The following is a 43,229-nucleotide window of genomic DNA, read 5'->3' on the forward strand; positions in this document are numbered from 1 at the left end:
TGAAACACCAGCACCGCCAGCGAGAAATACAAATGAAGCACAAGAATTTGTTGCAGAGTTTTTAAGAAAACGAAATTTTAGTATTGATAAATGGGATGTATATCCGAATGATCCGAATGTTGTTGGGGTAAAAAAAGGGATAAAAAGTGACTCATATAAAAGTCTTATTATTAATGGACATATGGATGTAGCCGAAGTGTCAGCAGATGAGGCATGGGAAACAAATCCATTTGATCCATTTATAAAAGATGGCTGGTTAGTTGGACGTGGCGCAGCAGATATGAAAGGTGGGCTGGCTGGAGCGCTATTTGCCATTCAACTTTTACAAGAAGCTGGTATTGAATTACTTGGAGATTTAACTTTTCAATCGGTAATTGGAGAAGAAGTTGGAGAAGCAGGTACACTTCAATGCTGCAAAAGGGGTTACGATGCTGATTTTGCAGTCGTAGTGGATACGAGTGATTTACATATGCAAGGGCAAGGCGGTGTCATTACTGGATGGATTACAGTGAAAAGTCCGCAAACGTTTCATGATGCAACGCGTAGACAAATGATCCATGCTGGAGGACGTTTATTTGGAGCGAGTGCGATTGAAAAAATGATGAAAATTGTGCAAAGCTTACAAGAATTAGAGCGCCACTGGGCAGTCATGAAAACATATGAAGGCTATCCATCTGGAACAACAACAATTAATCCAGCTGTTATTGAGGGAGGAAGGCATGCGGCGTTTATTGCGGATGAGTGCCGATTGTGGATAACAGTGCACTTCTATCCGAATGAAACACATGAACAAATAATAAACGAAATTGAAGAGTATATTGGAAAGGTGGCAGCTGCCGATCCATGGTTAAGTGAAAATCCGCCACAATTTAAGTGGGGCGGAGAATCAATGATTGTAGATCGTGGGGAAATTTTCCCTTCATTAGAAGTAGATAGTGAACATAAAGCTGTAAAAAAACTTAGCTCAGTACACGAGTCTATTCTATCAAAAAATGAAATTTTAGATATGTCTGCAACGGTAACTGATGGTGGTTGGTTTAGTGAGTTTCACATTCCAGCGATTATATATGGACCAGGTACATTAGAAGAAGCACATTCTGTAAATGAGAAAGTTGAAATTGAACAGTTAATTGAATTTACAAAAGTGATAATAACATTTATATATGAATGGTGCCACACGAAAAAATAGATTTGTATAGTAAAATCGTACGAGTATGTATACTTGTACGATTTTTTAGTGAACTATTTCAGAGTTGAATATAAACAACTGAAATAGTTCTTTATTTTGCTATGTCTTTCGTTTCATTTCAAGTAATTTCTCTTTTGCTAATTCAACGGCAATCGCATCATCTAAATAGCCAATTGGAAAGAGATAGTCGGGAATAATATCTGTCGATAAAATGAAATAAAGTAATGCGCTCCCAAGAACTGCACGTTCTTCTTTTGAAATGGTTTCATTACAAAATTGTTGATACATATCTGTTAATTGTTCAATAAAAGGACCAGCACTATCAATTTGCTCTAATTTGCTTGCAAAACTGTCATGAATACGTTTTTCGCCTTCTGTTGTCTGGGCATAGCGTTCGTAATTTTCGAGTTCTTGTTTTACGCGAGTTGTAGTGTAATCGAAATCGAATAAGTTAGAGGATTGTAAAGTTTGTTGAATGGTATCAAGAGATGTGTACATATCCGTTTTTTCTTTATTAATGTGAGGAGAATCAGGGTACATTTCATCAAATAACAATTGGGGTGGAACTTGAAGACATTCTGCAAATTTTTGTAGATGTTTTTGTTTTGGTGGTTGTTTGCCATTAATAATTCTTGAGACTGTTGCAGGATCAATATTTGTAAGTATTCCTAGTTGGCGCATAGATAAGGCGCGTTCTTTTAAAAGTTTTTTTATTAATTTACCAAGCCGATCATTCGGGTTTTCATTAGCCATAGTGCAGGCACTCCTTTTTTAGTGTTGAAAAAATGTTGAGCATTTATTACAAGTATATGAAACAGACAGGCACAGTTGCTCAACATTTTCATAATATGCATTGAAAAGTGAGAAAAAGGGGTGACTATTTATGAGTACGGCAGGCTTATTTTCAATTCTTTTAATCGGGATCGCTTCTAATTTAGATAATGCAGGTGTTGGAATTGCGTATGGCATTCGTAAAATTCGTATTTCGTGGTTTAACAATTTTATCATCGCATTCTTCGGGTTTTTATTTACTTTACTAGCTGGATTTTTTGGGAACTGGATTGCGTTATTTATTTCAGAGTTTACAGCAAACCTGATTGGAGCAATCGTTTTAGGGATAATCGGGGTGTTTATTTTATGTCAGCCTTTCTTGAGTCAAAAAAATACTGTAGATTCTAAAGGTGATAATGTACTTATGGGAATTTTACGTGATCCAGAAAAAGCAGATTTTGATGGCTCTAAAACAATTAGTTTTTCTGAAGCACTTGTTTTAGGAGTTGCATTATCTATTAATAATATTGCAGGTGGGTTTGATGCTGGGGTAACAAATTTAAATCTTTGGCTTACAGCGACTATTTCTGGGGTGTTTAGTTTTATTTGCATAAGTGGTTTTGCATATGTAGGGAAACGATATTTAGCAGCATACTTAGGGAAATGGGCGACGGTTATTGCAGGAGTGTTATTAATACTTATTGGGATTGATCAGTTGTTGTGAAAATAGAAAAGCAATGTTCGAGCATTTCCTCGGAAATACTTGAATAAATTGCATATATCGACATCGGATATTTACTTCTTAATAAATAAAAAGCACCTACATACTACATAGGTGCTTTTTAGCGTATGTCTTCAATTAATTGCTCTGATTCTTCATGCATACTGTATTCACTTAACACTTGGATGCAAAGCCATTTTAATTCCTCGATAGTATGCTCAAGTTCTTCAGGAAGCACATGATGAATGTCTTCAAGTCCCATCCCGAAATGAATAAGTTCAAGTACTTGATCATCGATGTTCCGATCCATTAATAATTCAAGTACTTCTAAATTGAATATGTATCGGTGAGCTTCGTCGAGTGAAACAACTTTTAACTTCAAGCTTTCTACAATACTCAATATAAAAAGAAGGATTGTTTTTTCAAGAACAGGTTGTTTTCCCATTTGAAATATTAGTTTCATCTTTCACACCTCCACATATAGCGCTAGGTTGTACTATATTATTCAGGAGGGGGGAACAAATATGCATGATATAGAGAAACTTTCAGCACTGTTTTTGTAAGAGGATTGATAACTGACAAAAGTGAGGTTTTGGTGAAATAAAAAATCCTGCTAGTATAGCAGGATAACTCGCGATTAAAAAATACTCCAGCCTTCTTGAGCAGAAAGAAGTTCAAGAATTTTAAAACCAGCAATACTATTTCCGTTTGCATCTAAAGCTGGTCCGAAAATGCCGATTCCCATATCGCCTTTTACGCAGCCGAAAATACCACCCGCTACACCACTTTTTGCAGGGATACCAACGCGTATTGCAAATTCACCAGATTCGTTATACATACCACATGTGACCATAAATGTTTTGCAAATTTTTGTAATATGTTTAGGGATGATTTGTTTCTTTTTATATGGATCATATCCATCCATTGCAAAAATTAAGCCGATACGTGCTAAATCAATGCAGTTTACTTCAACTGCGCATTGACGAGTATATAAATCCATAAGTTCTTCAATATCACAATCGATAATACCGTTTTGTTTCATATAATAGCAAAGCGAACGATTTAGATAAGCTGTCTCTAATTCTGAATCGGCAACTTTAGAGGAATAATTAATAGTAGGGTTATCTGTTATTTCACGTACAAAATGAAGAATACGTTCCATTTTTTCCTCGTTATCTTTTCCTGCTAACATGCTTGTAATAGCTAATGCTCCTGCATTTATCATTGGATTAAGGGGTTTGGATGGACTTGTCGTTTCTAACTTAATAATAGAATTAAATGGGTCACCCGTTGGTTCCATTCCAACTTTAGAAAATACATATTCTTCACCACGGTCTAAAAGGGCAAGGGCAAGTGTAATTACTTTGGAAATACTTTGAAGAGTAAATAGTGTTTGTGAGTTGCCTGCATGGATATATTCTGTTTCTTTATGGAAAATGGCAATCCCTAAATCGTCTGGATTTGCATTTCCTAGTTCGGGGATATAAGTAGCAAGTTTTCCTTTTTTCGTATATGGTTTTACTTGTTCTAACAACTGTTGTAAGTTGTTTGTTTCAATGCACTGCATAGTACCAACGCTCCTATTTCGAATTAACTAAGTTTACTTTTCCCGATATGCTCGGAAATAAATAATAACATGAAAAAGTGGAATGATAAAACGAAAGTTATATGTTCTATAGTAGGTCGTTCTTTCAAGTCCTTTGTATTAAAAAAGGAGAATTTCCCTTTTATATAACAGTTTGGAAATAGGAGATTTATCCATAAAAAATTCGAAAATAAAAACTACACATCTATACAACTATATGTTATTATGGTTATGTAAATAGAAAGCGTTTTCTAAGGCGTACTTATAATGATAACGATTTCATAAATTTGATAGGGGGAATTAAAATGTTGCAGTTTTTACAACGTATTGGTAAAGCGTTAATGCTTCCAATCGCCGTACTACCAGCAGCAGGATTATTGCTTCGTTTAGGGCAACCAGATGTATTTGATATTCCTGTTATGGCACAGGCCGGTGCAGCAGTTTTTGATAATTTAGCACTCATTTTTGCAATTGGTATTGCAATCGGTCTTTCAGTTGATGGTAGTGGTGCAGCAGGTCTTGCAGGTGCAATTGGTTATCTAGTTATGAAAAACAGTATTGATGCACTTAGTAAGGGATATTCTACTGTAGAATTACAAGATAAATTAGGCAAAGTCCAAGATTTAATAGGTAATAGCGCTAATGTTGATCCATCTAAGCTTGCAGATACAATGACACAAGTATCTAAGGCAGCCGAATTATCGACTAAAGTGGATATGAAAGTTTTAGGTGGTATTATTGTTGGTGTTATAGCGGGACTTCTTTATAATAAATTCCATAAGATTAAACTTCCAGAATGGTTAGGGTTCTTTGCTGGAAAACGTTTCGTCCCAATAGTTACATCGGTTGTGATGTTAATATTAGGAATTCTATTCGCACAAATTTGGCCAGCAATTCAAAATGCTATCGATGCATTAGCTCATGGAATTGTTAATTTAGGGGCAGTTGGTTCAGGTCTATTTGGTTTATTAAACCGTCTATTAATTCCAATCGGTTTACATCATGTAATGAACACATACTTCTGGTTCGTACTTGGTGACTTTACAAATGCAGCAGGTAATGTTGTAAACGGTGATATTGCTCGCTTCCTTGCCGGAGATAAAACAGCGGGTATGTTTATGACTGGTTTCTTCCCAGTTATGATGTTCGGTTTACCAGCAGCATGTTTCGCAATGATTGCGGCTGCTAAACCAGAAAAACGTAAAATGGTTACAGGTATGTTAGGTGGTCTAGCATTAACTTCATTCTTAACTGGTATTACAGAACCAATTGAATTCTCATTCATGTTCTTATCACCAGTATTATATGGTATTCATGCTGTATTAACAGGTCTGTCTCTATTCATTACAACAACACTTGGCATTCACGATGGTTTCACATTTAGTGCCGGTGCAATCGATTACTTCTTAAACTTTGGTATTGCAACAAAACCAGTATTACTTGCGGGAGTCGGTTTAATTTACGCAGTAATTTATTTCGTTGTATTCTACTTCTTAATTAAGAAGTTCGATTTAAAAACTCCTGGTCGTGAAGACGAAGAGGAAGTAGCTGAAGGTGAAGAAGCTCCAGTTGCAGGTTCAATTGGTGAAACTTACGTAGCAGCTTTAGGTGGAAAAGAAAACTTAACAGTTATTGATAACTGTGCAACACGTCTACGCTTACAAGTAAAAGATGCTGGTCAAGTAAATGAAGCAGCATTAAAACGTGCTGGTGCAAAAGGTGTTATGAAATTAAGTAATACAAGTGTACAAGTTATCGTAGGTACAAATGTTGAATCTGTTGCCGATGATATGAAAAAACACGTATAAATAATGAGATAAGAGGATGTCCAAAAAGATTGATAACATCAATTTTTTACAGGATATCCTCTTTTTTTGTTAACAATTTAACGGGAATCTTACTTTTGTAAATTTTCTTTTTCTTTTTTGTACATATGGGTTGGTAATATGTGTAGTGCGTGATAAAGTAGGGATGATATAGAATGGATTATCCATAATCTACTAAAATAAATCTTTAGTAGAGGAATTAAATTATTGGTGAGTAAGGGGAAAAAAGCAATTATGGATCAGGAAAAAAATAATGCGAATGGGAAAGCAAATCGGCCGATTGTATACATAAAAAGGACAATCATTTTCGTCTTACTATTATCACTTGTATATTTCATGTATACAAAAATTGTTGCGCATAATAAGAAAGAAGAAACTTTAAAAGCGGCAGCAGAAATGAAGAAACAAGAAGAGCTAAAAAAGAAAGAAGAAAAAAAGAAACAAGAAGTACAAAAGCAAAAACAAAAAGAGCAGGAAGAACAAGTGAAGCAAGCGCAAGCTGCGGAACAGCCTGTTGAAGGACCACCTCAAGAAATTAATGAAAACGCTCAATTGGACCAGTATTTACAAAACGCAGGATTTAGCGGGACAGCTGTTATTGTGAAGAACGGAAAAGTTCTTCTGAATAAAGGGTACGGTATGGCAAATAAAGAGCAGCAAGTACCGAATAATTCAGAGACGACTTTTTATATTGGTTCTATTTCAAAGGCGTTTGTAGCAACTGCTATTATGCAATTGAAAGATCAAAATAAATTACAAGTTGAAGATACTGTTGCGAAGTATATTCCAGATTTTCCACAAGGTAATAGTATTCAGCTAAAACATCTATTAACACATACATCAGGGATTCCAGAATATGAGCAAGGAAAAGAAGATATTTCCCATGAAGAACTGATAAAGCGGATAGGAAATCAAAAGCGTATTGGTGGTCCAGGAGAGAAGTGGAAGTATTCCGATTCGAACTACTCTATACTTGCATACATTGCCGAGAAGGTAAGTGGACAGTCGCTTGAAGAATATATTAAACAACATATTTTTGCTACTGCCGGTATGAAACATTCTGGTTTTGGCACAGCGTTAGAACAAACAAGATTCCCATCAACGGGTTATAAAATAGTAAATAATAATATGACAACACCTAATATTCCGAGCATGTCACAACTATATGGTTGTGGTGATATATATACGAGTGCACATGATTTATATTTATTTAACGAAGCGTTATACTCTGGAAAGTTAATTTCAAAAGCGAGTTATGATCAAATGTTTACAGCCGTGAAAAAAGATTACGGATTTGGCTGGTACGTAGACCCAGGAAGCTATTCGAATCACGGTGTAATGCCAGGTTGGAATTGTTTAAATGGATTTAGTAAAAATGGTAGTGTGTATGTTGTTTTATTATCTAACATTCAAAACAACATTAAATCATTTGGTAAAGTGAATAATGACATTTATACGATGTTGCGAAATATTGAAGTGTAAGAAACTATCCTTTTGGATAGTTTTTTTTTGCCCTGAAACAAATATTTCTTTTAGAAAATGTATGCCTTACCTATCACAAAAATATCTATTTTGTATACATTAAGATGTATGGATGTAAAATTTTATAATCTAAAAATAATAGGAGGAGAAGTGTATGTGTCTGTTCAGAAAATATTGGCATAAATTATCAAGATTGTTTAATAGACAATTAAGCTATTTTTTAGATGATAAATTATTGCCTGCTGTGGAACGACTTTTATTTTCGCAAAACTTTGCAAGGTTTATTCAAAGAAACTCTAAGCAAGCTACGGAAGAATTTATAAAATCAAGCCAATTTCAATCTATTATTTGCAACATTTTAAAAGAATGCAATACATCACCTTTTAAAGAAATTGCAAAGCAGTATTTAGGTAAAAATGTTGAAATTACGGTGACAGTTGGACAATTAACAGGCGTTATTGTAGCAGTCGGTGATGATTTCTTAACATTGCAAGAAGGTATAGGAACTGAAGTTTTATTACCATTTACAAGTATTATATCAATTAAAGAAGTGTAAGAAAGGAGAGCTATATATGTTATTTACTGATGAATTACGTAACCATGTTGGTGAATTAGTGCAAGTTGTGACAGCTGTGGAAATTGTTACAGGCATTCTTTTATCTGTGACAGATGGGGCGGTAAGTGTTCGTACTTCTCCTTCTTATGGACCACCGGAAGATGTAATTGTGCGTACTCCTATTATTGCTTATGTTCGCTTGGAAGGGTAAGCGTGATACAAGTATGAGAGTATCAGTTGTTATTCCAGCGCACAATGAAGCGAGTACTTTATCACAAGTTTTAGTAGAAGTGGAGAAGCTCAAGCCTTACGAAATTATTGTAGTAGATAATGGCTCGACAGATGGAACGAAAGACATAGCGTTACAACATCATTGTCACGTGATTTATTATAAACATTCTCTTGGCAATGATGTTGGACGGGCTATTGGAGCTAGAGAAGCAAAAGGTGAAATTGTTTTGTTTTTAGATGGTGATATTGTTATTGATAGTAAAGAGTTACAACGTTTCGTGAAAGGAATTCGACAAGGGCATCAAATTGTTGTGAATAATTTAACATGGTCGGTTTATTTAAAGATGAGACCACATTATACGACAGTTGGAAAGTTCATGTTGAATCGTTATTTGAATAAAAAGGAGCTTGTTGTTGGATCTTTAATTGCAATTCCACATGCGATGAGCAGGGAAGTTATCGAGAAACTTGGGTGGTGGAATTTAGCAGATCCAGCACTATTTCAAGCGATAGCGATGTCTAGAGGAGTAGATATTGTTGATACGGCTTCGGTCGATGTAATTCACACAAATAAGGTTCGTCCTGTGCATACAGGAACATCACCTGGTTCTCCTTATCCGAAAGCGACTAGCCGTATTATGGGTGATCATTTACGTGCTTTGCAATATGTAATCGAAACATATGGTAAACGCGGCGGTTTTTCGGAGGGAAACAGGGATAGGGAGTTTATAGGGAACTATAAACCAGTTGTATTAAAGAAGGAAAAAGCGAAATATAGTGCGATTATACCAGTGTCAGAAGAAAAAATGACGATAAGATTTGTTATACAAGAAGTAAAAAAAGCAGGGGTAGATGAAATTATTGTTGTCGCGAATGGAGCAGATTTTGAGACTGTTAAACAGGCAAAGCTAGAGAATGTTATTGTTGTTGAATTCGGGGAGGCGCTTGGACATAATGTAGCACGAGCGATAGGTGCCATGCATGCTACGGCAGATATTTGTTTATTCGTTGATGGTGATTTTGTTATTCCAGCAAAAAAGCTCACTCCATTTTTGCAAGCTGTTGAAGATGGAAGTGACGTGGTTTTAAATGATTTACAATGCTTATTAGATATGTTTCATCCTGCAGATCCAATTAGTATGGGGAAATATTTTGTGAATTTAGTAGCGAAAAGACCGGATTTATGGAATAACTCATTAACGGCAGTACCACATGCTATGCATAAAAGGGTAATAGAGAAAATAGGATATGACTCGCTTGTTATTCCGCCATTAGCTCAAATGAAAGCTATTTTGGAGGTTTTTTCTATTACAGCAGTAGAATTTGTAGATGTTATAAAAACCAATCGGGTACGCCCGGAGCAACATGGATTTGTAAATGGACGTATTCCGGCATTTGACCGTATTTTCGGTGATCAACTTGAGGCGATTGCTTATCTATTACAATATACAGACGAACGTGGGAGTTTTACAGATGGAGATCGCGATAGAGACACTATTCTACAATTGAGAAAGGAAGAAAAGAATACAGATGAATGCTAGTAGTAAAGTAGCTATTATTGGATTAGGGTATGTTGGTCTTCCTTTGGCAGTCCATTTTGCAGAAAGAGGACATACCGTACTTGGATTAGATAAAGATACTAGAAAAATAGAATCGATTATAAAAGGAGAAAGTTATATTCCAGATGTTTCTTCTAAAGTGTTGCAAAGTTTATTGACTAAAAATAAATTAATAGTAAATACACCAGATAAAGGTATTACTGATTTCCAAAGTAGTGATTATGTTATTGTTACTGTTCCAACTCCAATTAATGAACGAAGAGAACCAGATTTAAGTGCCCTCATTTCAGCTTCGCATTATATACAACAAAATCTCCAAAAAGGACAAACCTTCATTTTTGAAAGTTCCACATATCCAGGCACACTTGAGGAAGTTATTATTCCTATTATTTCTCAAGCTGGCCAAAAGGTAGGAGAAGATTTCTATATCGGATATTCCCCTGAGAGAATTGATCCAGCAAATAGTCAATATTCAGTTCAATCTATTCCAAAAGTTATTAGTGGACAAACAGAAAAGTGTAAACAAAAAGTACAGGATTTATATAGTACCATTTTTGACGTAGTTGTACCTGTTAGTTCGCCGAAAGTAGCAGAGATGTGTAAGCTATTTGAAAATATTCAGCGCTTAGTTAACATCTCTTTAGTAAATGAGTTAAACACATTATGTGAAAGTTTAGGGATTGATTTTTATGAGGCCATTGAAGCGGCATCTACAAAACCTTTTGGATTTACTCCGTATTGGCCAGGACCAGGGATAGGGGGGCACTGTATTCCCGTAGACCCCTTATATTTTCAATGGAGAATAAAAAAGAATGGGGCAATTAGTCAATTAATTGAGGCGGCACATGTAATTAATGAAGAAATGCCAGAGAAAATAGTCCGGAAAGTAAAGGGTATGGTGCAATCACCCGGACTAGTTTTAATTGTAGGAATCGCATATAAGAAAGATGTAAATGATTTGAGAGAATCACCGGCTTTGCCAATTATTCAATTACTAATAAAAGAAGGATACGAGATAAAATACCATGATTCATATATTTCTTCCGCGGAAATTGGAGATAAGGTGTATCAATCTGTTGCTTTGGATGAACAAACAGTTAAAGAGGCAGGTTGTATTTTAATTTTAACTGACCACTCTAATATCGATTGGAAGCTTTTTAAAGGAATGAACCGAGTAATAGATACAAGGGGAATTATAAAGAAGGTGAGTGTATGAGTAAGAAATGTTTAATTACAGGTGGGGCCGGATTTATTGGATCTCATTTAGCTGAAGAGTTGGTGAGAAGGGGTTATAAAGTCACAATTGTGGATAACTTCTATAAAGGGAAAAATAAGTATCATAATGAGCTAATGAGAGAGATTCGAGTTATTCCAATAAGTGTTTTAGATAAAAATTCTATTTATGAATTAGTAAATCAACATGATGTAGTGTTTCATTTAGCAGCAATTTTAGGTGTTAAAACGACAATGGAAAAAAGTATAGAGCTCATTGAAACGAATTTTGACGGAACGAGAAATATTTTACAAGCAGCATTAAAAGGAAAGAAGAAAGTAGTTTTTGCATCTACTTCAGAAGTGTATGGTAAAGGCAAACCGCCTTTCTCTGAAGAAGGAGATCGATTGTATGGGGCAACTTCTAAAATTCGTTGGAGTTATGCAGTTTGTAAAACGTTAGAAGAAACATTATGTTTAGGATACGCATTAGAAGGCTTACCTGTAACGATTGTTCGTTATTTTAATATTTATGGTCCAAGAGCGAAAGATGGTCCATATGCAGGGGTAATCCCGCGATTTATCCGTGCAGCTTTGCAAGGAGAAGACATTCTCGTATATGGAGATGGAAAGCAGACACGTTGCTTTACGTATGTGAGTGATGCGGTAGAAGCAACAATTCGGGCAATGGATGAGAAGGTAAATGGTGAGATTATTAATATAGGTTCTGAGAACGAACAGAGTATAAAAGAAGTAGCAGAAACAATTAAAAAACTAACGAAATCTTCTTCGAAAATTGTACAAGTTCCTTTTGAGGAAGTATATCCACATGGCTTTGAAGAAATTCCGAATAGAAGGCCGAACGTAAAGAAGTTAAGAGAACTTGTTCAATTTCAAGCGACAGTAACGTGGGAACAAGGATTGAAAGAAACTATTAAATGGTTTCGTGAAGAAAACAATGGCTAAGTCGCTATCAGTTATTATTCCTGCAAGTAATGAAGTAGATACGATTTCAGACGTTATTCAATCGGTCAAACCGTTAAATCCAGTAGAGATTATTGTCATAGCAAATGGTTGTAATGATGGTACAGAAGAGGTTGCTAATCGGTTAGGTTGTAAAGTAATCAGGTATACAGAACTATTAGGAAACGATGTTGGGCGTGCAGTTGGCGCAAAACATGCGATAGGTGATGTATTACTATTTATAGATGGGGACTTTGCTATTCCAACTTCCAAATTACAATTGTTTCTTAATCCAATTTTACATGATCAGACTGACATCGTTTTAAATAATTTGGACGCATTGTTTTTAAAGAAACAAAAACCCCATTCCGTTACAGTGTGGCGTCAAATATTAAATGCAATGTTAGAGCGTGAAGAATTAAAGATAGATTCTTTATTATCTGTACCTCATGCGTTGACGAAAGAAGTCGTCCAAAGTATTGGATATGAATGTTTAGTTAATCCTATTGTAGCTCATTTACGTATAGCACAAAGTAAATGGAGAATTAACCGTCATTGTGCTATTGATGTTATTACGCCGAATAAATTTCGACCGATTGAACATGCTGCATATGGAACGAACCTTTCTCAATCTGAAAGACGAATGATAGGTGATCATATAGAAGCAGTTGCAGAACGAATAGTAAGCAGTGATATACGCGGGGGATATTATGATGGAAATAGGAAAAGGGATAGCGTCTATCATACTTTAAATTTCGAAGATTTTTATCAAGGATGGGGCGTTACATCCAATTTGTATAGAGAAAAGCAACTATCGGTTGTTATTCCTGTACAAAATGAAGAGAAAACAATTGGAAAGGTTATAGAAGAGCTTCGTAAAATTGAACCTTTTGAAATCATCGTTGTCGTAAATGGTTCGTCAGATAAAACAGCAACGATTGCAAAAGACAAAGGCGCAACAACCATTGTATATAAAGAAGCCCTTGGAAACGATGTAGGGCGTTCACTTGGAACTTATTTTGCAAAAGGAGAAATTGTGTTATTTATAGATGGTGATTTTGTTATTCCAGCTAGTGAACTATATCCTTTTGCAAAAGCTATTGCAGATGGAAAGGACGTCGCATTAAATGATTTAAATCATTATTTAGATTTAAGAGTACCACTTCATCTTGTAACTGCATTTAAGTATGCGCTAAATTTAGCTTGTGATAGAAAGGATTTAGGGGTAGGCTCACTTATTGCGGTACCTAATGCATTTAGCCACAAGTGTTTGAAAGCAATTGGATACAAATCTTTATTGTCACCTTGTGTAGCACAGGTGAAGGCTCTTCTTTCTGGATTTGAAATTGCATGTGTATGTCGTGTTGAGGTTGATAAGATGAACCGTATTCGTCCCAGTGAACATTTTGCAAAAATAGGTCATCCTCCAGCTGTACTTCGAATTATAGGTGATCATATAGAAGGACTAGAGCAAATAATTGCATCAACAGACAATCGTGGCGGATTCTATGATGGCAATAGAAAAAGAGATGTTTTATAGAAGTAACAAAAAAAGTGTACAACATGTGTACACTTTTTTGTTCTGTTATAAAAACTATAACAGATTAGGAGATAAGAGTATTACAGCTCTACAATGGGTATTGTTCTTATATTACAAAATAGGACTCGTATATAAGGATACCAAAAAAATACAATTAAGGAAAGGGTTAATTTTAAAGACTTTTAAATGAAGTTAACACTATATATATAGTGGTTTGCTCAACATTTCACAAACATGTCACAACTATTTCGTTCACTTTCGTAAAAAAGTAGTATTCTAAGTGTGTAAGCTGTTATATAAAAAATCTTAGTCCTGTACTAATCAAAAATGGAGGAGATTAGGATGACTCAAGTATTAGAAAATGTTAAAAACGCATGGGAAAACTTTAAAGGTGAAAAATGGAAAGCAGAGATTGATGTTCGCGATTTCATTTTAAATAATGTAAACGTTTTCGAAGGAGACGAATCTTTCTTAGCAGAAGCAACTGAAGCAACGAAACAACTTTGGGATCAAGTAATGGATTTAACAACAAAAGAACGTGAAAACGGTGGCGTTCTTGATATGGATACAAAAATTGTTTCTTCTATTACATCACATGACCCAGGATACTTAAATAAAGATATTGAAAAAGTAGTTGGTTTCCAAACTGATAAACCATTTAAACGTTCTTTACAGCCATATGGTGGTATTCGTATGGCAGAACAAGCTTGTGAATCTTATGGATACGAAATGGACAAAGAACTTAGTCGTATTTTTAGAGATTGGAGAAAGACTCATAACCAAGGTGTATTTGATGCTTATACACCAGAAATGAGAAATGCACGTAAATCAGGTGTTATTACTGGTCTTCCAGATGCATACGGTCGTGGACGCATTATCGGTGACTATCGACGCGTAGCATTATATGGTATTGATCATTTAATTGAAGCGAAAAAAGCTGATTTGAATTTAACTGGTGGTGTAATGAGCGAAGATACAATGCGTTTACGCGAAGAGTTATCTGAGCAAATGCGTGCACTTCAAGAACTAAAACAAATGGCTGCTTCTCATGGTTTCGATATTTCTAAACCAGCAACAAATACACAAGAAGCATTCCAGTGGTTATACTTCGCATATCTTGCAGCGATTAAAGAGCAAAACGGAGCTGCAATGAGTCTTGGACGTACTTCTACATTCTTAGATATTTACATTGAAAGAGATTTAGCAAATGGTACTTTAACAGAAGAAGAAGTACAAGAAATTGTAGATCACTTCATTATGAAATTACGTCTTGTGAAATTCGCAAGAACACCTGATTATAATGAATTATTCTCTGGTGACCCAACTTGGGTAACTGAATCTATCGGTGGTATGGCATTAGATGGTCGTCCATTAGTAACAAAGAACTCATTCCGTTTCTTGCATACATTAGATAATTTAGGACCAGCTCCAGAACCGAATTTAACAGTTCTTTGGTCTAAACAATTACCAGAGAACTTTAAAAACTACTGTGCGAAAATGTCCATCAAAACATCAGCAATTCAATATGAAAATGATGACATTATGCGTGCTGATTACGGCGATGATTACGGAATTGCTTGTTGTGTATCTGCAATGAGAATCGGTAAGCAAATGCAGTTCTTCGGAGCTCGTGCAAACTTAGCGAAAGCATTATTATATGCAATTAACGGTGGTAAAGATGAAAAATCAAAAGCACAAGTTGGTCCTGAGTACGCACCAATTACTTCTGAAGTACTAAATTACGAAGAAGTTATGCATAAGTTTGATATGACAATGGAATGGTTAGCGGGTCTATATTTAAACACATTAAATGTTATCCATTACATGCATGATAAATATAGTTATGAACGTATTGAAATGGCACTTCATGATACAAATGTTCTTCGTACAATGGCAACAGGTATCGCGGGTCTATCTGTAGTAGCAGACTCATTAAGTGCAATTAAATACGCACAAGTAAAACCAATCCGTGATGAAAATGGTATTGCAGTCGACTTCGAAATTGAAGGGGACTTCCCTAAATACGGTAACAATGATGATCGTGTAGATGAGATCGCTGTAAATCTCGTGAAAACATTTATGAATAAACTGCGTAAACATAAAACATATCGTAATTCCGTTCATACAATGTCAATTTTAACTATTACATCTAACGTTGTATACGGTAAGAAAACTGGTAACACTCCAGATGGACGCCGTACTGGAGAACCATTTGCACCAGGTGCAAATCCAATGCATGGACGTGATACAAAAGGTGCATTAGCTTCATTATTATCTGTAGCTAAATTACCATATGAAGATGCACAAGATGGTATTTCTAATACATTCTCTATTATTCCAAAAGCACTTGGTAAAGAAGATGATGTACAAGTACGTAACTTAGTATCTATGCTTGATGGCTATGCAGTAAAAGAAGGCCATCACTTAAATATTAACGTATTTAATCGTGAAACATTAATGGATGCAATGGAACATCCTGAGAAATATCCACAATTAACAATTCGCGTATCTGGTTACGCTGTAAACTTTATTAAATTAACTCGTGAACAACAAATTGATGTAATTAACCGTACAATGCATGAAAGCATGTAAATGAAAAAAGTGTCCCTTCGCTTTTAATACATAGCGAAGGGAGGCTGTTTCAATAAAGGAGGAAGTAACATGGTAAAAGGAAGAATACATTCTGTAGAGTCTTGTGGTACTGTTGATGGCCCAGGGATTCGTTATGTCATATTTACACAAGGATGTTTATTACGTTGTCAATATTGTCATAATGCTGATACGTGGGAAATCGGTAAAGGTAAAGAAATAACAGTTGAAGAAGTGATGCAGGATGTGACATGTTACCTTCCATTTATTGAAGCCTCCGGAGGTGGTATAACAGTTAGCGGTGGAGAGCCATTATTACAGCTAGACTTTTTAATTGAGTTGTTTAAAAAGTGTAAAGAGGCTGGTATCCATACAACAATCGACTCTTCTGGTGGGTGTTATTCTGAGGAACCAGAATTCCAAAATAAGCTAGATATTTTAATGGATTATACAGATTTAGTTTTATTGGATTTGAAACATATCGATTCCAAAAAGCATCGTAAATTAACAGGGAAACCAAATGAACATATTTTACAATTTGCTCGTTATTTATCGGATAAGAATAAAGCGATTTGGGTACGACACGTATTAGTTCCTGGTGTTACGGATAATGAAGAGGATCTACAAAAACTATCTAGCTTTATTCAAAGTCTTTCTAATGTTCAAAAAGTTGAAGTGTTACCATATCATAAGCTTGGTGTATATAAATGGGAGGCGCTTGGACACAAGTACCCACTCGCAAATGTAGAACCACCTACTGAGAAAAATGTAGAACATGCTAAACATATTTTACAAGCGGTCTAATCCAAATATTGGATTAGGCTTTTTGCTTTCTTTACAATAAAATCTAGAGTATATATTGATAAAAGAGTATACTGAAAGTAGAATATCCATAATTTTGTACGGACTAAGTGGATAAATTTACATAATTGTAAAGGGAAATCAAAATAGTAAAAAGAATTAAGAAGTAAAAGAGTGAGTATCATGGAATAGAGAAGATTTGTAAGTTATTGCGAAAGCTCTTATAGGAAAGTATAATGTAAAGATATGAGCACAGATAGGATTAAGGGGTCAATCTTATATGCTTTGCATATCCACGACAGGTACATAGCTGAAAAGGGAACTATTAGAATCTGTTTATGTAATTTTTAAGGAAAATGTTTTTCCTATTGTCGTATATGCAATATGGAGAAACAAAAAGCTAGGAGTGGATTTGTTTGATAAAAAACCCCAAGGTTTTAATATTAACTGCACATTACGGTAATGGTCATGTGCAAGTAGCAAAAACATTAGAACAAACATTTCGCCAAAAAGGAATTGAAGATGTTATTGTATGCGACTTGTTTGGAGAATCACATCCATTTATAACTGACATTACAAAATATCTATATTTAAAAAGTTATACAATAGGAAAAGAATTATATCGTTTGTTTTATTACGGGGTAGAAAAAATTTATGATAAGAAAATAGCATCTTGGTATGCGAACTTTGGAAGAAAACGTTTGAAAACACTGTTACAGGTGGAGAAACCTGATATTGTAATTAATACATTTCCAATTATTGCTGTACCAGAATTGAAAAAACAAACGGGGATTTCAATTCCTGTCTATAACGTATTAACGGATTTTTGCGTGCACAAAATATGGATTCATCGAGAAGTAGATCGTTATTTTGTTGCAACGGATCACGTGAAAGAATTGATGGTTGATATCGGTGTACCTGCGGAACAAATTGTTGAAACAGGAATTCCAATTCGGAGTAGTTTTGAGTTAAAGGTAAATTCAGACATCATATATAATAAATATCAGTTATGTAAGAATAAAAAGATTTTACTAATTGTAGCAGGTGCTCATGGGGTATTAGGAAATGTAAAAGAACTATGCCAATCATTTATGTCATTGCCTAATTTACAAGTAGTTGTCGTTTGTGGAAAAAATGAAGCTTTAAAACATGATTTATTAAGTTTACAGAAGCAAAATTCCGATGCATTAAAAGTGTTTGGGTATGTTGAAAATATTGATGAATTATTCCGAGTTACTTCTTGTATGATTACGAAGCCAGGCGGAATAACATTAAGTGAAGCAGCAGCGTTGCAAGTACCTGTCATTTTATATAAGCCTGTTCCAGGACAAGAAAATGAAAATGCGATGTACTTTGAAAAAAAAGGAGCAGCAGTTGTCATTCGCGATGATAGTGAGGTTTTCGCAAAAACAGAGGCATTATTACAAGATGATGTGAAGCTTCTTCAAATGAAAGAAGCAATGAAAAGTATCTATCTTCCAGAGCCAGCTGGTCATATTGTAGATGCAATTTTGGCAGAAAATCATGCAGAACCGCGTCATATACCTATTAAATCACCTGCTCTTGCACAATCTTTTACTTAATATGAAACCCTCTTTGTATATGTAAAGAGGGTTCTTTATTATTTTCAAAGAAAATTTAGCCAGTTATCCACAAAATAATTGCGCTTTCATTAAACAGTAAAGTCGGAATATTAACAACTATATCCACATTGTCCACAATTTTTAGAAAAATATCCACAATTAAAACAGCTGATATATGCTTTAATATAGAAAAATATTAAGTGTTTTTGAAAATTACTAACAATTGCATCAGTTTTGTGGATAAAGTTGTCCACAGCAAAAAAACCCCTTATGCATAAGCATAAGGGGTCTTTTTGCTTACTTCTATCAGTCGAGAAAATTATGTAATGAAAATGAATAATTAGGGGGGGAACTTCTAATTATCCATTTTCACTTTAAATGCTTTTCGAGCGATATCCTGCTGCACGATCTGCTTTTTGAAATTCGCGTTGATAGAGAACTTCTTGTGTACTAGATAATGTGTTTTTTGCTTTATCACGTTTCTTTTTATCCATTACAAATCACCTCGTGTCTTAAAGTTACTATTTATCGTTTCCAAAGACATGAGGGGATATACGCATATGGAAAATGTTAATGATTGATTATCATTTCAGAAAATTTAGATTATGCTTCTTTTAATTGATGAGCATCTTGGAAGGTTGTATCTCGCATTGTAGCAAGTGTGTATTGATCTTTTGGAATTTCATATAAGTTATATACTTCTTCGTTTGCGTTAATTTCATCATATACGGCTTTTCTTGTTTCGTTTGCTAGATTCACATATTGCAGTTTTTCTGCAGCTTTAATAGAACGAATATTTATTTTACGAATACGCATGAAAATTGTTTCAATATCTAATTCGTAGAAAAGTTCACTAAAAAATGAATCTTTTGCCAATTTATTATAGCCTTTTCCATGATATGGTTTGCCAAGCCATGTCCCGAGAAATCCAGCTTTTTCTTGCACATCAAATAAAGTAATTGTTCCGATAGGGTTACCCCATTCATCTAAAATTGTGCGTGAAATTAATTCACCACGCTCTTCAGCTTCAATCGTTTGTTTCGTTAAGAATAAATATTCTTCATAAGAATAAGCCTTTTGACGCACAAAAGGGAAGACAGCTGGATCCACCATTAACTCGTATAGAACGTGGCTGTCGTGTAAGTCGCGTTTTTTCAACATACTAACTCCTCCTCACACGAGGGTAGCATGACGAAAAAACACCCCACCCTCGAAATTTTTATATCAATCTTTAAAAAATTTCGGGGTGGGAATCGAACCCACTAGAACCAGTTTCTAACGCTGGTGGCGCACCATTTGCCTTCCCCATTCATCAATTTGAAAATGATAATCACGACACAAATTGATTATGGTTTCATTCAGTTTATAATCGTATAATACTTTATCTAGTCAAAAAAATAAACTAGTTTTTTTTATTTTTTTTGTAAATTATTTTTCCATCAATCATAGTTAGTACAGGCTTGGCTAAATAATGGAAAGGATGATGAGTCCATAACACGAGATCGGCGTCTTTTCCAACCTCGATGCTTCCAATTCTATCCTCTAACCGCAAATTTCGCGCTGGGAATATGGTGATTCCTTCTAGTGCTGTTTTCTCGTCTAACCCTTCTCTTACTGCGACAGCAGCACAAATATTTAAATACTGAATGGGTGTATAAGGATGGTCTGTTGTTATAGAAACTTCCACACCATTTTTGGATAATATATGGTAAGTATCCCATGTCTTGTTTTTTAGTTCGATTTTAGAACGGCGTGTCAGAGTGGGACCAACTGAAACCTTCAAATTGTGTTTCGAAAGCTCTTCAACAAGAAAGTGTCCTTCTGTACAATGTTCAATACGTAGATCGAGGTTGAATTCCGTTGCAAAGCGTAGCGCAGAACTAATATCATCTGCTCGATGGGCGTGGATACGTACGGGTATTTCACGACGTAATGCTTTTAAAATAGGAAGCATTCGAAAATCAGCTTCGTGTCCGTAGTGTTGTGCTTCATAGAATGATTCCCGAAGTAACCCCATAATCCCCATACGTGTTATGGATTCTTTTGTTCCATTACTATGGACTTTTTTAGGGTTTTCTCCAAAGGCAATCTTTAAACCAGCAGGTTCTTGAATAATCATATGATCAATACAAGTTCCAGCTGTTTTTATTACACAAGTAGTACCCCCGATAATATTTTGACTGCCAGGCATAACGTGAACGGTTGTAATTCCATTTTGTACAGCGTCTTGAAAGGCGATATCGAGAGGATGGATTCCATCTAAAGAACGAATATGTGGTGTTGAAACTTCAGATGTTTCATTGGCATCATTTCCAGCCCAACCAGTACCTTCATCATAGAGACCAAGGTGAGTATGGACATCAATAAAGCCAGGTAAGAGATGGAGTGCTCGTGCATCTATAACGGTCATATCTTGAGTAGGTTGAATAAAAGGTTTGACCTCTGTAATTCGCTCTCCTGTAACGAGTACATCGCCTTGAAACTTTGGAGATGTAATAGGGTATACAATGGCTTGTTTGAGCAATATTTTCATAGGTACCTCATTTCTGTTACTTTATAATGCTAATGGAAGTTAAGGGAAAGTAACTGAAAGGTTATTTGTATGCTAATGCTTCGGATCCTAGAAAATGAAAGTTTTAAAAGGGCCCATGTAAAATTGTGTTTTAGAAGTACTACATTGTATGCGAAAGTATATTTTGTAATGCATGGTCTATTGCCGGAAATGTGTATTGGTATCCATGTTTAATTGCTTTACTAGGTAATACATGTTGCCCTTCTAGTACAAGTATGCTCATCTCACCTAATAAGGCGTGAAGCATAAATGAAGGGACAGGCAGCCAATGTGGTTTTCTCGTTGCAGCAGCGATGGTCTTTCCAAATTCCTTCATTCTTATAGGTGTTGGTGCTGTCATATTAAGAGGACCATCAATTTCTTTTTTGTGTATGATGAAATCCATCATACGAACGACATCGTCTATATGAATCCATGATAACCATTGTTTCCCAGAACCAATGGTGCCGCCGATATAGAATTGATAGGGAAGTAACATTTTTGGCAAGGCTCCGCCATCTGCACCTAATACAACGCCAAATCTTGTGTAAATTGTTCTTATTCCGAGAGAACATGCTTTAGCTGCTTCTTGTTCCCATAAAAATACTGTTTCTGCTAAAAAGTCATTTCCAGGAGTTTCTTGTTGCTCAGTAAAAGACTCTACTTCAGATGTTCCGTAGTATCCAATAGCACTTGCATTAATAAATGTATGTGGTTTTTTATGGAGTGCCTGCAATTGTTTAATGAGTCCTTTTGTTGTTTGAATTCTACTGTTTAAAATGGCTTTCTTTTGTTTCTTTGTCCATCTACTATTAATAGAATCTCCGGCTAGATTAATAACTACATCAATAGAAGAGAGGGGGAAGGTTTGTAAATCTGGTGTCCATTGAACATACTGAAGTTTAGGGTCGGAAGTTTCAGTAGTTTTTTTTCGTGTGAGGATGTAAACAGTATATCCTTTTTGAACAAAAAAAGTAGAAAGATGTTTACCGATAAAGCCTGTACCACCAGAAATTGCGATTTTCACAAGTATTTCCTCCTCATTATATATATTCTTGAAAAGAAAAAATGTTCCTCGACTATGTTAAAATAATAGAGAGGTGAGAGTATGGCTGTCATTACAAAAATAGAAGTACAAAAACGATCGAAAGAACGATTTAATATTTATATTGATAAAGGCCAAGGTGAAGAGTACGGGTTTAGTGTGGATCAAGTAATCTTAATGAAACATGGATTACAAAAAGGCTTAGAAATTGATGAAATAGAGTTAGGAAATATTTTGTACAATGAAGAGGTACAAAAAGCATATTTACAAGCAATCTCCTATTTATCCTATCAAATGAGAACAAAACAAGAAATAGAAGATTTTTTACGAAAAAAAGAAGTGGGACAAGCCATCATCTCTGAAGTCGTTTCGAAATTATTACATGACCGATATATTAATGATAAAGAGTACGCTGTTTTATATACGCGAACGCAAAGTAATGTGAATCGAAAAGGTCCAACTGTTATTAAAAGAGAGTTGTTAAATAAAGGTGTTCAAGATTTACTTATTATGCACAGTTTACAAGAATATCCGAAGGAAAAGCAAATTGAGAATGCCTTGTTTCTCATAGAAAAGAAGAAAAAATCTTATCAAAAGCATTCTTTTTTACAAATGAAGCTAAAGTTAGATGAGATGCTTGTTCGAAAAGGATATTCTAGAGAAGTAATTCAAATTTGTTTGGAAGAATTGAAAGACGAAAGAGATGACGAAAAGCAACAAGAAGCGTTACACTATCATGGGAATAAATATTATGAGAAATATAAGAAGTATGATGGATGGACATTTGAAAACAAGATGAAACAAGCGTTATATAGAAAAGGATTCTCTATTGATGAAATTGAGATATTTTTGCAAATGAAACGCGAAGAGGAATGAGGGGAATAAGATGAATATGCCAAAACGCTACAGTGAAATGACACCGCATGAGCTAAGGGAAGAAATTGGCGCTTTGAAGGAGCAAGCAGTAAAAGCTGAGCAGCTTGGGATTGTCAATGAATTTGATGTATTAATGAGAAAAATGGCAATGGCTCGTGCTTATATGACGGATATAAACAAGTTCCGTATTGGTGAAATATATGAATTAGTAGAAGAACCTGGTGTATTATTTAAAATTACGTATTTCAATGGGGTATTTGCTTGGGGATATAAGCAAAATGATAATGAAGAGATTGGCATACCAATTTCCTTATTGCAAGAAAAATAAAAACCAGAGAGCACATATCTCTCTGGTTTTCATCTTTGGTAGGCGTTAAAGGAGATAGGAGATTCTAAAATTGGCGTTTTTTACATTCATTTGCCAATATAATGAGAGACTGGGTTTGTTGCGTCTGTCCGTTAACTTGCGCTTTCGCATGTTTTGGACGAGTCCACGTATGGTTAAATAATTCAGAACGACTATCTAAGCGATCACGGTAGCTCATCTTTATCACCTCGTGTAGGAAGTTAATTTAATTTGTACTACTCTTCCTGCTGATTTGCAGCACGCATACGTTCTTGTGGGTGCGTGTTAATTGTGCCGTTAGGTCGCTTCGAAGCGAAGCGTGATTTCGCTTTCGGCTGACCGTCGATTTTGCTGTTGTTTTTTGACTCAGACCAAAATTCGGCTTGTTTACCCATTGCGAACGCCCTCCTCCTCATCAGTTGATACCTCTTTAAGAAGTATCACTTATAGAATGTGCAAAACAGAAGAAACTATCCTTTAGAAATGAAGGGATAAATAGGTAAAAGGAGATTAGAACATGAATGATATTTATGAAGCATTAACGAAAGAATTATTAGACAAGAACGACAAGCTTTCTTACGGGCAAGCTCGTGCATGGGTTGAATTACTTTGGGAAGATTTTCAAACAACTTATGCAAAATCAGGGCGTTATCAAGGTGAGGAAATGACTGAGCAAGTGGTACGATCATGGATTAATAATCATGGTGTACGCCTTCATGAAATGCGTACAAACAATCCGAAGTATAGTCATTTAATTAATCAAGAAGATCATTTGAAACATTAAAAAAAGCGACTTGAGTCGCTTTTTTTAATGTGGAAGTAATTCCAGTTTTTTTCGAAGTTTTTCTTCACTAAAAATCCATCCTGTATAGGAACTAATAATATTTAAATTATGGTCGAGCTGAACAATCGCGACAAATGGATAATAATCTTTACTTCGATACCGTAAATCAATGAATCGTACTTCGTAATAATGATCATGATCAAAAATATCCCAGCGATATACAGGAGAGAAAGATAGGAAGGCTGAGATGTTTTCATCTTGTTTAGCTGCTCGCATAATATCATTGTCTGGGAACGGTACCCGATCGAACTTGTCATATATCATGATGTTACCACGGTGCCATCTCGCAACGTAGTAATAATCAGCTGTAACGACTGCTAAATGATAATGATAAAATCGGTAAGAAGGAGAAATGATAATCTTTTCGACATTTTTGAAACGTTTGTGTACAACGCTTCTTATATTTCTGTGCATCATAATTCGTCCGATATAGTAAACAATCATTAATATATATGCTGCTAAGGCAGTGTATCCTTTATGAGAACCGACGAGCATGCAAGCAATTGCAAGTATATGGATAAAGAAAATTACGGTATCGAATGTATTAATCACGCCGAGTGCGACCCATTTTTTTGTGAAAGGCCGTAATGCTTGTGTACCATAGGCGTTGAAAATATCTACAAAGACGTGAAGGAAGACTGCAATAAATGACCAAAGTAGTAGATGAAGATATGGAGCGTCTGAAAAGAAGGCGAAAGAGATGCCACTTATAAGGAATGACCAAAGAATTACCGCGGGAATGGAATGAGTAACTCCGCGATGATTTCTTATATATTTAGCGTTATTACGCAATTTTAAAACTGTGTCAATGTCAGGAATGTTGGAACCAGCAATTGTAGCAAGCATAACAGCTTGTGGGCCAATATCACTTTGTGCTATGGCTGGGTCTAATGTTGCTAAGCTACCTAAAGTGATACCCATAACAAGGTGAGTGGCTGTGTCCATAGAAATCCACCTCCGTTTTTTATTAATGTAACTCTTTTTATTCGATACCTCAAGTCCTTTGCCTTCAATTTCCTATGTCATCTTACTTAAATTTTTTCCTAAAATCTTTATAATAGTACTTATATGCAAAAAAATGAGGGGGATCAAGTTTGACACTTGAAATACTAAAAAATTTTAATATAGAGCAGTTTCAAAATGATTTAATTGGTTGGTTTGAAGAAGAACAGCGCGACTTACCGTGGAGAAAGAATAAAGATCCATACCGCGTTTGGGTTTCTGAAATTATGTTACAGCAAACAAGAGTAGAAGCTGTAAAACCATATTACGCAAATTTTATGGGGAAGTTTCCTACACTTGAAGCGTTAGCGAACGCAGATGATGAAGAAGTATTAAAAGCATGGGAAGGTTTAGGGTATTATTCTAGAGCACGTAATTTACACGCGGCTGTAAAAGAGGTAAAAGAAGTATATGGCGGAATAGTACCGAGTGATGTAAAGAAAATTGAAAAGTTAAAAGGAGTAGGACCATATACAAAAGGTGCTATTTTAAGTATCGCATATGGTATACCAGAGCCAGCAGTTGACGGAAATGTTATGCGTGTATTATCTCGCATTTTATCAGTATGGGATGACATTGCAAAACCAAAGACTAGAAAAGTGTTTGAAGAGATTGTGCGTGAAATTATTTCGAAAGAAAATCCATCTTATTTTAATCAAGGTTTGATGGAGTTAGGTGCATTGATTTGCATTCCAAAAAATCCATCTTGCTTACTTTGTCCTGTACGTGAGCATTGCAGAGGATATGCTGAAGGTGTTCAAAAAGAACTACCAGTAAAAAGTAAAGCGAAAGCTCCTACAATGGTACCGCTTGTTGCAGGAGTACTTCAAACTGAAGATGGTCGTTACGTTATTAATAAACGTCCAAGTAGCGGATTATTAGCTAATATGTGGGAGTTTCCGAATATTGAACTTGGCGAAGGGATTCGAAGTCAGAAAGAACAGCTTATAGATTATATGAAAGAAAAGTTTGAGCTTTCGATTTCTATTGATGAGTACGCAATGAATGTACAACATACATTTACTCATCGTACTTGGGATATATTTGTATTTTACGGAAAAGTAACCGGTGATATTGTTGAAACAGATACATTGAAACTTGTATCGAAAGAAGCATTTGAGCAGTTACCTTTCTCTAAATCGCATCGTACGATTTATGAGAGTTGTGTTGAGAAAATTACAATGCAATAAACAAAAAAGTGTTCCCTAAATTGGGAACACTTTTTTAATCGTAAGAAATTTTTGTCCCATGAGTCCAACTGGCATCACCTTCTTGTAAGCCGCCCCTTGATTCGATCTCTATTACAATTTCTTTATAAATACTTTGCCCTTCCGCATTTAAATAGGGCAAAATCTGTTGTAATGAATGATGAAAATAAGCTAATTCATCTTCTTTCCATTCGTTTTTTGAAAGCATCGTTAGTTCAGTCATATCGCGTCCTATATACATATTTCCACCTCCATTTTCTATAGTTTGAATGAGTAACAAGAGATATATGCGGAATTTTTTTAAAAGAAAATTACGGATAGCTTCTAGTTGAATTGGTTACATTATTGATTGTGGAGGTGAGAAAGATGAGTAAAAAACAACAAGGTTATAACAAGGCAACTTCTGGTGCTAGCATTCAAAGTACAAATGCTAGTTATGGTACAGAGTTTGCAACTGAAACAAATGTACAAGCAGTAAAACAAGCAAACGCACAATCAGAAGCAAAGAAAGCACAAGCTTCTGGTGCACAAAGTGCAAACGCTAGTTATGGTACAGAATTTGCAACTGAAACAGACGTGCATGCTGTGAAAAAACAAAATGCTAAGTCAGCTGCAAAACAATCACAATCTTCTAGTTCAAACGAGTAATGAAAGAAAAACACTTCTCCAATTCGAGAGAAGTGTTTTCTTTGTGTGCGGGTCATTGTAATGAAAAGAAAGTGAACGACATAACTTCTAATAAGTCAACAAATGTTGTCAAAGGAGAAGGAAGTTAAAGATTAGAAATATGTAATTAGGAATAATAACTGATGAAGAAATCCAAAAGGGGGTAAGTAATGAACGATTTTGATAAGTTGGTGGGAGAACAATTGGAAACGATGGATGAGCTGTTAAAATTGCAATCACACTTAGAGAAGTATCAACAAATTGAAATGAATGAAAAAGATACGTGCGATAAAAAAGAACTGCATTTTATCCGTCAGGAAATATATAGAACAGAAGTAGCGTTGAAGATGTTACATGAGAAATTTGAAGAACAAACGAATAGTGTAATCCAATCTTTTACAACTGAAAAAATGATTTCAAATTTAGGATAAGATATATTATTGCCTTCAGGTGAAAAGTCCTTCAAATAGAGAGGGGCTTTTTCTATTACATGTCCTCGTTTATAAATAATACAGTACAATCCTTGTGTTCTGAGAAGATTGGGTATTATTGTATTCAACGATAAACCTCCTGCATATTCAGTGTGGAAAATAGAGTCTTATCCCTTTAGTTTTAAAATTTTGACAAAAAAGTTATAATAGAAGAAAAGTGAATGCCGTTCAAAGGGCATTTGCAGTTGAAAGAAGGGAGCATATATGGGATTTCCCAAAGAAGGAGAAAAAGTACAAATACATAGTTATAAACATAATGGCTCCATTCATAGAATGTGGGAAGAAACAACAATTTTAAAAGGGACACAGAGTCTTGTGATCGGAGCGAATGATCGTACAGTAGTTACAGAATCGGATGGCCGAACATGGATTACGCGTGAACCAGCAATTTGTTATTTTCATGCCAACTATTGGTTTAATGTGATTGGGATGCTTAGGGAAGAGGGCGTATATTATTATTGTAATTTAAGCTCCCCTTTTGCGTATGATTCTGAAGCATTAAAGTATATTGATTATGATTTAGATATTAAAGTGTATCCAGATATGACATATACGCTTCTAGATGAAGATGAGTATGAAAAACATAGTCAAATTATGCAGTATCCACCTGTTATCGATACAATTTTAAAACGAAATGTAGCACATTTAACACAGTGGATTCATCAAAGAAAAGGTCCGTTCGCACCAGACTTCGTAGATATGTGGTATGAACGATATTTAATGTACAGAAATTAAAACAAACCTGCAGGGGGCTTCCCGGCAGGTTTGTCCTATTAGAGGGGGGATTATGTGCAGGGCATAAAAAGATATTTACAATTTGTTAAACCATATCGATGGCTTATCGCTATTACAATTATTATTGGACTAGTTAAGTTTGGTATCCCACTTATTATGCCGTGGTTATTAAAGTATATTATCGATGATGTAATTCAAGGCGGAGGTTCACTTCAAGATAAAACATCTCAATTAATAACAGCGATTGGAATTGCTTTTTTTATTTTTGCGGTATTAAGACCACCGATTGAATATTATCGTCAATATTTCGCGCAGCGTATCGCAAATACAATACTGTATGATTTGCGGAAGTATATTTTTGGTCACTTACAAAAATTAAGTTTACGTTATTACTCCAATACAAAAACAGGAGAGATTATTTCGCGTGTCATCCATGATGTAGAACAAACGAAGGATTTTGTAATTACTGGTTTGATGAACGTCTGGTTAGATACTGCAACAATTGCTATTGCCATCATTGTTATGTTTTCTATGAATATAAAATTAACATTTGTTGCGTTATTGATTTTACCTATTTATGTAATTGCAGTGAAATATTTTTTCGGACGTCTTCGGAAATTGACGAAAGAGCGTTCACAAGCGTTAGCGACGATGCAAGGATATTTGCATGAACGTATTCAAGGAATGCAAGTGACACGTAGCTTTGCGTTAGAAGAGTATGAGGGGAAGCAGTTTGAAAAAAGAAATAATGAATTTTTAACGAAAGCATTAACCCATACAAGTTGGACGGCGAGAACATTCTCGGCAGTAAATACGTTAACAGATTTAGGTCCATTACTTGTGATTGGTTTTGCAGCATATGAAGTAATTCAAGGGCAGTTAACGCTAGGGACGATGGTAGCTTTTGTTGGATATATGGATAGTTTATATAGTCCGCTTCGCCGCCTTGTTAATTCATCTACAACATTAACACAATCTTTTGCATCGATGGACCGTGTGTTTGAACTGTTAGATGAAAAATACGATATTGTTAATGTGCCAAATGCGGTACAAACGAAAAAATTAAATGGAGAAATTGTATTTGATAATGTTTCTTTTCGTTATAATGCAGATGAAAAAGAGATATTACACAACTTGTCATTAACTATACAGCCTGGAGAGAAAGTAGCGCTTGTAGGAGCGAGTGGGGGAGGAAAGTCATCTCTTGCTAGTTTGATCCCGCGTTTCTATGATGTTTCTGAGGGAGCGGTTTATGTAGATGGGATAGATGTAAGAAAGTATAATATGAGAAATTTACGTAGTAATATTGGAATTGTACTGCAAGATAATTTATTGTTTAGCGATACAATTGGAGCAAATATATTATATGGAAATCCGAAAGCTACAGAGCAAGAAGTGATTGCAGCTGCCAAAGCTGCGCAAATTCATGATTTTATTATAGACTTACCAGATGGTTATAATACTGTCGTTGGAGAACGTGGTGTAAAGCTATCGGGCGGGCAAAGACAACGTGTGGCAATTGCACGAGTGTTTCTAAAGAATCCGTCGGTACTTATATTGGATGAAGCAACTTCGGCATTGGATTTAGAAAATGAAAGGTATATTCAAGAGGCGCTTCAGACGTTAGCTGCTGACAGGACGACGATTATAATCGCACATCGATTAGCGACGATTACGCATGTTGATACGATTATTTACATTGAAGACGGTGAGATTAAAGAGACTGGTTCTCATGAAGAGTTAATGCGAAAAAAAGGATTTTATTACAATTTATATCAACTTCAACATATAACAGAAACAGCTCCTTTAGCATAAAAGGAGCTGTTTTTTTATTCGTCTTCTTTTTTATCATCGATTTGGAGTTCTTTTTCTGGTTTATGGTATGTGTAGAAGCTATCTACAAGTAAATCTAAATGCTCTACTTCTTCACTATAGTTAATAATGGAAGAAATAAGAGGGAAGAGATGTAGCCATGTTTTATATGCTTCTTCATCGTCCTTGTTTTGATAATCCATAAAGATATCAATTAATTCTTGTTTACCTGTTTCAACTTCATCAAGCATCTCAACAGACTGTTGTTTTTTTGCTTTACCAATGAATTTTAATAAAACTTGTTCGTGATAATGCGTTAATGAATCAAGTTCGTTTTGGATAGATTCCTGAAACTCTTCTGGCATGTAACGCAGTTCGTTTTCAGTACGGTGTAATGATTTTAACGTACTTAAAGCACGGCTTGTTGTCGCTAACATTTGTCTGAATAAAACGAGCTTACGAATTTTTGCGAACTTTACTTTTTTCGTGTAGCTTCTTTCTTCTTTATACAGCAAATAGTAATGGTTTAATTTGATCATTTTTTCTTTCATACGATCAATATCAGTTTTTAGCGTTGTAAAATCAGAAGCTTGCCTGCTATTCATTCGAATCCATTTTACAATTTCTTCTGTATTATCAACGATACGATGATAAAGTTTTGTTTCATATTTCGGCGGCATAAATACTAAATTTACAAGTGAAGCCGCAATAATACCAATCATAATCGTCGCAAAGCGAAGTAAGGCAAAACTAAAGAAATCTTCGCCTTGATACTCCATAATGGCGATAACTGTTACTAAAGCAATTGATATTGTGTTTTCTAATCGTAATTGCAGTGTAAGAGCAATTACTAATATACATGTTAATCCAATAATAAAAGGATTATGTCCAAAAGCAGTAGCAAATGCGATAGCAAATATCGCACCGATTACATTTGCTTGAATTTGTTCAAGTGCGGTTAAATAAGAACGGTATACAGACGGTTGAACAGCAAAGATAGCTGAAATTCCCGCAAATACCGGACTCGGTAATTGAAGTAAAATACAAGCAAATAAAGCTAACGTGATGGCAATACCCGTTTTTAAAATGCGAGCACCAAGTTTCATACCCTTAATAAGATCCTTTCTCTTGTCATAATGAATGTACAACATGATACTATACATTCATTACAATATGTTAGCAAGTGATATTTTAGTGACGTTAAAAGAAATTAGTATTCATTTTATCGCGCTAATTTCTTTTAAACATCAGTTTTTAGTAAAAAGACCTGCTGAATTTCAGCAGGTCTCAAATTGTTACTATAGATTACTATGAGAAGTGTACTTCGTCAATTTTTTCTTAATAATGAAAATTACTCATGTTACTCTGTTGAGATAGATGGATCTGCCTGTTCTTTTTTCGGGATAATTTCAAAAAACTGGTTTTGTATATCATCTAATAACGGGGTTAACAAAGCAACTTCCTCATATTGCTCATGCTCGTTTAGTACACGAATATAGTCTAACAATAATTCAGTTACATCTTTCAAACCGTTTTTACTAATTGGTTGTAATGTAACATTTGCCCCTTTTGCGATTCTTCTTTTTAAGGCTTGTTCTGTTAAGCCTAAGTTTGAATCATGACGTAAATAAACAACACCGCCAGTCATGCCGGCGCAAATCCATGGACCAGGGTCACCTAAAACAAGCGCTCGCCCATTTGTCATATATTCAAAAGCAAACCCTTTAATATTGGAGTATGCCCCTATATTTCCGTGCTCTTTTTCACGGAGTGGTTTTGTTATTCTACCTCCAATTATCATGTCTGCCCCAGAAAGGCGAATGCCAGCGCGAGCATCAGCGTTCCCTTGCACGTATAGTGCCCCTTTTTGTGCACCATATCCAAATCCTTTTCCGACAGAACCGTTATAATATACTCCATCTTCTCCTTTTGATTTCGTTATATAAATACCACCACCAAAGGAAGTTTTACCAATGCCATCTTGTGCGCCGCCATTTACGTGTATAAATAAATTTTCACTATTGTAAGCACCTAACCCATTTCCGGGAATAGAACCATTCGTATACTTTAATGTAAGTGGTTCAAGTTGAGTAGCTTCATATAGTTTACTGCGAACGCGATAACATGATTCTAGACCACCCATAACGCGTTGCTCTACACCAACGCCTACTAATTCTTTTGAGTCAGCGGAATGAACGGTTTTAAATTGTTTTTCCGGCACGTCTTCTGTTGTTGTAACAGATGGATGTTCTATTATTTGTAGTAAATTACATAAGTTTAATAAATTTTCGCCTCGAACTTGCTCTAATAAATCAGAACGCCCAACAATTGTTTGTAAATTTGTATACCCAAGCTGTCCTGTTAATCGTTGTAGTTCTACACCGAAAGAGGTGAATAAATTTAACAGGCCGGCAACTGCGCTTTCTAATTCGCGCGGGACGAAGCGGCGTAATCCGTGTTCTTTTGCTTGTGCTTCAGACTCGATTTGTGTCGCAATTCCAACATGGCAAGTATCTAGATGGCACCCACGGCAAGTAGTACAGCCGATTGCAATCATTGATAGTGTGCCAAATCCAATACGGTTTGCTCCGAGGAGCATGATTTTCAAGGCATCATTTACACTTCGAATACCACCATCTGCCCAAATCTCTACTTTATGTCTCATGCTTGCTTCTAATAAAGCGTTGTGAGCGGCTTTAACACCAATTTCTACAGGGAGACCTACATGCTGCAATGCGTGAATACGTGCAGCACCTGTTCCGCCATCGAATCCGCTAATGTTAATAAAATCAGCGCCAGCTTTGGCGATACCGACAGCAATTGTTCCGATATTAGGAACGACAGGGACTTTCACGGCTACTTTGGCAAGTTGATTAGCTGTTTTAATTTCTGTAATCATTTGAGCTAAATCTTCAATTGAATAAATATCATGGTTATTAGAAGGTGAAATTAAATCTGAGCCGATTGTCGCATTACGTGCTTCAGCTATTTTGGCTGTCACTTTTGAACCAGGTAAATGTCCACCTTCCCCAGGCTTTGCGCCTTGACCGATCTTGATTTCAATTAAGTTTGATGAGTTTAGTAGTTCGGCATTTACTCCAAATCGTCCAGATGCCACTTGTTGTCCACGTGTATGTGGGTATTTCCCAATCATATCTTTAATTTCGCCGCCTTCACCGTTCAAGCTAATCATATTTAGCTGATCGGCCGCTTCTGCATATGCGCGAAAGGCGATTTCGTTTTGAGAACCAAATGACATAGAACTAATAATAAATGGTAAATTATGATTTTGAATGCCGATAGATACTTCTTCAGTTGGAACGACATGTTTTGTTTGTTTCGTTTGAACAAGGTGTCTGATTGCGATTGGATTATTCTCTTCTAGTTCACTTAACTTGTCACGGTAATCATCATAAGAATTTCCTTTTGCGACATCGCCAATTGCTTTCCAAATTCGCGGGAATATATGAAATGATTTTCGCATTCTAATTTTAGGATTGTTATAATCCTCTGCTCGTATTTTTGCATCTTCAGTAAGTGATTCAAGTGAAAAGGCTAAATCATTTGAACCGAAGAAATTTGTAATCTGTAATATATTTGCGATTTCTTCATGTAACCCAATAGATGAATAGAGACGTCCGTAACCACGTAACTCATGAATTCCAATTGTTGAAATGACTTTTTCTAATCCTTTATTAAGTGCATTATACAGATTCGTAATTGGTGTTTTTGTTCCATCATTTACAGTGGCGAATAATAAATATGGATTAATACCATCTGCTCCTAATCCATATAGCGTGACAATGTCATGTAAGGAGCGAAGAGCACCAGAACGTATAACGAGAGAACAATTGCGGCGTAATTTATTTTCACTTAATGCTTGATGTACTTTAGCAGTAACTAAATGTGGATCAATCCACAATCGTTCATTTAGATGGGCTTTTGCGTCATCTAATACTAGTAGGGAAGCGCCATTGTTAACAGCAGCTATCGCTTCAAAACTAATGCGGCTTAATGCACATTGCAGAGTTTCTGACGAGCTGAATGTAGCAGAGATTGTGGCGATAGAGTTATGAGTCTTAAATAGCTCTATGAGTTGTTCGTACGTAATTGTGTGTAATTCCTCTGCAATAGGTTGTGCCACGCTGCCTTCTAAAATAATTGGTGAAAGCATTTCAACTACAAATGGCCGTTTTGCGCCGCTTAATAAACTTGGACGCTCTCCAAGTACAGTACGTGTAGAGAAGTGTTCAATTTCACGGTCACGGTCAATTGCAGGGTTTGTAACAACAGCTACACTTTCTTTAATAAAGTCAGCGATATTTCGTCTATCAGTATCGAGTGCGGCAAGTGGTGAGTCATGCCCAAGTGAGCGTATTGGCTCAACGCCTTTTGTTGCCATCTGTTCAAGGAGCTGAATATGTTCTCGGTCCCATCCGAAAGCGACATATTGTTTCGTTTCAACTTGAACAGAATCACATAGCCCTTGGATTTTTTTCGTTTCAGGGATAGATAAATTTAAATGGTAATTGGTAGTATCAATTCGCTTTTTAAAACGGTTATATACTTGGATTTGATATTTGTCATATTCATAAAGAACAAGTTCATCTTGTTCATTCCATTTTAATCCAACCTTTTCTCCAGGGGCGAGTGGTTTTGGTTCTGCTACATATTTAGTTGGTGATACAACTCCAGGTTCAGAAGAGAAAATATAAGAGCTCTCTGTCTCTACTTTCCATACTGGGCGTAATCCAAGGGAATCAACACTGAAAACAGCTTCATCTTTAAAACGGGAAATGATGCCAGCTGGTCCTTGTGCAAAATGTCCCCATGCTTCACGTATATACGTATATAAATCTTTTAAAGGTGTTTCATAAAGTTTAATTTCATTAATAATTGGAGGGAACAATATTTCCATTGCTTCAAATAAGCTGTAGTCGTATTGAACAAGTAGGGTTTCTAAGGTGCGGTTTAAATCTTGCGAGTCACTGCCTCCAGCAGTAAGTGGTACATCAATCATTTCAGCCTGCTCGCGTAATTTTGCAATTGTGTTAATTTCACCATTATGTCCGAGAATGCTAAATGGTTGTACACGAAAAAAATTAGATAATGTATTAGTAGAGTAGCGGTTATGTCCTAATGTCATAGTTGAAGCGATAAGTGGATGTTGTAAATCATTATAGTAGGCAACAAGTGTATCACCAGCACCTAGAACTTTATATACAACATGATCACGACTTAATGAAGCAACATGAATTGCTTCGTTTTCCTCTATTTTTATTGTGACAGAAAATAATGTTTGCTCAATATTTGTAATTTCGTTTTCTGCGATAAGGGCAACTTGCCAAAATAAAGGTTCTTCTTGTTTACCAAGTGGACCGAGTGCATCGGAGTTTGTTACATCATCACTTTCGAAAATGATTGTAAAATTTTTGTTGTTTAATTGCGTACGAATATAATCTTTTAAGATAGTAATGTTTTCTTTTTTATTTAGAAAAAAATGTCCAACGATAAAGTGGGGATGATCCACAATCGTTGGATTATATCCGCTACTTTTTAGTTTTTCATTCCAAAGCGCTTTTGGTACATCAATGTGAATGCCGATGCCATCGCCCTCACCATTAATGAAACCAGCTCTATGATTCATTTTGACGAGTGATTGAATACAAAGGTCAATGTTTTCTTTTGTAGCAATTTTTCGTTTCTCCATAACGGAAACGATTCCACACGCATCGTGTTCTGCATTTCTATAATCTCGAAATAAAGACGGTGTCCATGTATTTTTTGTATTGAGCATCCGTCAATCCCCCCTCTTGTAAAAGTTAGAATAATCTTACTATTTAAGGTGCAAATCACCTTGTACACAGAGATAGTAATGCTGTAAAAGAATATAAAACAGATAATTATGAATAATTATACTATTAATACGGGGTTTATGAAATAGAAAAAAGGAAAAAAGAAAGGTGAGCTTTCTTTTTTCCTTTTAATGACGGGATTATTTATTGTCTGCTAGGGCAGCAAATGCTCTGCCGACAGCTTCGATTGTATATTCAATATCTTCTTTTGTATGTTCTGTCGTTAAGAACCATGCCTCGTATTTAGAAGGTGCTAAGTTAACTCCTTCTTGAAGCATAAGCTTGAAGAATTTACCGAACATTTCACCGTCTGTATCTTGTGCGGCATCGTAATCTTCAATTGTATTTGTTGTGAAGTATACAGTTAAAGCTCCTTTTAGACGGTTTAATGTAATGTCGATATTATGTTTCGTTGCTTGCTCTAAAATTCCTTTTTCAAGCATTGCACCAAGTTCATCTAATTTCTCATAAAGTCCTTCTTGTTGAAGCACTTCTAGACAAGCGATACCTGATGCCATAGAAGCAGGGTTTCCTGCCATTGTACCAGCTTGGTATGCAGGTCCAAGCGGAGCAACTTGTTCCATAATTTCTTTCTTACCACCGTAAGCACCGATCGGTAAACCGCCGCCAATAACTTTACCAAGCGCTGTTAAGTCAGGTGTCACACGAAGTAAGTCTTGAGCACCACCGTACATAAAGCGGAAAGCAGTAATAACTTCATCGTAAATTACTAGTGCGCCAGCTTCGTGAACAAGTTCATTCACTTTTTCAAGGAATCCTGGTTTAGGTTCTACAATACCGAAGTTTCCAACAATCGGTTCTACAAGGATAGCTGCTACTTCATGACCCCATTTATCTAACGCCTCTTTTAAAGTTTCTACATTATTAAATGGAACGGTAATAACTTCTTGTGCGATACTTTGTGGTACGCCAGCTGAGTCAGGAGTTCCTAAAGTAGAAGGACCAGATCCAGCTGCCACAAGTACTAAATCAGAATGACCGTGGTAACAACCAGCAAATTTCATGATTTTTGTGCGACCTGTATAAGCACGAGCAACACGAATCGTTGTCATCACTGCTTCTGTACCAGAGTTTACAAAACGGACTTTATCTAATGCAGGCATTGCTTCTTTTAACATTTTTGCGAATTTTACCTCTAGCGCTGTTGGTGTTCCGTAAAGTACCCCATTTTCAGCAGCTGTTGTAATTGCTTTTGTTATATGCGGATGAGCATGTCCAGTAATAATAGGACCGTATGCTGCTAAATAATCGATATATTTATTTCCGTCTACATCCCAGAAATAAGCGCCTTTCCCGCGTTCCATAGCAACAGGAGCGCCGCCGCCAACTGCTTTAAAAGAACGAGAAGGACTGTTAACACCGCCAACGATATGCTCTAAAGCTTCTTTATGTAATGCTTCTGACTTTGTGAATTTCACTACAATTCATCTCCTTACAAAAATCTATGTATTATTCTAACATGTTTTTCGAAAAGACGTATTGTTTGTGATAGCGAAGGCAGTTGGGTAAACTATTCGTTGTGACATTTAGGAGGGGGGTCCGATTATGAAATCGGTAATTGAGGTACAAGGGTTACGTAAAGAGTTTACAGCCTATTTAAGTCGTCCGGGCTTAAAGGGTGCATTTCGCGATTTATTAAATCGTAATTATAAAATAGTACCAGCAGTAAATGATGTATCTTTTACTGTAAAGCAAGGTGAAATGGTTGGTTATATCGGTGAGAACGGTGCTGGTAAATCAACAACAATTAAAATGCTTACGGGGATTTTAACTCCGACATCAGGGCAAATCACAGTAAATGGAATGAATCCACATAAACAAAGAGAAGAATTTGTAAGAACAATTGGTGTTGTCTTTGGACAGCGCTCGCAACTTTGGTGGGATATTGCAGTACAAGAATCGTTTCGTTTATTAAAGAAAGTGTATGGTGTATCAGACGCTCAGTATAAGGAGCATATGGAGCACGTAATTGAAACGTTAGATATAGGGCCTTTATTAGATAAACCAGTTCGAAAATTATCTCTTGGTCAAAGAATGCGTTGTGAATTAGCAGCAGCCTTAATTCATAATCCACCGTTATTATTTTTAGATGAGCCAACAATTGGGTTAGATGTACTTGTGAAATTGAAAATACGTGAATTTTTAAAAGAAATGAACGAACGTTATAAAACAACAATTTTATTAACTACTCATGATATTACGGATATTGAAGCTTTATGTGAGCGTGTTATCATGCTGGATGAAGGAAATATTATGTATGACGGTTCTTTAAAAAATCTTCGTACGCAGTGGGGAGCAGAGAAGGAAATACACTTTCAGTTTGTTGCACCAGTTTCCTATCAGGCTTTATCAATGGTTATGCCAGATAATCATGTCGTTTGGTCGAAAGCGAAAGAGGAAAACGCATGGGTTGCAAAAATTCCGAATGAAGAAGTTGTTATTTCAATGCTTATTTCTAAAGTAGTACAAGCATTTCAAATTAAAGATTTAAAAATTAACGAAGTGTCTACAGAGGAAATTATTCGTAACATTTATGAAGAAGGTATTACGCATGGGTAAGTATATTGAAATGATTCGAATTCGCTTTTTAATGATGCTTGCGTATCGCACAAACTATTATAGCGGGATTTTAATTTATACAATTAATATCGGCGCATATTATTTTTTGTGGCAAGCAATTTATAGCGGAAAAGAGAATGTTGAAAGTTTATCTATTTCGCAAATGACTACGTATATCGCAATCGCGTGGATGGCACGTGCGTTTTATTTTAATAATATAGATAGAGAAATTGCGATGGAAATTCAAGAAGGCCGTGTGGCTGTAGAATTAATTCGTCCTTACAACTATTTAGGTATGAAAGTTATGCAAGGTCTTGGCGAGGGGATATTCCGTTTTGCATTCTTTTCCATCCCGGGCATGGTGATCGTTACGCTATTATTTTCATTGCAAATTACAACGAATTTTCAAACGTGGTTATATTTCTTCTTATCTTTAATATTTAGTTTTATTATTAATACACAAATTAATTTAATGACGGGAATGCTTACGTTTTTCTTATTTAATAATAGTGGAATTATGTATGCAAAACGCGTTGTTATTGATTTATTTTCAGGTCTATTATTACCAATTAGTTTTTATCCGTTATGGGCCCAAAAAGCAATGATGTTTTTACCGTTTCAGGCTATTAGTTATATTCCAAGTATGATTTTTTCTGAAGGTATACAGGGGAGTAAGTTGTATGAGGCTTTAGTATTTCAAGTGATTTGGGCGATTGTACTTATTATTCCAATTGTACTCATGTGGAGAACGGCGAGAAAACGTCTAATTGTACAAGGGGGATGATGAGATGCTATATATAAACTTATTTTTACAATATGCAAGTCAATATATAAAAACGAAATTGGAGTATCGAGGCGATTTTATCGTTGGTTTACTTTCTGATTTATCGCTTCAAGCAGTTAATTTAATATTTATTCTCGTTGTATTTGGGCATACACAAGCATTGAAGGGATGGAGTCGAGAAGAGGTAATCTTTATTTATGGTTTCTTTTTAGTACCATTTGCCATCTTTTCAGCTTTCTTTAATATATGGGATTTTAATGATCGATACATTATTAAAGGGGAGATGGATCGTGTATTAACGCGACCGATCCATAGCCTATTTCAAATTATATTAGAAAGAATGGAACTTGAATCTTTAATTGGAGCTATTACAGGGATTTTTGTAATGGGATATGCAGCTGTGGAGTTACAATTATCTTTTTACTGGTATGATTTCTTCTTATTTATATTGATGGTAGGAGGAGGAGCACTTGTATATGGAGGGATATTTGTTACGCTTGCGAGCCTTGGTTTTTGGTCGGATGCGAAAAGTTCAATTATGCCCCTTATGTATAACATAGGTAATTATGGGCGCTATCCTGTTAATATTTATAATCGTGTAATTCGTTTCATTTTAACGTTTGTTTTACCGTTCGCGTTTGTTGGAGTATATCCAGCAGCATACTTTTTAAGAAAAACAGAATGGAATAGTTATGCATTCGCGACGCCACTTGTTGGTGTTATCTGTTTTACGATTGCAATCAATCTCTGGAACCAAGGAGTAAAAAGATACCGTGGCGCGGGTAATTAATTATAGAAGCTTGTTCGTTTCTAAGGGATAAATCAGTCCTCCACCTCATACATATAAAATGAGGTGGAGGACATGTTATGGGGATTTATTCTATTAATTGCAGCAATCGCTATTTTGAAAAGTGTCCAATTATTATGGAGTTCTTATTCAGATTCAACGCGTTTTTTTTCGCTGTATAATTTGGCCACATTATTTTTGATCTATACAACAGTACTGATCGCGTTTGGATTAAGTTACGTTGTATTAGAGGAAATGGGTTTCGCAGTTTTGAAAGAGGACGGAGAAAGTTTGAACGTTCATTCTTTTCAACTCGTTGAAGTTTGTTTATATTTTAGCGCAGTTACTTTATTGTCTGTTGGATATGGTGACATATCTCCGATTGGAATTGGGCGATGGATTGCAATTGCAGAAGCGCTAATTGGATATACACTCCCTTTTGCTTTTGTGATGAGGTCTGTAATAGACAATGAAAAATAAGGAAGCATTTGTTATAGTAAAGGAAAAGAGTAGGAGTGATAACAATGATTACAGTAGGAGAAATGGCACCAGAATTCACATTAGAGGGAAGTAACGGAGAAGAAGTTAGCCTAGCTGATTTTCGCGGTAAAAATGTAGTTCTCTATTTTTACCCGAAAGATATGACGCCAGGATGTACAACTGAAGCATGTGATTTTCGTGATGCGTATGGAGTATTTCAAGAGAAGGATACGGTTATTCTTGGAGTAAGTCCTGATTCAGCGAATAGACATTTGAAATTCATTGAGAAACATGAATTACCATTTACACTTTTAGTAGATGAAGATCATAAAGTAGCAGAGTTATACGATGTTTGGAAGTTAAAAAAGAACTTTGGGAAAGAGTATATGGGAATCGAGCGTTCTACATTCCTTATTAATAAAGACGGTGAACTTGTAAAAGAGTGGCGTAAAGTGAAAGTGAAAGGACATATTGAGGATGTTCTTTCTTATATAAAATAAATCTACGTTGGAGATAAAATATGCAGAAACAAGGCAAGTGTCTATACATATTTTACTGCCTTACATAAAGTGGAAGTGTAGGGCATACCTCCTCAGATGATAGTATTCCAAGTGCGATTATGTCGCACTTTTTTCTATGTAATATATGAAGAAAAAGGGAAAGATACATAAAAACAAGTCCTGAATATAAAAATAAACCACATACTTATAGTAGAAATATTGACGATTTATAAGAAAAGGAGTACACTCTTTATAAGAATTATAAAATAATAATCCGTATAGAATCGGGGTGCATGACGGTGGTCAAAGAAGAATTAAAAGAAGCGCTAGAAATGCTGAAAAATACGGGTGTACGCATTACTCCACAGCGTCATGCTATTTTAGAGTACCTTGTGGAATCAATGACGCACCCAACAGCGGATGATATTTATAAAGCATTAGAAGGTAAGTTTCCAAATATGAGTGTTGCAACTGTCTATAATAACTTACGTGTGTTTAAAGAGGTTGGACTTGTAAAGGAATTAACTTATGGAGACGCTTCAAGTAGATTTGATTATGTTACAAGTCAACATTATCATGTGATTTGCGAAAAATGTGGTAAGATTGTTGATTTTCCTTATGGAGGCTTGGAAAAGCTGGAAGAGGAAGCTGCGAAAACGACAGGCTTCGTTATCAATAGTCATCGCTTAGAAATTTATGGCGTTTGTCCAGAGTGTCATAAGGCGTAATATATAATAAAGAAAGAGGCTGACGGCTATACGTCAGCCTCTTTCTTTATTATATAAGGATTAGCGTGAGGTTAATCGGTATTTACAGTGCTAAGTTAGTAAGAAGGGTTAGATAAAAGTTTGTCGAATTTACTTTGTATTGGTGGAAATGAATTCTTGGAGGGGACATTTTGAAGAAATATGAGATTAAAAGTGACATTCCAACATTGGAAGAATATAAATATTTATGTGATTCTGTGGGATGGACTAATTATATGAACTTTGAGGTGGTGGAAATATCACTTCAAAATTCGATTTACTGTATAACAGTCAAGGATAATAATCAAATCATCGGCATGGGCAGAATTGTTGGTGATGGGGCTATCTATTTCTATATTCAAGATATAGTGGTTCATCCAGAGTATCAAAAGAATGGTATTGGAAAGAAAATAATGAATACTTTAGTAGAATACTTAAATCAGAATGCTCCAGATAAAGCATTCATTGGTTTGTTTGCGTCGCAAGGGAAAACGTCATTCTACGAAAAATATGATTTTAAAGATTATTCGCCTAACATGACAGGGATGTTTACTGTTATTTCGAAAAAATAGGTGTAATAAATTTAATAAAACAATTAAAAAGTTGATTTCTTAAGAAATCAACTTTTTAATGAGTTGAAACGTTTGTAGTGTTGCAAACTCGTATTTCCCTTGATACTTATGATTTATAACTCTTCTTATTATACTTTTCATCAAATTCTTTTCCTTCTAGATCTCGATCTAGTGTTAAAGGTTGATTGCAGTGCATACATGCATCGACACGGCCGAGCATTTTTGTTGGCTTATCACAGCTTGGACAAATAATTTGGATAGTCTTAGTAGATAACATACCAATCCAAAAGTAAACGACAGTGCTAGCGATAACAGCTAAAAAGCCAACCATCATAAAAGTTGTCATGATAATAATGTTTTCGCGGAAAAAGACACCTAAGTATGCAATGAAGAGGCCGATAAATACTAAACTTAATGCAAAGGTCCGGATTTTATTGATTTTGTTTGAATACTTAATGCTCATTTTCACCACACTCCTATAATAATAATATAACATAAAATTTAGAATTTTCACTCTCGTGTAAATTGATAAAGAGATAAGATATGAAATGGATAGGAGAGGAGCCATGAAGACTGAATGGGTGCTATAATGATTTTTAAGTTTTTAACGGGATGTGAAATTTTTTTGTAAAAAGTATTGACCCTGTATATACTGCATGATATATTAATAACCGTCGCTGATGCGGAAACGCAGAAAACGACAAAAAAAGAAATTAAAAAACTTAGTTGACATTGAAAAAT

General features: G+C 35.5%; 44 protein-coding genes and 1 pseudogene (1 of these 45 cut by a window edge). 30 read left to right on the top strand and 15 right to left on the bottom strand.

Features of this window, described 5'->3' with window-relative positions; translation table 11 throughout:
- A protein-coding gene (locus OXT04_RS18110) for an acetylornithine deacetylase (protein ID WP_267416495.1) crosses the window boundary here: on the top strand, positions 1 to 1,189 show its 3' portion. It extends 86 nt beyond the left edge of the window; the window shows 1,189 of its 1,275 coding nt (coding positions 87-1,275); its start codon lies off the left edge, out of view; its stop codon occupies positions 1,187 to 1,189.
- A 99-nt stretch (positions 1,190 to 1,288) separates the two neighbouring features.
- Here OXT04_RS18110 and OXT04_RS18115 read toward each other — a convergent pair whose 3' ends face one another.
- On the bottom strand, positions 1,289 to 1,942 hold the full coding sequence (locus OXT04_RS18115; protein ID WP_001262773.1) for a DUF1232 domain-containing protein: 654 nt from the start codon (positions 1,940 to 1,942) through the stop codon (positions 1,289 to 1,291).
- Between the two features lie 130 nt (positions 1,943 to 2,072).
- Between OXT04_RS18115 and ytaF the strand changes: the two genes are divergently transcribed.
- Entirely contained in the window at positions 2,073 to 2,684 is a 612-nt protein-coding gene (gene ytaF, locus OXT04_RS18120; protein WP_097913250.1) for a sporulation membrane protein YtaF, read from the top strand.
- A 118-nt stretch (positions 2,685 to 2,802) separates the two neighbouring features.
- On the opposite strand, the gene OXT04_RS18125 is transcribed toward ytaF, so the two are convergent.
- Complete coding sequence (locus OXT04_RS18125) at positions 2,803 to 3,144, bottom strand: DUF3969 family protein (protein ID WP_000766603.1); 342 nt, start codon at positions 3,142 to 3,144, stop codon at positions 2,803 to 2,805.
- Between the two features lie 174 nt (positions 3,145 to 3,318).
- The gene (gene glsA / locus OXT04_RS18130) at positions 3,319 to 4,248 is read right to left on the bottom strand and encodes a glutaminase A (protein ID WP_001149850.1); all 930 of its coding nucleotides are present in this window, start codon (positions 4,246 to 4,248) and stop codon (positions 3,319 to 3,321) included.
- A 69-nt stretch (positions 4,249 to 4,317) separates the two neighbouring features.
- On the opposite strand from glsA, the pseudogene OXT04_RS29810 reads away from it, so the two are divergent.
- From OXT04_RS29810 to OXT04_RS18190, 13 genes and pseudogenes are all read left to right on the top strand, one after another.
- A pseudogene (locus tag OXT04_RS29810) lies at positions 4,318 to 4,430 on the top strand (transcriptional regulator).
- Between the two features lie 141 nt (positions 4,431 to 4,571).
- On the top strand, positions 4,572 to 6,074 hold the full coding sequence (gene nagE / locus OXT04_RS18135; protein WP_000938908.1) for an N-acetylglucosamine-specific PTS transporter subunit IIBC: 1,503 nt from the start codon (positions 4,572 to 4,574) through the stop codon (positions 6,072 to 6,074).
- A gap of 252 nt (positions 6,075 to 6,326) precedes the next feature.
- On the top strand, positions 6,327 to 7,574 hold the full coding sequence (locus tag OXT04_RS18140) for a serine hydrolase domain-containing protein (protein WP_000371817.1): 1,248 nt from the start codon (positions 6,327 to 6,329) through the stop codon (positions 7,572 to 7,574).
- A 154-nt stretch (positions 7,575 to 7,728) separates the two neighbouring features.
- The gene (locus OXT04_RS18145) at positions 7,729 to 8,130 is read left to right on the top strand and encodes an LSm family protein (protein WP_000335542.1); all 402 of its coding nucleotides are present in this window, start codon (positions 7,729 to 7,731) and stop codon (positions 8,128 to 8,130) included.
- A 16-nt stretch (positions 8,131 to 8,146) separates the two neighbouring features.
- A complete protein-coding gene (locus tag OXT04_RS18150; protein WP_000899476.1) occupies positions 8,147 to 8,341 on the top strand; it encodes an LSm family protein in 195 nt (64 codons plus the stop codon).
- 13 nt (positions 8,342 to 8,354) lie between these two features.
- Positions 8,355 to 9,902 carry a glycosyltransferase family 2 protein gene (locus OXT04_RS18155; protein WP_267416506.1) on the top strand — a complete coding sequence of 516 codons (1,548 nt, stop codon included), beginning with the start codon at positions 8,355 to 8,357 and terminating at the stop codon, positions 9,900 to 9,902.
- Positions 9,892 to 11,136 carry a nucleotide sugar dehydrogenase gene (locus OXT04_RS18160; protein WP_000994262.1) on the top strand — a complete coding sequence of 415 codons (1,245 nt, stop codon included), beginning with the start codon at positions 9,892 to 9,894 and terminating at the stop codon, positions 11,134 to 11,136. Before OXT04_RS18155 ends, OXT04_RS18160 begins: the two co-directional genes overlap by 11 nt.
- The gene (locus OXT04_RS18165) at positions 11,133 to 12,098 is read left to right on the top strand and encodes an NAD-dependent epimerase/dehydratase family protein (protein ID WP_000037053.1); all 966 of its coding nucleotides are present in this window, start codon (positions 11,133 to 11,135) and stop codon (positions 12,096 to 12,098) included. The genes OXT04_RS18160 and OXT04_RS18165 overlap by 4 nt, the downstream gene beginning before the upstream one ends.
- Positions 12,091 to 13,635, top strand: coding sequence for a glycosyltransferase family 2 protein (locus OXT04_RS18170; protein WP_001130009.1), 1,545 nt, complete (start codon positions 12,091 to 12,093; stop codon positions 13,633 to 13,635). The genes OXT04_RS18165 and OXT04_RS18170 overlap by 8 nt, the downstream gene beginning before the upstream one ends.
- The gene (locus OXT04_RS18175) at positions 13,604 to 13,825 is read left to right on the top strand and encodes a hypothetical protein (RefSeq protein ID WP_002094217.1); all 222 of its coding nucleotides are present in this window, start codon (positions 13,604 to 13,606) and stop codon (positions 13,823 to 13,825) included. Before OXT04_RS18170 ends, OXT04_RS18175 begins: the two co-directional genes overlap by 32 nt.
- 152 nt (positions 13,826 to 13,977) lie before the next feature.
- Positions 13,978 to 16,227 carry a formate C-acetyltransferase gene (gene pflB, locus OXT04_RS18180; protein WP_098662003.1) on the top strand — a complete coding sequence of 750 codons (2,250 nt, stop codon included), beginning with the start codon at positions 13,978 to 13,980 and terminating at the stop codon, positions 16,225 to 16,227.
- Positions 16,228 to 16,296: 69 nt separating this feature from the next.
- A complete protein-coding gene (gene pflA / locus OXT04_RS18185) occupies positions 16,297 to 17,028 on the top strand; it encodes a pyruvate formate-lyase-activating protein (RefSeq protein WP_000238463.1) in 732 nt (243 codons plus the stop codon).
- Between the two features lie 413 nt (positions 17,029 to 17,441).
- Positions 17,442 to 18,608, top strand: a complete 1,167-nt coding sequence (locus tag OXT04_RS18190) for a diglucosyl diacylglycerol synthase (RefSeq protein ID WP_097821943.1) — start codon at positions 17,442 to 17,444, stop codon at positions 18,606 to 18,608.
- 374 nt (positions 18,609 to 18,982) lie between these two features.
- Here OXT04_RS18190 and OXT04_RS18195 read toward each other — a convergent pair whose 3' ends face one another.
- The 4 genes from OXT04_RS18195 to OXT04_RS18210 form a co-directional block, all read right to left on the bottom strand.
- Positions 18,983 to 19,102 carry a YfhE family protein gene (locus OXT04_RS18195; protein ID WP_000358482.1) on the bottom strand — a complete coding sequence of 40 codons (120 nt, stop codon included), beginning with the start codon at positions 19,100 to 19,102 and terminating at the stop codon, positions 18,983 to 18,985.
- 109 nt (positions 19,103 to 19,211) lie between these two features.
- Positions 19,212 to 19,769 (bottom strand): GNAT family N-acetyltransferase, encoded by a 558-nt coding sequence (locus tag OXT04_RS18200; RefSeq protein ID WP_000914737.1) that lies wholly within the window; start codon positions 19,767 to 19,769, stop codon positions 19,212 to 19,214.
- Positions 19,770 to 20,010: 241 nt separating this feature from the next.
- Positions 20,011 to 21,141: an amidohydrolase gene (locus OXT04_RS18205; RefSeq protein WP_000698297.1), complete on the bottom strand. Its 1,131-nt coding sequence runs from the start codon at positions 21,139 to 21,141 to the stop codon at positions 20,011 to 20,013.
- Positions 21,142 to 21,280: 139 nt separating this feature from the next.
- A complete protein-coding gene (locus OXT04_RS18210) occupies positions 21,281 to 22,186 on the bottom strand; it encodes a TIGR01777 family oxidoreductase (protein ID WP_098014990.1) in 906 nt (301 codons plus the stop codon).
- 81 nt (positions 22,187 to 22,267) lie between these two features.
- Between OXT04_RS18210 and recX the strand changes: the two genes are divergently transcribed.
- Together recX and OXT04_RS18220 are read left to right on the top strand one after the other, a co-directional pair.
- Positions 22,268 to 23,080 carry a recombination regulator RecX gene (recX, locus tag OXT04_RS18215; RefSeq protein WP_053565320.1) on the top strand — a complete coding sequence of 271 codons (813 nt, stop codon included), beginning with the start codon at positions 22,268 to 22,270 and terminating at the stop codon, positions 23,078 to 23,080.
- Positions 23,081 to 23,090: 10 nt separating this feature from the next.
- Positions 23,091 to 23,408, top strand: coding sequence for a YfhH family protein (locus tag OXT04_RS18220; protein ID WP_001057023.1), 318 nt, complete (start codon positions 23,091 to 23,093; stop codon positions 23,406 to 23,408).
- 64 nt (positions 23,409 to 23,472) lie between these two features.
- Here OXT04_RS18220 and OXT04_RS18225 read toward each other — a convergent pair whose 3' ends face one another.
- Both OXT04_RS18225 and OXT04_RS18230 read right to left on the bottom strand, forming a co-directional pair.
- Positions 23,473 to 23,625 carry a YpzG family protein gene (locus OXT04_RS18225; protein WP_000122093.1) on the bottom strand — a complete coding sequence of 51 codons (153 nt, stop codon included), beginning with the start codon at positions 23,623 to 23,625 and terminating at the stop codon, positions 23,473 to 23,475.
- A gap of 37 nt (positions 23,626 to 23,662) precedes the next feature.
- A complete protein-coding gene (locus OXT04_RS18230; RefSeq protein ID WP_000517891.1) occupies positions 23,663 to 23,821 on the bottom strand; it encodes a small, acid-soluble spore protein K in 159 nt (52 codons plus the stop codon).
- A gap of 122 nt (positions 23,822 to 23,943) precedes the next feature.
- On the opposite strand from OXT04_RS18230, the gene OXT04_RS18235 reads away from it, so the two are divergent.
- Entirely contained in the window at positions 23,944 to 24,210 is a 267-nt protein-coding gene (locus OXT04_RS18235) for a YfhJ family protein (protein ID WP_000998159.1), read from the top strand.
- Positions 24,211 to 24,234: 24 nt separating this feature from the next.
- Here OXT04_RS18235 and OXT04_RS18240 read toward each other — a convergent pair whose 3' ends face one another.
- Complete coding sequence (locus OXT04_RS18240; protein ID WP_000379115.1) at positions 24,235 to 25,215, bottom strand: metal-dependent hydrolase; 981 nt, start codon at positions 25,213 to 25,215, stop codon at positions 24,235 to 24,237.
- A gap of 149 nt (positions 25,216 to 25,364) precedes the next feature.
- On the opposite strand from OXT04_RS18240, the gene mutY reads away from it, so the two are divergent.
- Positions 25,365 to 26,462 (top strand): A/G-specific adenine glycosylase, encoded by a 1,098-nt coding sequence (mutY, locus tag OXT04_RS18245; RefSeq protein WP_000171381.1) that lies wholly within the window; start codon positions 25,365 to 25,367, stop codon positions 26,460 to 26,462.
- Between the two features lie 34 nt (positions 26,463 to 26,496).
- Here the strand turns inward: mutY and OXT04_RS18250 are convergent, their stop codons facing one another.
- The gene (locus tag OXT04_RS18250; protein ID WP_000275439.1) at positions 26,497 to 26,721 is read right to left on the bottom strand and encodes a hypothetical protein; all 225 of its coding nucleotides are present in this window, start codon (positions 26,719 to 26,721) and stop codon (positions 26,497 to 26,499) included.
- A 125-nt stretch (positions 26,722 to 26,846) separates the two neighbouring features.
- On the opposite strand from OXT04_RS18250, the gene OXT04_RS18255 reads away from it, so the two are divergent.
- The 4 genes from OXT04_RS18255 (at position 26,847) to OXT04_RS18270 (ending at position 30,187) form a co-directional block, all read left to right on the top strand.
- Positions 26,847 to 27,128, top strand: a complete 282-nt coding sequence (locus OXT04_RS18255; RefSeq protein WP_000039034.1) for a gamma-type small acid-soluble spore protein — start codon at positions 26,847 to 26,849, stop codon at positions 27,126 to 27,128.
- Positions 27,129 to 27,316: 188 nt separating this feature from the next.
- Positions 27,317 to 27,577, top strand: a complete 261-nt coding sequence (locus OXT04_RS18260) for a YgaB family protein (RefSeq protein WP_000997586.1) — start codon at positions 27,317 to 27,319, stop codon at positions 27,575 to 27,577.
- Between the two features lie 264 nt (positions 27,578 to 27,841).
- A complete protein-coding gene (ntdP, locus tag OXT04_RS18265; RefSeq protein WP_000506627.1) occupies positions 27,842 to 28,372 on the top strand; it encodes a nucleoside tri-diphosphate phosphatase in 531 nt (176 codons plus the stop codon).
- Between the two features lie 54 nt (positions 28,373 to 28,426).
- The gene (locus OXT04_RS18270) at positions 28,427 to 30,187 is read left to right on the top strand and encodes an ABC transporter ATP-binding protein (RefSeq protein WP_267416507.1); all 1,761 of its coding nucleotides are present in this window, start codon (positions 28,427 to 28,429) and stop codon (positions 30,185 to 30,187) included.
- A 14-nt stretch (positions 30,188 to 30,201) separates the two neighbouring features.
- Here the strand turns inward: OXT04_RS18270 and OXT04_RS18275 are convergent, their stop codons facing one another.
- The 3 genes from OXT04_RS18275 to hemL form a co-directional block, all read right to left on the bottom strand.
- Positions 30,202 to 31,290, bottom strand: coding sequence for an aromatic acid exporter family protein (locus OXT04_RS18275; RefSeq protein ID WP_071714810.1), 1,089 nt, complete (start codon positions 31,288 to 31,290; stop codon positions 30,202 to 30,204).
- 254 nt (positions 31,291 to 31,544) lie between these two features.
- On the bottom strand, positions 31,545 to 35,981 hold the full coding sequence (locus OXT04_RS18280; RefSeq protein WP_016513297.1) for a glutamate synthase-related protein: 4,437 nt from the start codon (positions 35,979 to 35,981) through the stop codon (positions 31,545 to 31,547).
- Between the two features lie 198 nt (positions 35,982 to 36,179).
- Positions 36,180 to 37,478: a glutamate-1-semialdehyde-2,1-aminomutase gene (hemL, locus tag OXT04_RS18285; RefSeq protein ID WP_000673247.1), complete on the bottom strand. Its 1,299-nt coding sequence runs from the start codon at positions 37,476 to 37,478 to the stop codon at positions 36,180 to 36,182.
- Between the two features lie 127 nt (positions 37,479 to 37,605).
- Between hemL and OXT04_RS18290 the strand changes: the two genes are divergently transcribed.
- The 7 genes from OXT04_RS18290 to OXT04_RS18320 all read left to right on the top strand — a co-directional run bounded on the left by OXT04_RS18290 (position 37,606) and on the right by OXT04_RS18320 (position 42,488).
- Entirely contained in the window at positions 37,606 to 38,619 is a 1,014-nt protein-coding gene (locus tag OXT04_RS18290; RefSeq protein WP_267416508.1) for an ABC transporter ATP-binding protein, read from the top strand.
- Positions 38,612 to 39,403 carry an ABC transporter permease gene (locus OXT04_RS18295; RefSeq protein ID WP_098570371.1) on the top strand — a complete coding sequence of 264 codons (792 nt, stop codon included), beginning with the start codon at positions 38,612 to 38,614 and terminating at the stop codon, positions 39,401 to 39,403. The genes OXT04_RS18290 and OXT04_RS18295 overlap by 8 nt, the downstream gene beginning before the upstream one ends.
- A 4-nt stretch (positions 39,404 to 39,407) precedes the next feature.
- Positions 39,408 to 40,193 (top strand): ABC transporter permease, encoded by a 786-nt coding sequence (locus tag OXT04_RS18300; RefSeq protein ID WP_090978270.1) that lies wholly within the window; start codon positions 39,408 to 39,410, stop codon positions 40,191 to 40,193.
- A 72-nt stretch (positions 40,194 to 40,265) separates the two neighbouring features.
- Entirely contained in the window at positions 40,266 to 40,670 is a 405-nt protein-coding gene (locus tag OXT04_RS18305) for a potassium channel family protein (RefSeq protein WP_000964345.1), read from the top strand.
- 44 nt (positions 40,671 to 40,714) lie between these two features.
- Positions 40,715 to 41,170 (top strand): thioredoxin-dependent thiol peroxidase, encoded by a 456-nt coding sequence (gene bcp / locus OXT04_RS18310; RefSeq protein WP_000633711.1) that lies wholly within the window; start codon positions 40,715 to 40,717, stop codon positions 41,168 to 41,170.
- Positions 41,171 to 41,469: 299 nt separating this feature from the next.
- Positions 41,470 to 41,898: a peroxide-responsive transcriptional repressor PerR gene (perR, locus tag OXT04_RS18315; RefSeq protein ID WP_000237829.1), complete on the top strand. Its 429-nt coding sequence runs from the start codon at positions 41,470 to 41,472 to the stop codon at positions 41,896 to 41,898.
- Between the two features lie 170 nt (positions 41,899 to 42,068).
- Positions 42,069 to 42,488, top strand: a complete 420-nt coding sequence (locus OXT04_RS18320; protein ID WP_000759744.1) for a GNAT family N-acetyltransferase — start codon at positions 42,069 to 42,071, stop codon at positions 42,486 to 42,488.
- Between the two features lie 106 nt (positions 42,489 to 42,594).
- On the opposite strand, the gene OXT04_RS18325 is transcribed toward OXT04_RS18320, so the two are convergent.
- A complete protein-coding gene (locus tag OXT04_RS18325; protein ID WP_000025058.1) occupies positions 42,595 to 42,951 on the bottom strand; it encodes a YgzB family protein in 357 nt (118 codons plus the stop codon).
- Positions 42,952 to 43,229 lie beyond the last annotated feature (278 nt).

This window comes from Bacillus sp. GC_Bacil_1 (assembly GCF_026540675.1).
Taxonomy (GTDB): domain Bacteria; phylum Bacillota; class Bacilli; order Bacillales; family Bacillaceae_G; genus Bacillus_A; species Bacillus_A cereus.

Bases quoted from the DNA above. Each gene is read 5' to 3' on its own strand.
- OXT04_RS18175 (WP_002094217.1), top strand. From the start codon at position 13,604: ATGATGGCAATAGAAAAAGAGATGTTTTATAGAAGTAACAAAAAAAGT.
- OXT04_RS18295 (WP_098570371.1), top strand. From the start codon at position 38,612: ATGGGTAAGTATATTGAAATGATTCGAATTCGCTTTTTAATGATGCTT.
- OXT04_RS18150 (WP_000899476.1), top strand. From the start codon at position 8,147: ATGTTATTTACTGATGAATTACGTAACCATGTTGGTGAATTAGTGCAA.
- OXT04_RS18220 (WP_001057023.1), top strand. From the start codon at position 23,091: ATGAATATGCCAAAACGCTACAGTGAAATGACACCGCATGAGCTAAGG.
- OXT04_RS18145 (WP_000335542.1), top strand. From the start codon at position 7,729: ATGTGTCTGTTCAGAAAATATTGGCATAAATTATCAAGATTGTTTAAT.
- OXT04_RS18160 (WP_000994262.1), top strand. From the start codon at position 9,892: ATGAATGCTAGTAGTAAAGTAGCTATTATTGGATTAGGGTATGTTGGT.
- OXT04_RS18195 (WP_000358482.1), bottom strand. From the start codon at position 19,102: ATGGATAAAAAGAAACGTGATAAAGCAAAAAACACATTATCTAGTACA.
- pflB (WP_098662003.1), top strand. From the start codon at position 13,978: ATGACTCAAGTATTAGAAAATGTTAAAAACGCATGGGAAAACTTTAAA.
- OXT04_RS18115 (WP_001262773.1), bottom strand. From the start codon at position 1,942: ATGGCTAATGAAAACCCGAATGATCGGCTTGGTAAATTAATAAAAAAA.
- OXT04_RS18205 (WP_000698297.1), bottom strand. From the start codon at position 21,141: ATGAAAATATTGCTCAAACAAGCCATTGTATACCCTATTACATCTCCA.
- OXT04_RS18255 (WP_000039034.1), top strand. From the start codon at position 26,847: ATGAGTAAAAAACAACAAGGTTATAACAAGGCAACTTCTGGTGCTAGC.
- OXT04_RS18280 (WP_016513297.1), bottom strand. From the start codon at position 35,981: ATGCTCAATACAAAAAATACATGGACACCGTCTTTATTTCGAGATTAT.
- OXT04_RS18170 (WP_001130009.1), top strand. From the start codon at position 12,091: ATGGCTAAGTCGCTATCAGTTATTATTCCTGCAAGTAATGAAGTAGAT.
- pflA (WP_000238463.1), top strand. From the start codon at position 16,297: ATGGTAAAAGGAAGAATACATTCTGTAGAGTCTTGTGGTACTGTTGAT.
- OXT04_RS18290 (WP_267416508.1), top strand. From the start codon at position 37,606: ATGAAATCGGTAATTGAGGTACAAGGGTTACGTAAAGAGTTTACAGCC.
- OXT04_RS18275 (WP_071714810.1), bottom strand. From the start codon at position 31,290: ATGAAACTTGGTGCTCGCATTTTAAAAACGGGTATTGCCATCACGTTA.
- OXT04_RS18260 (WP_000997586.1), top strand. From the start codon at position 27,317: ATGAACGATTTTGATAAGTTGGTGGGAGAACAATTGGAAACGATGGAT.
- OXT04_RS18300 (WP_090978270.1), top strand. From the start codon at position 39,408: ATGCTATATATAAACTTATTTTTACAATATGCAAGTCAATATATAAAA.
- OXT04_RS18225 (WP_000122093.1), bottom strand. From the start codon at position 23,625: ATGAGCTACCGTGATCGCTTAGATAGTCGTTCTGAATTATTTAACCAT.
- OXT04_RS18305 (WP_000964345.1), top strand. From the start codon at position 40,266: ATGTTATGGGGATTTATTCTATTAATTGCAGCAATCGCTATTTTGAAA.
- OXT04_RS18165 (WP_000037053.1), top strand. From the start codon at position 11,133: ATGAGTAAGAAATGTTTAATTACAGGTGGGGCCGGATTTATTGGATCT.
- OXT04_RS18240 (WP_000379115.1), bottom strand. From the start codon at position 25,215: ATGGACACAGCCACTCACCTTGTTATGGGTATCACTTTAGGTAGCTTA.
- glsA (WP_001149850.1), bottom strand. From the start codon at position 4,248: ATGCAGTGCATTGAAACAAACAACTTACAACAGTTGTTAGAACAAGTA.
- OXT04_RS18125 (WP_000766603.1), bottom strand. From the start codon at position 3,144: ATGAAACTAATATTTCAAATGGGAAAACAACCTGTTCTTGAAAAAACA.
- nagE (WP_000938908.1), top strand. From the start codon at position 4,572: ATGTTGCAGTTTTTACAACGTATTGGTAAAGCGTTAATGCTTCCAATC.
- OXT04_RS18325 (WP_000025058.1), bottom strand. From the start codon at position 42,951: ATGAGCATTAAGTATTCAAACAAAATCAATAAAATCCGGACCTTTGCA.
- OXT04_RS18250 (WP_000275439.1), bottom strand. From the start codon at position 26,721: ATGTATATAGGACGCGATATGACTGAACTAACGATGCTTTCAAAAAAC.
- OXT04_RS18200 (WP_000914737.1), bottom strand. From the start codon at position 19,769: ATGTTGAAAAAACGCGACTTACACGACAGCCACGTTCTATACGAGTTA.
- ntdP (WP_000506627.1), top strand. From the start codon at position 27,842: ATGGGATTTCCCAAAGAAGGAGAAAAAGTACAAATACATAGTTATAAA.
- OXT04_RS18235 (WP_000998159.1), top strand. From the start codon at position 23,944: ATGAATGATATTTATGAAGCATTAACGAAAGAATTATTAGACAAGAAC.
- recX (WP_053565320.1), top strand. From the start codon at position 22,268: ATGGCTGTCATTACAAAAATAGAAGTACAAAAACGATCGAAAGAACGA.
- OXT04_RS18230 (WP_000517891.1), bottom strand. From the start codon at position 23,821: ATGGGTAAACAAGCCGAATTTTGGTCTGAGTCAAAAAACAACAGCAAA.
- OXT04_RS18140 (WP_000371817.1), top strand. From the start codon at position 6,327: ATGGATCAGGAAAAAAATAATGCGAATGGGAAAGCAAATCGGCCGATT.
- OXT04_RS18155 (WP_267416506.1), top strand. From the start codon at position 8,355: ATGAGAGTATCAGTTGTTATTCCAGCGCACAATGAAGCGAGTACTTTA.
- ytaF (WP_097913250.1), top strand. From the start codon at position 2,073: ATGAGTACGGCAGGCTTATTTTCAATTCTTTTAATCGGGATCGCTTCT.
- bcp (WP_000633711.1), top strand. From the start codon at position 40,715: ATGATTACAGTAGGAGAAATGGCACCAGAATTCACATTAGAGGGAAGT.